This window comes from Sphingobacterium litopenaei, from assembly GCF_014692495.1.
Classification (GTDB): domain Bacteria; phylum Bacteroidota; class Bacteroidia; order Sphingobacteriales; family Sphingobacteriaceae; genus Sphingobacterium; species Sphingobacterium litopenaei.
Window position 1 is genome coordinate 1 of sequence record NZ_JACOIJ010000028.1, and the last position, 40,757, is coordinate 40,757.

A 40,757-nucleotide genomic window follows, 5' to 3' on the forward strand; every position below is an offset into this window, starting at 1 on the left:
TTTACCGCCGGCTTCCTTCAGATTCCCCCTCGCGAAGGACAACCTTGCCTTAAGTTAACGTTTCCCACTATCAAGGCACGTTCGGGACTTACACCCTAGAGTTCACGCCCATGCCGGGCGCACATAAAAAAAAGCTCATCAGAAAACTGATGAGCCTTTAGCATATAGTAAAATAAAAATATTATCCTTCGATACTTGGTACGTTAACCACTTCGTTAGTATCGGCTTCGTAATTTACTTCTGGGAAGTTAAAACCAAATAAATTGAAGAAATCATTACGGTATCCTGCGATATCTGAAATTTCTTCTAAGTTTTCAGTCGTTGCTTGTTCCCACAATTTAGCTACTTCAGCTTGTATGTCTTCACGCATTTCCAAATCGTCAACACGAATACGTCCCTTTTCATCCAAAGCTACTTGACCATCTGCAGTGTACAAACGCTCAGCAAATAAACGTTGTATTTGTTCAATAGTACCTTCGTGGATACCCTTTTCTTTCATAACTTTATACAATAAGGAAATGTACAATGGAACTACTGGAATAGCTGATGATGACTGCGTAACCAAAGCTTTATTTACGGATACGTAAGAGATACCATTCACGTCTTTCAAAATATCGTTGATTACTGGTACTGTACCTTCTAAATCGTCTTTTGCACGACCAATAGTACCGTTACGATAGATTGGGTAAGTCAATTCAGGGCCAATATACGAGTACGCTACAGTTTTCACACCGTCAGCTAATACACCCGCAGCTTTCAATTCTTCGATCCAGAATTTCCAATCTTCACCACCCATTACCGCAACTGTATTCGCGATATCTTCGTCAGATTCTACTGGGTTGATTGAAATATCAGAAACTACACCTGAGTGAAAATCTACCGTTTTATCGGTAAAAGGCTGACCAATAGGCTTCAATACCGAAGCATGAGCCACACCAGTCTTAGGATGCGTACGACGTGGAGATGCTAATGAATACACCACTAAATCTACTTGACCTAAATCTTGTTTTATCAATTCAATAGTTTTAGCTTTCACCTCATCAGAGAAAGCATCACCATTGATACTTTTTGCATAAAGACCTGCAGCATGTGCTTCATTTTCAAAAGCTGCAGAATTGTACCAACCTGCTGTACCTGGTTTACCTGGAGCAGCTGGTTTTTCGAAGAAAACACCTATAGTTGCTGCGTCAGAACCAAAAGCCGCTGAAATACGTGATGCTAGACCAAAACCTGTAGAAGCTCCAATAACTAGGACTTTCTTAGGACCGTTAGCAATTTTTCCCTTTGATTTTACATACTCGATTTGGTTTTTGATATGTTGAGCTGTACCTTCTGGATGCGAAGTCAAACATATAAAACCTCTTACACGTGGTTGAATAATCATATTATATTGTTGTAAGGTTATTTACAATTTTATTAAGCTACAAATTAACGGAATTTTTGGGGGATATTGCTATTTAAAATTCAATACTACTTTAAAATTAAATACATTAATTTAATAGAAAGTTACTACTTTAGATTTAAGAATTGAATTATTATAAAAACCTAAATATGGACGAGATAGAAGAATTTGAATTTCCTACTTTACTAACCAGAATACAATCCAGTGTGATTGACTTTGGCGTAATTTTAATCATTATTTTTGTGTTTTCTCAACTCAGTGATTCTATAAACTTTCCCGATTGGATACGAGGTTTTGCTTTACTATTTGTTTTCATTTTATATGAGCCAACTTTACAAACTTTAGGAGGTACAATTGGAAATAGAATTAAAGGAATTAATGTCCGAAAAAATCAAGATGTCGAAAGAAAAATTAATTTTTTCCAAGCGCTGATTCGTTTTATAGTGAAGGTACTCTTGGGATGGGTTTCCTTTTTGACGATTCACAACGATTATAGAAAAAGAGCCATTCATGATTTAGTAGCAGGTACGGTAATGTTGCCATCAAAAAAATAATTTAAAATAAGAAAGAGAGGTTAACCTCTCTTTCTTATTTTAAATGTGCTCTCAGCATCCAAGCTGTCTTCTCATGTTCTTCCATAATGCCGACTAAAAAATCTTCCGTACCTGCGTCTCCATGCTTTTCAACAGTTTCAATATTTTCACGAATTGAAATTATAATACTTTCATAATCGTTCAATAGTGCTTTAATATAACTTTGGCTATCATTTTTCGCTGGTTTATCTTCCGAAAGCTGCGTCAAATCCAAAAATTCCTTTAATGATCCAACGGCATAATGTCCAATAGCACGAACACGTTCTGCTATCTCATCAATGGTTTCTGCCAAAGCATCATAAATAGTTTCGAAAAATAAATGCTGTGCATGAAAATCTGGACCTTCAATATTCCAGTGCGCATTTCTTGCTTTCACATATAATACATTGTGATCAGCTAATAATTTATTTAAAATCTCTGCAACAGCAGCAGTATCTTTCTCCTTAATTCCAATATTTGTTTTCATTGTGTGTATGTTAAGTCGTTATATTTTGTTTCTGTGATGTGGTTAATATTTACTTGCTTCAGTTAATTTTTGAATATCTTCTTCAGCTAATTTAAGCTGCAAGGCGTCTACAAAAGCAACAATATGTTCAGATTTGGTAGCGCTAGCGATAGGTGCCGTAATAGAAGGTTGAGCCAAAAGCCAAGCTAAAGCTACTGCCGAAGGCGAGACATTATATTTTTCTGCAATTTCTTTTTGCGTCTGTACGATTTGTCGACCTCGCTCATTCCAATATTTATCTTTAATACCTTTCCCACGAGAGGTTTTAGCAAAATCTTCTTCCAATTGATATTTTCCACTCAAAAAACCACTCGCTAATGAATAATAAGGAATCACAGCAATTTGTTTTTCTAAAGCTAATTTCTGGTAAAGATTTTCAAATTTTGCTCGATCAAATAAGTTATATTCAGGCTGTAAAGAAATATATTTTGGTAAATTCTTGTCCTCAGCGATATCCAAACTTTCAACCAATCTTTCGGGACCGATATTCGAAGCCCCAATATAACGTACTTTTCCTTCTTTGATTAGATCTTCGTATGCACGTAAGGTTTCTTCAATAGGCGTTACCTCGTCATCATAATGCGTTTGGTACAAATCGATATAATCCGTTTTCAAACGGCGCAACGATTCCTCCACTTGCTCCTTGATATAAGCACCTCTTACATTAGGTTTAGATTCATAACCAAATCGACCTCCTACTTTGGTCATCAAAATAACCTGATCTCTCCTTCCTCGCTGTATCAACCAATTCCCAATAATGGTTTCGGATTCACCACCTTTGTTCCCCTCAACCCAATGCGAATAATTATTCGAGGTATCAATTGCGTTAAAACCTTTGTCCACAAAATCATCCAGAATCTGAAAAGATTTCGGTTCATCTAAAGTCCAACCAAAGACATTTCCGCCAAAAATCAAAGGTGTTATTTGTATATCTGATTGCCCAAACGGTATAGTTTCTATTGTCATAAGTAGTGCTTTTACAGCTCTAAATTAGCGATAAAACCCCGTTTTTGGGGAATATGGTAAGACATAAAATTGTCATTTTGAAATGCTAATTTATATAGCGCAGCTACAGATTTTTCTTAGTAATTTTGCAGTTTATCAAGCAAGAATAATGGCATCCAACATTCCGTTTTTACATTCCTTTCAACACGATATTTCAACCTTAGCGAAACCTGAAAAATTCACTTTCCCTTTTTGTTACGAACCGCATCCTTTCAGTGTTTTAGCTGCAGAACATGTTCAACACTATTTATCAATACAAAAAGATTTTGAACACAATTTCGGTTTGCAAGAAGGCCAAGAAGGTCTTGTGATTGGGAAAATGTTTGGAGTCTTGGTGGTAGAAGACAATAAAGGTAATTTAGGTTATTTAGCAGCTTGTTCTGGAAAATTAGCCAGTACGAACCAACATCGTTATTTCATCCCTCCCATTTTTGACATGCTAGATCCAGAAGGATTTTTCTTGAATGAAGAAGCAACTATTAATACTTTAAATCGTGAGATTGAACTTTTAGAGAAGAATCCAAAAATCCAAGCGTTAAAAGAACAAATAGAAGTTTGCAAAAAGGAGACTGAACAAGAATTGGCGGAAGCTAGAGCGTTGAACAAAAAAAATAAAGCAGAACGTAAAGCTATTCGAACGGCGCAAAAAGAAATTCTTTCACCTGAAGACTACCAAGAGGTCGAACAAGATTTGATCAAACAAAGTTATCGTGACCAACACGAGTACGATGTGTTAAAATCAAACTGCAAAAGTAGGCTAGCTATTCTAGAAGACGAATTAAATGTATTGTTGCAAGAAATTGAGGACAAAAAAGAATTGCGCAGAACTAAATCTTCCACTTTGCAAAATCAACTCTTCGATCAGTATCATTTCTTGAATGCAAAGGGCGAAAAACGTGCTGTTTTGGACATTTTCCAAGAAGCTATTCAAATGCTACCGCCAGCAGGTGCTGGTGAATGCGCTGCTCCGAAATTATTGCAGTATGCCTATTTACATGATTTGAAACCTATTTGTATGGCTGAATTTTGGTGGGGAGCTTCTCCTGCTTCGGAAGTACGCAAACATCAATACTTCTACCCTTCTTGCCGGGGCAAATGTGAACCGATTTTAGGGCATATGTTGCAGGGTCTGGAAGTTGATCCCAATCCCATGCTGGAAAATCCTGCAGCTGAAGTGGATATAGAAGTAATTTATGAAGACGAAGACATTATTGTGGTGAACAAGCCAGCGGAGTTTCTTTCTGTACCGGGAATCAATGTGCAGGATAGTGTGCAAACGCGCATTCTAGCCAGAAATCCAGAAATCACTGGGCCAGTGATTATTCACCGCTTAGATATGTCTACATCGGGCATTTTGGTGATTGCGAAAAATAAAGATGCGCATCAATTTATACAAGATCAATTCATTCGCCATACTGTTGAAAAACGTTACACCGCTCTTTTGGATGGGATAATCAATTCCCAAGATGGAATTATTGATTTGCCTTTGCGTGTAGATTTGGAAGATAGACCACGACAAGTGGTTTGTTATGAATATGGCAAACCTGCTCAAACGAAATATAAAGTCGTAGCGACAGAAAATGGTAGAACCCGAATACATTACTATCCTCTAACAGGGAGAACACATCAATTGCGTGTCCATTCGGCTCACGTCAAAGGTTTGAATACTCCCATTGTGGGTGATGATTTGTATGGAAAACGAGCGTATAGATTGCATTTGCATGCTGGATATATTCAATTTATCCATCCAAAAACGAAACAGGAAGTCACATTTACCGTCGCTGATCCGTTTTAATTTATAGGATTTATTGTTAAATTGGTTAACAATAATTATAAACTAAAAATGGACATCCTCAAACAAGTCTACCAACATCCACTCTTTGAAGCATCAGATTTTGAGTTGATTGCACAAGCACATCAAAAAATCACAGCTCATAAAGGAGAATTATTACTCTCTAAAGGAAAGATTCAAGACGAATATTACATCATCGAATCTGGCTTGGTGCGTGCCTATTTGTACGATTATGAAGGCAATGAAATCACGACGGATTTTAAAGGAAATAATGAGGTCGTGATCGATGTAGCTTCTATATTTCCGCGTGTTCCTTCGCAAGAATATATTCAATGTTTGACGGATTGTAGTTTATACAAGATTAGTTATGACGATTTTCAAGAACTGTTTCACAAAATACCTGCTATGCGCGAATGGGGTCGCGCTTGGATGTCCTATGAGTTGTATTTGAGCAAAAAAAGAGCGACAGAAATCATTACGGAACCCGCATCAAAACGATATTTGCAATTAATCCAGGAAAAGCCGCAAATCATCCAGCAGGCGCCATTGAAACATATCGCAACTTACTTGGGTATTACGGATACTTCATTAAGTCGTATTCGCAAAGAAGTGGCTTATTTATAAATTTTGAATGAATTTAATAGAAGACAAAACCTTTCAGAAAATAGACTTTCAAGCAGAAAGCATTGAAATTGCCGAATACGAATATTGCCGATTTGAACACTGCAATTTTGAAACGACGGTATTAAATGGAATCAAATTTATAGACTGTGAGTTTGTGCATTGTAACCTGAGTTTAGCCAAGATAGAAAATACCATGTTTCAAGATTGTAAATTCACCCATTGTAAGGTTTTGGGCTTACTTTTCCCTACAACAAATCTATTTAACATCGGTTTTAGTTTTACAGAATCCATTTTGGATCACTGTTCTTTCGCAGGTTTGAAATTGAACAAGACCAAATTCATATCCTGTAGGATGCACGAAGTAGATTTTGAAAGCACCGAACTCAAAGAAGCTATTTTTGAAAATTGTGACCTCCAACGCGTAAACTTTTATCGTTCGGTATTGGAAAAAGCCGATTTTACTACAGCCTACAATTTTCAGATTGATCCCGAAGATAACCGAATCGCCGGAGCTAAATTTGACCTACAAAGTTTGCCTGCATTATTGACCAAATACAAATTGCGTATCCAGTCGTGAGAATTTTACTTTATTTACTGTTTATTTGCACGATGACAAATCGCAACTCCACTCCTACTCAAACTCAATCCCCAGAAGAAGATAGAGTACAAACCGCCATTACTGAGAAAGGTAGTTTAATCTTAGAAAATCTTCAGAATTATCAATTAGATAGTACGGATTTGAACATATTATTCGTTGCGTACAAAGAGTTGGATAGATTGGATTTATTTGCAAAATCTACCAGCCAAGAAAATTACAGACTCATTCAGCAATACCCGATCTGTGCGCGTTCTGGAAAATTAGGTCCTAAAAAAGCCGAAGGCGACAAGCAAGTTCCAGAAGGATTCTACACCATCAACCGCTTCAATCCCAAAAGCAAATTTTACTTATCCTTGGGATTAAATTACCCCAATGCATTTGAGTTAGCACATAATTATACGGGGTCGGATATTTTTATTCATGGCAAATGTGAAACTGTAGGCTGTCTCCCTATGACAGATGATTTGATGAAAGAAATTTATCTCTACGCCCTGTGGGCAAAAGATTCAGGACAACAAAATATTCCTGTTTATATCTTTCCGTTTGAAATGACTGAGGAAAATATGCTGATTTACAAACCACAAGTAGATGACGATACTTTCTCTTTTTGGCAAAATATTCAACAAGGTTATCTTTTATTTCAAGAATCCAATAAAGAAGTAACTTTTGAGGTAATTGACAGGAAATATCAGTTTACGTATTAACTTCTCTTTTCATGTCTTTTAGATTCCTCCTATCGTCGGAATGACGAGGCTAAATTACGTCATATCGACCATCGGAGATATCTAATCGATTACGAATTACAATGATACTTTGTAAATACATTCTTTCGAACATTGCGTCGTCCGTAAGAAATCTTTTGTGGCTTCTTACTTCTTATCTTAACTGGCTTTATTAGGTTTAGCAGGAATGGAAATCGCTCTTTTTATTACTTCATCACCAAAACGATTACGCATCGCGTCCATAGCTTGATACAAACGAACAGCTTCTTCGGTATCTTCGAAAAGATTAATCTGCTGCGAGCCTTGCACCAAGTGACTGAAACGTACACCTATCAAGCGAACCAGCATCCGTTTCTCGTATAATTTGGCAAAAAGTTCTTTCGCTTTTCGAATCAATACCGCATCCGAAGCTGTGTACGAAATCACCATTTGCTTACTCACGGTATCAAAATTGGAATACCGTAACTTCACTGTAATACATCCCGTCAACTTTCCACTTTGACGCAACTGAAAAGCCAACTTTTCAGTCATTCGGATAATCTCACTATTCAAAAATTTCAAATCAATCGTATCCTGCTGAAAAGTTTCTTCAGTACCTATACTTTTCTGTTCGGAATACGGAACTATAGGCGTAGGATCAATACCATTCGCTTTGCGCGATAAATCTATTCCATTCTTGCCCAACAAATTTTGCATCATCGGAACTGGAATTTCGCTCAATACCTTAATAGTACGAACCCCCATTTGCTGTAGCAGTGCGGAAGTCTTCTGCCCTATACCTGGCATACGGTCAATATGCAATGGCGCTAAATAGGATTTCTCCAAGCCATGTGCTATCTCTTTTCGACCATCGGGCTTTGCATCATCCGTCGCTACCTTACTGACCAATTTATTGGAAGCCAAAGCGTAGCTAATCGGAAGTCCTGACTCTTTGCGAATACGCTCTTTGAGTTCAACCATAAATTGGCTACAGCCAAAAAAGCGATCTACCCCCGTCAAATCCACATAAAACTCGTCAATACTTGCCTTTTCCATAACAGGAACAGTGTCCGCGACCACATCCGTTACCAAACGCGAATAATAACTATAACTGTCCGAATCACCTCGCACGACTATCGCATGCGGACATAAACGTAGAGCTAATTTCATTGGCATTGCACTATGAACACCAAATTTTCGAGTCTCATAACTACATGCTGCCACCACGCCACGATCACTCAAACCTCCTACAATAAGAGGTTTACCCACAAATTGACTATTCTTTAATCGCTCTACACTGACGAAAAAAGTATCCAAATCCAAATGTGCTACAAACCGTTTTGTATCCTGCCAATCCATGTTATCACCAAAAAACTAGACATCAAAAATACTAAAATTTTTAGTAAAAAATTATTCTATTATATATTTCTCCTACATATTCGCTAATCAGGGATAATTTCCCATCAGTTGGAAAAAAACAGAAAAGATTAATTATATTTAGATATATTAAAAGCCAAACCTCCAATCACCTTACAGTGAGAAATAGTACTGCATGGCACAAGAACATACACACAATGAAGAAGTAGCAGAACAATTATGCGGAACGCAAAATTGTAAAGTAAATAATCATGCGGAGAAGGCGATTAATGGCCATAATCATGCACATGATCACGGAGAACATGATCATGACCATAGTAATATGAGTGGCAATATAGGAATGTTATTTTTACCTTCTAGCGTATCATTTATTTTATTAATCATCGCCATACTCTTGGACAATTGGTGGCCGCAAGATTGGTTTTCGGGGGCTATACGCTTTATTTGGTACCTCATCGCTTATGGAATAGTCGGATTTCCTGTTATCAAAGATGCTTTTGTAAGCATACGTAAGGGAGATATATTTTCCGAATTTTTACTCATGACCATTGCTACTGTAGGAGCTTTTGCTATCAAAGAATATCCAGAAGCTGTAGCTGTGATGCTTTTCTATTCAGTAGGGGAAGTTTTCCAATCGATGGCGGTATCTCGCGCTAAAAAGAATATAAAATCATTATTGGATCAACGTCCTGATGAAGTCACCATCCTTCAAAATGGACTACCAAAGACTATACCTGCCACAAAAGCTACCATTGGGGATACCATTCAACTTAAACCAGGAGAAAAATTAGGATTGGACGGCGAATTAATTTCTGATACCGCTACATTCAATACTGCTGCACTTACAGGTGAAAGCAAACCTGACTCAAAACAACAAGGTGAGCAAGTGCTGGCTGGAATGATAAACCTCAATACGGTAGCTCAAGTACGTGTCACCACATCGTATGAAGATAGCAAACTGAGCAAAATATTGGAAATGGTCCAAAATGCTTCATCGCAGAAAGCACCTACAGAACTTTTTATTCGCAAGTTTGCTAAAGTATATACTCCAATTGTAGTCGTATTAGCCCTTTGTATCTGTTTAGTTCCCGCAATAATAGTAGAGGACTATGTTTTTAATCAATGGTTATACAGAGCATTAATTTTCTTGGTTATCTCCTGTCCTTGTGCATTGGTAATTTCTATTCCGCTAGGGTATTTTGGAGGAATAGGTGCTGCTAGCAAAAACGGAATTTTGTTCAAAGGGTCAAATTACCTAGATACACTCGCAAATATCCAACATATTGTGATGGATAAAACAGGTACAATGACCGAAGGTGTTTTTCAGGTACAAGAAATCAATTTTCAGCCAGAAGTAGAAAAAGAATACATGCTTTCCATTGTCAACGCTGTAGAAAGCCAAAGTACGCACCCCATCGCTACCGCCATTCAGGAGTATGTCGGCAAAGTAGATTATACTATTAAACTGGAAAATACAGAAGAGATTCCCGGACACGGACTATGTTCCGTCGTAGACGGCAAAGAGGTTCTAGTAGGAAATTTTAAGCTTTTAGATAAATACAATATTAGCTACAACACCAATCCAGCAGAAATTGTTTACACGACTTTGGCTGTGGCGTTTGATAAAAAATATGTAGGCTATATCACGATTGCAGATACCATTAAAGAAGATGCAGCAAATACGATACAACAATTAAACAAACTCGGGGTTAAGACCACCATGCTTAGTGGTGATAAGGAAACTGTTGTTCAACATGTAGCAGACCAATTGGGAATAAAACAGTCTTATGGGAATTTGTTGCCCGAGGATAAGGTCAATAAAGTAAAAGAAATAAAAGCATTAAATCAAAAAGTAGCCTTTGTAGGAGACGGCGTCAATGATGCTCCCGTAGTAGCCTTAAGCGATGTGGGAATTGCAATGGGTGGCCTAGGTTCGGATGCTACTATAGAAACAGCAGATGTCGTAATCCAAGACGACAAACCTTCTAAATTACCTTTAGCAATTCGAATAGGAAAAAAAACAAAAACTATTGTGTGGCAAAATATAACACTAGCTTTTGTGGTGAAAGCCGCTGTTTTAATTTTAGGAGCAGGAGGATTGGCTACGATGTGGGAAGCGGTGTTTGCGGACGTTGGTGTTTCGTTAATTGCGATTTTAAATGCTATTAGAATTCAAAAAGACTTCATAACCAAAACTATATAATGCCTTTGAAAAAATATTAGCATTTTTCACAACATGTGGAAGCGCCTTAAAATCAGACTAACAGAATAAAAGCAATCTTTTCAGATTGCTTTTATTTTATTTCCTTCTTCGGAAAACCTGAATTAAAAACTTTGTCCCATATAGCTGAACTTACACCAAATCCCTTTTCTGGATCCGAATAATGATGCAGCATATGGTGATCCTTTATTTTCTTAAATATGCCAGATTTGAAATTTGCATGATGCATTGCATAGTGACATTCGTCATAGATTAGATACCCAAACAAAAATCCAGCGAAGAAAGCTGCTAAAGTGAACTCTCCAAAAAAAGCATAGAATATAAAATAAATAATCGTAGCCATCGGAATACTAGCAGACAAAGGCATTACCAAACGTAAACGATCTTTAGGGTAATCATGGTGTACGCCATGAAAAATAAAATGGATACGTTGTCCCCAAGCACTCTTTGGATGAAAATGAAACACCCAACGGTGTAATACATATTCAGCTAAAGTCCAAAACGCCAATCCGAATAGAAAATAACCGAAAACTGTGCTTGTACTCATCTCTCCTACTACATATGCCTTACGAATAAAATAAATAATAACAGGGATCCAAAAAATAAGAGGAACAGAATAATGTACTTTTGTCAATGACTCTAAAAAGTCATTTTTAAACATCCGCGTACTTTCGGTAGAATTTGATACGTAATTTCTCTTGGCCATAACACAATAATCATTTTAGAATTGAGTGGTAGTAAAGGAAGAAAACCTTTTCTATCTATTGCCACAAAATTAATACCTAAATATTTTCAGCAAAAATGGTAATCGTCATTTTTACGTACTTTTTGACTAAAAGAAAAATTTAGTCAAATTTAATCTCATTTTATTATAAGCCGCATTTGATAGAAATTTGTAATTTTACCAAATTCAAAAACTTGAATCCGTATAACAATCAAATAATAAAACATAGATGATTGACGAAACGATTAACCCAGAAGATAACAGTCAAGATCATAATTCATCGCCTGAAAACGAACATGCCAGCAATACAATTCCCTTATCGGGACTGTATGAGAATTGGTTTTTGGATTATGCTTCATATGTAATTTTGGATCGTGCAGTACCACATATAAATGATGGTTTTAAGCCTGTACAACGTAGAATTTTGCACTCTTTCAAAGAGAAAGATGATGGAAGATTCAACAAAATTGCCAACGTAGTAGGTCATACCATGCAGTACCATCCGCACGGGGACGCTTCTATTGGAGAGGCTATCGTGCAGTTGGGACAAAAAAACTTATTGATTGATTGTCAAGGTAACTGGGGTGATCCTGTAACAGGTGATTCGGCTGCTGCTTCGCGTTATATTGAGGGACGTTTGTCCAAATTTGCCAATGATGTCGTGTTTAATCCAGATACTACAGAATGGCAACTAAGCTATGACGGTCGTAACAAAGAACCTATTACTTTACCTGTAAAGTTTCCTTTATTATTAGCTCAGGGAGCTGAAGGTATCGCTGTGGGCTTGGCAACGAAGATTATGCCGCACAATTTCATCGAATTAATTGATGGATCTATTCAAGTATTGAAAGGTGAACGCCCAAACTTATATCCGGACTTCCCAACAGGTGGATATGCGGATATTTCAAATTATAACGAAGGTCAACGTGGTGGTAAAATTCGTGTACGAGCTAAAATCGAAGAACGAGACAAAAAGACTTTAGCTATCACTGAAATTCCTTTCGGAACGACAACGGGTAGTTTGATTGAAAGCATTGTCTCAGCAAATGACAAAGGCAAAATCAAAATCAAAAAGATTGAAGATAATACAGCGAAAGATGTAGAAATCATGATTCATTTGGCACCGGGTATTTCGCCAGATGTAACTATTGATGCATTATATGCCTTCACTTCTTGTGAATCTTCTATCTCTCCTAATACTTGTGTGATCAAAGATGACAAACCACACTTTATGAGTGTGAACGACATCTTAATTGAAAACACTTTACAAACTAAAGAACTTCTGAAACGCGAATTAGAAATTCGTCTTAACGAACTTCAAGAAAAAATATTCTTCAATTCCCTGCTTAAGATTTTCATTCAAGAAGGTATGTACAAACATCCGGATTATGAAAATGCAGGTAATTTTGAGACCGTTGTAGAAGTGTTGAATAGATTATTCACTCCTTTCTTCGATCAATTCTACCGAGAAATCCTTCCAGAAGATTACAAAAAGCTAATCGATAAGCCGATGAGTAGCATCACACGTTTTGATGTAAAAAAAGCGGACGAGCAAATGAAGGCTTTGAGTGATGAGATCAAGGAAGTAAAGAAAAACTTGAAGCATCTTACAGAATACGCGATTGAATGGTTTGAATATTTACGTTCGAAATATGCCAAAGGTCGTGAGCGTAAAACTGAATTGCGCGTATTTGACAAAGTAGAAGCTACACAAGTAGCTTTAGCCAATGCTAAATTATACGTGAACCGTGCAGAAGGATTTATCGGCACGGCAATGAAGAAAGATGAATTTGTTACGGATTGTTCGGACATAGATGATATCATTGTCTTCCGTGAGGACGGCAAATACAGCGTGGTCAAAGTACAGGATAAAGTCTTTGTCGGAAAAGATATTATTCACGTTGCTGTTTTCAAAAAAGGTGACGAGCGTACGATTTATAATGCGATCTATCGTGACGGCACGCAAGGAAATACGTACGTAAAACGTTTCGCAGTGACAGCAGTTACACGTGAAAAAGAATATGACGTAACCAAAGAAACTAAAGGTTCAAAAATACTTTATTTCACCGCGAATCCAAATGGTGAAGCCGAAGTGGTTAATGTACAATTGAAACCGCATACGAAATTACGTAAACTTACTTTTGATTTAGATTTTGCAGAAATCGCTATCAAAGGGAAAGGCTCCATGGGTAACTTGGTTTCCAAATACCCTGTAAAGAAAATCACCTTCAAGAGCGCGGGTGTATCGACACTTGCTGGACGCAAAATTTGGTACGATGATGTACTGAAAAGATTAAATGCTGATGAACGCGGCAAATTCTTAGGTGAATTTGATGGGGAAGACAAGATTTTGATGATTTTCAAAGATGGATCATACGAGCTTTCTAATTTCGATTTGAGTAATCACTTCGATGAAAAGATGATTCGTATCGAGAAATTCTATCCTGATCACGTCTATACCGCCGTACATCAAGATGGAAAATCTGGCGCTTATTATGTAAAACGTTTTGTATTTGATGAGATTCCGTTAGGCAAACGTGTATCTATCATTAATGAAGAACCAGGTTCAAAATTGATTTTATTGACAAATAATTTGAATCCAGTTGTTAAAATCAAACAGCTAAAAGGAAAATCTCAAGTAGAAGAAACTATCGAACAGCCGCTAAATGAGTTGATCGATATCAAAAAGATAAAAGCACAAGGAAATCGTCTTTCTTTCCATAATGTACAGACTGTAAAAGCACTGACCGAAGAAATCGATTTGGCTAATCCACCAAAAGAGGAAGAGAAAAAGTCAGAAGACGCAGCACAAGAAAATACCGATTCTGTACCCTTGGAAATTACTAATCCTGATGATATTCAGATTAGTGATGATGGACAGATAGGATTATTTTAATAAAATAACAAATAAGGCTCGCGCTAGCGAGCCTTATTTGTTACTATTTCAATGTCTTTAAATATTTTGTCAATTTCGGCGCAATAACTGCAGAACAAAATGGATTTTCTGGATTACGATTGAAGTAATTTATATGATAATCCTCTGCCGGCCAAAAAGCAGAAGCCTCTTCTACCGCTGTAACAATTGGATCATCAAAAACTTTAGCTGCTTCCAACCCTTGTATAAATTTCTCTGTCTGTTCTTTCTGTTCTTCACTGTGATAAAAAACTACAGATCGGTATTGTGTTCCTACATCTTCTCCTTGACGGTTTAACGTTGTAGGATCATGCGTTTTAAAGAATACCGCTAATAAATCCTCAAAAGAAACTTTTGATTCATCAAAATCCAAATGAACTACTTCTACATGTCCTGTAGCTCCGGAACAAACTTGTTCATACGTGGGTTTTTTTCTTTTTCCACCCATATAGCCAGGTAAAACAGAATTAACCCCTTCGGTATTCAAAAAGATTATTTCGGTACACCAAAAACAGCCTCCGCCAAATGTTGCTTTCATATATTTTTTACATTATTTATCACTAAACAAACGAAAAACGCAAAAACATTTAATAATTTAAACATATTATTGCCATTTTTTGCATTTTTTTACGTTATTTTATAGCACACAATTATTTATGATGAAAAACAAATTTGTTTATTTCTGTTTACCAATAGCTGTATATTTTGGAAGCTTCAATAATGCGAATGCTCAAGTTGATTCAACAATATACAAGTCAATCGTTAAAACACTAGACTCCGCAAAACCAAAATACGCTCCCGATAAGAGGACTAAATTATTAGAATTGGTAAAAGCAGATGTTAAGAATAATATCTATACGATCCAAACTACGGAAAACGAGGTTGTTTCATTCTTAAATAAAGAACTACAAAATTCCAATGCGAACATACAATACAGACTTTTACCGGATAGTACTGTAGGGCAGAAAAAACATGGAGTAATCATTCTTTCTGTTGCCAATTTACGCACAAAGCCTGGGCATGACGAAGAAATGGCTACCCAAACTTTATTAGGAACTCAGGTTGATATTTTACAGAAAGATAAAGGAGAATTCCGTGTACGCACGCCCGAAGGCTACATTGCTTGGGTACCTACGGCTTCTGTAGCTCAAATGGATGAATCCGAAATAAAAAGCTGGAAAGAATCTCCAAAAGTGATCTACACCAATGAATTTGGTAAATCTTATTCTGAAGCTAATACAAAAAGCTTACGTGTATCTGATTTAGTTTATGGTAATATTTTGTCTTTATTAAGCGCGGATAAGAAATTTTACAAAGTTAAATATCCTGATGGAAGAATAGCTTTTATCCAAAAAGAAGAAGCTACTACTTTTGATAAATGGTTAGAAACACGTCAACTGACCGCAGAAAATGTATTAAATAGCGCTAAATCCATGTTAGGTCTTCCTTATTTATGGGGAGGAACTTCTGTAAAAGGTGTAGATTGTAGTGGATTTACCAAAACAGCTTTTTATATGAATGGCTATGTCATTCCTCGCGATGCTTCACAACAAGTTTTAGCAGGCGAGAAAATCGAAATACTGGGAGCAGATGGAAATTTTGACCCTACTATTGCCTTAAAAAACCTGAAACCTGCTGATTTGCTTTTCTTTGCTGGTGGCAAAAATTCTAATCCAAACGCACGTGTTACGCACGTAGCAATGTATATAGGTAATGGTGAATTCATACATTCGGCAGGAAGAGTTCGTATCAATTCTATGTTGAAAGAAGCAAGCAATTATGATGACTTCCAAACACGAACAGTGGTGGCAGCTAGAAGATATATAGGAGCTTCAGACCCGCAAATTCAACCTATTAAAGAAAACAAATCATATACAAAATAACTAAAAGAATGAGCAGTTGGGAAACAAAAAAAATGGGACGTTTTACATTACGTTTTAGGCCATTTACTTTAGAGATGCGTCATGTATTCACTGTTGCATCTTTTAGCCGCACGACTACACCTGTTGTATTGACCGAATTAGAATACGATGGGATTGTAGGATATGGAGAGGCTAGTATGCCTCCTTATTTAGGTGAATCTCAAGAGAGTGTGACTAAATTTTTGAGTCAGATTGATCTATCGCATTTTGATTCGCCATTCCAAACTGCGGAAATCTTAACATATATAGACCAAATTGCAGAAAAAAATACTGCAGCAAAAGCGGCTGTAGATATTGCGCTTCATGATTTATTAGGAAAAATCATGAATCAGCCTTTTTACAAAATTTGGGGCTTAAATCCTGACCTTATCCCGCCTACTTCTTATACTATTGGTATTGATACCGAAGAAATGATCCGCAAGAAAGTAGAAGAAGCTGAGCAATTCAAAATTCTGAAAGTAAAATTGGGATTGGACACCGACAAAATGATTATTGATACTATTCGTTCGGTAACAGATGTTCCTTTGTGCGCGGATGTAAATCAAGGCTGGAAAAATAAAGAAGAAGCGCTGGAAATGGCGCATTGGTTGCACGAAAGAAATGTAGTGTTCTTGGAGCAACCTATGCCAAAAGAAATGATTGATGAGAATGCGTGGTTAACAGCACAATCTCCTATCCCAACTATTGCTGATGAAGGCTGTCAGCGATTAGTCGATGTTCCTAAACTTCAAGGTGTGTATACTGGTATTAACATCAAATTGATGAAGTGTACAGGTATGCGCGAAGCTAAACAAATGGCAGAGCTCGCACGCTCATTAGACATGAAAGTAATGTTGGGCTGTATGACCGAAACATCATGTGCGATCTCAGCAGCAGCACAATTAGCACCTCTTGTGGATTGGGCGGATTTAGATGGTGCATTATTGATTGGTAACGACATTTACGATGGAATGACTGTTCAAGAAGGAAAATGCATTCTTCCAGATAGACCAGGAATTGGAATTTTAAAAAAATAAAAATAAGTATACCAAGCTAGCCGTAGTTTGGTATTCTTATTTAATCTACCTTATTAATTAACGATTCTTAAAATAATTAGATTCTTAAACTTTTATTCAAGGAATTAAGAGATTTTTTGACTAAAAATCATAATAAATTATATTTCACTGAATAAATAAAAAATAATTTATAAAAACTAGGTTTAATTATATATATTTATTTATAACTCTATTACCAAAATTATGAATAAACATCTACTCACATCCCTGTGCGTAATGGCTTGTGGTTTACAAGTCGTGAATGCACAACAAATCCCTATAGCGGGAAAAATCACAGACCAAATTGGTACTCCATTATCAGGCGTCACAATTAGTATCAAAGGCACTAATGTTGCCGTTACTTCTAATGCTAATGGTCTTTTTTCTTTAAATGCAGATCAAAATGCAACATTATTTATCTCTTCCGTAGGTTACGTATCTCAGGAAATCAATGTTGCAGGTCGCAAAACGATTAACGTTTCCCTGATATCTTCTGATAAAGAGTTAGACGAGGTGATCGTTGTAGCTTACGGTACAGCTAAGAAAAGTACTTTTACAGGATCAGCAAGTACGGTTCTTGCAGATGAAATCAAAGATGTACCGACGACTTCATTTGAAGATGCTTTACGTGGTAAAGTAGCTGGTATGAGTGTAACATCAACCTCTGGTCAAGCAGGGTCTACTTCATCGATTCGTATTCGTGGTATTGGATCTATGAATGCTTCGAATGAACCATTATACGTGATTGATGGTGTACCTGTTGTTTCTGGACAAGTATCTCAAATGTCTGGTTATACGTATAATACGAATAACGTCATGAGCACCTTGAATCCGAATGACATTGAATCCATCACTGTATTAAAAGATGCAGCCGCATCTTCATTATATGGTTCTCGTGCAGCTAATGGTGTTGTGATTATTACTACCAAAAAAGGTAAAACAGGTGCTGCTAAAATTAACTTTAAAAGTTCATTAGCGTTAAGTCCTACTTGGGCAACGGATAATTATAAGCCAGCGAGCGTTCAGGAACAAGTTAATATACTATACAGTCTTCTTTACGATTCTCGTATCGCAGCAGGACGTACGCCAGAACAAGCCAACGAACAGACTTTAATGCGTCTTAATTCGAGAAACTGGACTCCAGGTGCTTCTTATGGAAATCCTGTAACCTCATACGGTTTTGGTATACATGGCTACGAATTTTCAACAAACGGTACCTCCATGTTCGAAAATGTATCTATTAAAGGCAAAACGGATGGTGTGGAGAATAGAGATGGTAAATATTTTGATTGGAATGATGTATTATTCCGGACAGGAAAATACAATGTGAATGACCTTTCAATAAGTGGAGCAACAGAAACCACTAACTATTTTTCATCACTAGGTTATACTTCCGATAAAGGTAGATCAGTGTTAAATGATTACGACAGATTCAATGGCCGTGTTAACTTAACACAAAAAATTGGATCATTACTTGAATTTGGTGCGAATGTATCCTTAGCAAAAACTGATTTATCAGGTGTCAACGATACTAGAAATACCAGTACGAACTATTTGTACCAAGCAAGTAACTTATTATGGCCTTTATATTGGCCAACGGACTATAAGACCGGTAATACGTGGACAGCAAGATATACAAGTTTTGCACAGAACGTACCTTATTATAACAACGAGTGGGAAAACTTAAGTGGTACACGCAGAATATCTGCAACTCCATCATTGTTGTTGAAAGTTCTTCCTGAATTATCAGTGAAGACTATTTTCTCTTTTGATGAGACGAATTCTAAAGACCATCTATATTATAGTGCAAACCATTATACAGGTCAATCTGACAAAGGTATAGTACATGATATGGTCACTAATTTTCAAAAACTAGTTTCTTCTACTACAGCGAATTATAACAAGACTTTCAACGGTCAGCATAATTTTGGTTTATTAGTAGGTTTTGAGGCAGAAAAAAATAATACAGATTTTGTACGTGCTACAGGTCGTGATTTACCAAACTCTACGTTACACACTGTAGCGACAGCGGGTAAGTTAGAATCGCAAGCTTACAGTTGGGGAAATACAATTATGTCGGCATTATCACGTGCTGAATATAATTTTGATGAAAAATACTTCCTTTCTGCATCATACAGAAGAGATGGTTCATCTAAGCTGGGACCAGATGTGAGATGGGGTAATTTTTGGTCTGTTGGCGGTGCTTGGAATTTAGCCAAAGAAAATTTCATCTCTAATATTCCTGAAATTAATGCACTTCGTTTAAGAGCTTCTTATGGTATTAATGGTACCCTACCTTCAGATAATAATGCTTGGCGACCATTAATTACTTACGGAAGTAAGTATATGGAAAATGCAGGTGGTAGTTTAGCGAATTCACCAAATCCAAATCTGACTTGGGAAACGAATTACAATACTACTGTAGCATTAGAGTTTGGGCTATTCAGCAATAAGTTATTTGGTACTTTAGAATACTTCAACAGAGATTCAAAAGATCTAATCCAAAATGTTCCACAATCTACGGTTACTGGATTTAGTTCTACGGTTCAGAACATCGGTGAAATCAACAATAAAGGAGTTGAAATTTCATTAGGTTCAGATATCATCAAATCACAAGACTGGAATTGGACAATTAATATTAATGCAGCTAGTACAAATTCAAAAGTTGTGAAATTAAATAGCCCAGAGCCTATCGTTTGGTCTGACCCAACAGGAGGCGACGGCAGAGCAACGTACATCTACCAAGAAGGGGAATCTTATTTGTCATTCTATGGTTTAGAATGGGCTGGTACAGATCAAACTAACGGTAAAAATGTGTGGTATGTTAATGATGAAAATAATCCTGATGGAGATTTCTTATTCAATGGAAAAGGTGCAACATACACCTACACAAAAGCAAATCGCGTAATCATTGGTAGTGGTATTCCTAAATTTTATGGAGGTATTAACTCAACTTTAGATTACAAAAACTTATCATTGGGCTTAAACTTTAATTATAAAATCGGCGGTAAATTGTACGATTCTGCAAACAAAGATGTAGCGGATGATGGATATTACTGGGAACGTATACACTCTCAAATCTTTGCAGACGAAACATGGACTCCAGATAATCCAACAAGACCATTACCAATGGTATCTGGACGTGACTTGGAAGACGTTAACCAAAGAAGTAGTAGACACCTATATGATGCGAGCTTCCTTCGTTTAAAGAATATTTCGTTAGCATATAATATCCCTACGTCTTTATTAAAATCAGCTAAGGTTAGTAACGCTAGAATCTACTTTAACGGAACAAACTTGCTTACGTTTAGTAAATTCAAGAATGCAGATCCAGAAGTAAACCAATACAGTACTAGAGGTTGGGAAACTCCACTTTCTAAGATTTACACTTTTGGTATTGATTTTAGTTTTTAATATTTAAGATTCGAGTATCATGAAAAAAATTATATTAGCGTCATATTTATTAGCAGCTACTGCGGTCTCTACTTCATGTAGCGATTTTCTTGACGTAAAACCAACACACGCCGCGGATGCGACAACCTCTATTACGACAGGTGCAGATGCATTAGTTATAATCCGCGGTCTTATGAGTAATTTAGCCAGCGGAAGTTATTTAGGTCGTAATTTGCAACTTTACGGCGATGTTAAAGGTGGCGACTTCACCATTGTATCCCAAGGTAGAGGTTATGATTATTTATATGTATTCAACCACAGCACGAATACCAACAATTATTCATCCATCTGGACACAAGGATATTATTGTATTGCTCAAATCAACAATTTATTAGAGCAAATCGAAAAAATCAAAGCAAATGGTTCAACAGAAAACTTTGACACGTATATCGGTCAAGCTTTAACTGCACGAGCAATGATTTATTTTGACTTGGTTCGTTTATATGGAGAACCTTATAATGAAAATAAAGCAGCTTTAGGTGTTCCTGTTACAATAAATTCCCTAGAATATTCTGCTAAGCCTGGCCGTAATACAGTAGAGCAAACTTACCAACAGATTCTAAAAGATCTAAAGGATTCAGAAACGTTATTGCCAAAAGCAAAATCCAATGGCTTTATCAACTACTATGCAAACAAGGCACTTCAAGCACGCGTCTACTTGTATCAAGAAGACTTTAACAATGCACTTTCTGCAGCAGAAGAAGTGATTGCATCAAATGTTTACTCTCTATACTCTAATGCTAATTGGGTGGATTCTTGGGGAATACAATTTGGTTCAGAATCTATATTTGAACTTGCAATCCTACCAAGTGAAGGTGACTTAGGTAACAGTTCCTTAGGAGCATACTATAGACGTAGAGGACATCCTAATACAACAATTGCATTGGGTTACTTCACAGCAAGTACAAACTTTATTAATTTGTTAAATCAAGACCCTAATGATGTAAGAAAAGGAATCATGTCTTACGATGAAACATCCAATACACGTTTCGGATCTTTATATAAATATTCAGGAAGTACTGATGTCTCGGCGACAACTGGAAAAGGCGATGGTAAAGGAAATACAACAGCTGTGAACATCAAAGTAATTCGTCTTTCTGAAGTATATTTAATTGCTGCAGAAGCTGCGTTTAGAAAATCATCACCTGATCTTACTAAAGCAACAAATTACTTAAATCAGATTCGTAAGAGATCACCAAATTTAGCTGCTGCAACAGACGCAACAATAAATTTGGATATGATCGCAGACGAAAGAAGTAAAGAATTGATTGGTGAAGGTCATAGATTCTTTGATATGATGCGATGGAATAAATCGATTACGTTTGATGATGCTTTAGGAAGTATAACTACTATCCATAGAGAAGCAACTATTAATAGATCGTTCTTCAAAACAATTCTTCCTATTCCATTAGCAGAAATAAATGCTAACTCAGTAATAAAAGAACAACAAAATCCTGGTTACAACAACTAAGCAAAAGGCTTCCAAAATTTGGAAGCCTTTTTAATGTTTTTAAAATATTGTCTTCGCAATTCCACCATCCAAAGGAATCGAAGCTCCACTCAAGTAAGAGGCATATTCCGAAGCAAGGAAAGCTACTAGATAACCATACTCTTTTGGATCCCCTAATCTTTGAACAGGGACTGATTGAATGCGTTTTGTTCTAATTTCATCAAAGCTCACCTCTTCATTTTTAGCTTGGTTTTCCATCAAGCTGGTCAATCGTTCTGTTTCAAAATAGCCTGTCATAACAGAATTAACAGTAATATTATCTTTAGCAACGGAATTTGAAAGTGACTTCGACCAAGAAACTAATGCGGTACGCATCGTATTGGATAACACCAACGTATCCTGTGGCTCTTTTACAGTCATGGATGACACATTAATAACTCTTCCAAAACTATTTTCCTTCATCTTTTCCAACGCCAGATTGGTGGTTAAAACTGCATTTTGGAAAAGTAAATTAAAAGCTTGCAGATAATCTTCCTCTGACTTTTGTGTAACTGTTCCAGGACTTGGTCCTTGGGTATTATTCACCAATATATCTACGGAATTCGATGTAAAATATTCCGAGATGGTAGCCTTATATTCTTCGAAATCCAAATAATCTGTTACAATATATTGATGTGATTGACTTTTCGCAATATCTAAACTAGCAAGTACAGCTTGAAGCTTATCTTCATTGCGCGCTACCAAAGTCACGCTAGCTCCACATGCTGCTAATTGTTGTGCTATGGCTTTACCAATTCCTGATGTACTGCCTCCTACTAACGCTTTTTTACCTATTAAGTTGATTTTCATATAATCTCTTTTAGATTTCTAAAATACAAAAATTCTTCAGCTAACTTTCTGGAAACCCGTGTTTATCATATTGGGAAACAGCTAGCTAAAAATAAAGATTTTGAAAACTTTAAAATCTTTTGTCTATATTTATGTAACCACTTATAAACACGTTTATACTATGCAAACAAAAACAGAATTCCTAATCTGGGACAAAATTGTCAATAGTGCTAAGCAACGTTTTAATTACGAGGAATATCTTCAACATTTTGAAGATCCAAAAATCTATGACAAACTTATTCTGCACATCATTGTAGGATTTGCTTCTGGGGAAAGCCACAATACCATTTCAACGAATTTACACAACGAACTGACACACATAGGCATTCATGTATACGAACATGTGGTTGATGATATCATCAGTGACAAGCATATTGTTTTCAGTGCCGAAATCTATGCAGCATATCTTACATTTTCTATGTTAGAAGATGGTGATAGCGAAATAGAGATATTGGGTTATGTCACTGATTTATTAGAAGCTCCAAAAGTATATTAATCTAAGTAGAGAGTAGTGAAACTAAAAATTAAAAGCTTAGAAATGCATTTTTAATTCTCTAAGGCATTACCTTATACGTAGGATCTTCTTCGATATTTACTTCTATAACTCCTTTTGCATTTTCCAAAAGACGAATACTATCCTTACTTAAATGTCTTAGGACAATTTTTTTATTGACCTTAGCATACTTTTCGGTAAGTTTATTAAGGATTTCTATAGCAGACATATCCACGACTCTTGATTCTTTCATATCGACAATCACGACATCTGGATCTTCTTGCACATTAAATTTCTCAATAAAAGTACTGGTAGAACCGAAAAATAAAGGACCATATATTTCGTAAACTTTATTACCTAAAGCATCAATACTTTTACGAGCACGGATTCTTTTGGCATTGTCCCAAGCAAATACAAGAGCAGAAATAATTACACCTACTAATACAGCTTCCGCTAAATTATGACGTAAAACAGTAATAGCGGCTACCAAAATGCCTACAATTACATCTGACTTTGGCATTTTCTTAATTACTTTAAGTGACGCCCATTGGAATGTACCGATGGATACCATCATCATTACCCCTACTAGAGCAGCCATAGGGATCTGTTCTATAACTGGCCCTCCTACCAATATCACAAAAAGAATACCTAAAGCTCCAACTACGGCAGCAATACGAGTACGTGCTCCAGCATCTAAATTAACTAAAGTCTGCGCTACCATCGCACAACCTCCCATACCACCGAAAAATCCATTGAAAATATTCGCTGTTCCCTGTGCCATAGCCTCGCGATTAGAATTTCCTTTAGTATTAGTAATTTCATCAACCATACTTAAGGTCAATAAGGATTCTACCAAGCCTACTCCAGCCATGATTAAGGCATAAGGAAACACAACTTCAAGTGTTTCCCAATGGAAAGGAACCATTGGAATGTGAAAGGAAGGTAATGATCCACTAACTGATGCAATATCTAGCACTTTCTTAGTATCAATCCCCGTGAAGAACACCAACGTTGCTGTAACTATAATCGCTACCAAAGAGGCAGGAACAGCTTTGGTCAGTTTCGGAAATCCCAGTACAATCAATATAGTGATTAAAGTTAATCCTCCCATTACATAAAGGCTTGTGCCTGACATCCAAGTGGACATACCTTTTTCTATGACTTTGAACTGCTCTACCTGCGCCATGAAAATAATGATAGCCAAACCATTTAAGAAGCCATACATCACCGGCTGTGGTATCAACCGTACGAATTTCCCTAACTTAAATACACCAACAAGAATCTGAATTAATCCAGCAAGAATGATAGCAGCAAACAAATATTCTACACCATGCGATACAATTAAAGCCATCAACACCACAATAGTGGCTCCTGCTCCTCCAGAAACTAATCCTGGTCTTCCACCCAAAATAGCGGTAACTATCCCCATCAAAAATGCTGCGTATAATCCCATCAAAGGCGTTAATCCCGCTAGAATAGCAAAAGATAAAGACTCTGGAATCATCGTCATAGAAACCGTTAGACCTGCTAAAATCTCGTTCTTGAAATTTACTTTAGAAAAATTAAATGTATCGAATGCCATAGAAATAAATAAAGCCATCGGGAAAAGATGGCTTTACAAAAATATAAATCTTTTATGGATTAAAATCCTACGGATTTTAAATTAACTCCTGAACGTTCATCCAGACCAAACATTAAGTTCATGTTTTGAACAGCTTGACCGGAGGCTCCTTTTAATAAGTTGTCCGTAGCATTTAGTATCAACAACTTATTACCATGTTTTTCTAAATGGATAATAGATTTGTTCGTATTCACAACTTGTTTCAAATCAATATTTGCTTTAGAAACTGATGTAAAAGGATGCGAAGCATAGTATGAATTATACAAATCATAAGCTTCATCTTCTGTCAAATCCGAATCTACGTAAATTGCAGAGAAAATACCACGCGTGAAATCTCCACGTTGTGGCACGAAGTTGATTTTCTCCGCAGCTCTATCTAATAATGATTTATCCGATTCTGGTAGAAACCCATTTTGCAATTGATCCAAAGACTCTGATATTTCTTGCAAATGTTGGTGTTCGAAAGATTTGTATGCTGACAAGTTGTTGTTACGCCATGAGAAATGAGACGTTGCTGTTGGTTTTTGACCAGCACCTGTCGAACCTGTCGTTGCATTGATATGAATTTGCGAAGGCAAAAGACCTTTCGACGCCAAAGGCAATAATGCCAATTGAATATTCGTAGCAAAACAGCCAGGGTTCGCAATATATTGTGCAGATTTAATCGCTTCACGATTTAATTCGGGCAAACCATAAACAAAGTTTTTGCCTTGATAACTGGTATTTGCACGCAATCTATAATCTTGCGATAAATCAATGATTTTCACCGAAGGGTCAACAGGATTTGCATCCAAAAACTTACGTGCATCACCATGTCCCACACACAAAAACAACACATCAATGTTTGAATGAAAATCCGAAGAGAATTCCAATTCTGTATCACCGAATAAATCGTTATGTACATCATATAATTTATTGCCAGCATTGGATGCAGAATTTGCAAATACAATTTCTACTTCAGGGTGAAATATTAAAATCCGTAATAATTCTCCACCTGTATATCCTGCTGAACCGATTATTCCTACTCTTATTTTGCTCATATTGAAAGTTAAGGTTTATATAAACTTTTTATAAAGCAGGAATTCTTCATCAGGTCCCTGCAATTCAAAGCTTAAATGTTGATAGAGCTTTTGTGCTACGAAATTATCAACTTGGGTTTCTAACTGTACAAAATTTGCATCCTTGGATTTTGCAAATTCAATAGCTTGATTAATCAACTGAGTGGCTATCCCAGTTTTTCTATATTCTTTCAGCACGAATAAATCATTCAAAATCCAGTTTCGCACCATTCGTGCTGAAGAATATTTAGGGTAGAGTTGTGTAAACCCTACCGGAATATTTTTATCATAATAGATATAAATAACAGACTCTTGATTTTTGATACGTTCAGATAAAAATTTCTCAGCACCTTCTAGATCAGAATCTTTCTTATAAAAGATTCTATATTGATCAAATAGGTTCACTAAATCATTTAAATTATCTAATGTACCAAGAACAATCATTAGCCTTTGCTATTTACTTTATGCCAAATGATAGTTTGGTTTCCGAATATTTTAGAGAACCCTTTTACATCCTCTCCTGTGTATCCCGCATTCATCTCACCGTAACTACCGAATTTATTATTCATCAAATCGTGTGCTGACTCAATGCCGTTAATCACAAAACGATAAGGGTGTAATTCAACAATAACACGACCTGTTACTGTTTCTTGTGCTGAAGTCAAGAAAGCTTCGATATCACGCATAACGGGATCGTGCATTTGACCTTCGTGCATCCAGTTACCATAGAAAGCAGCAATTTGATCTTTCCACGAAAGTTGCCATTTAGTCAATGTATGTTTTTCTAAAGTATGGTGTGCTTTCACAAGAATCATCGGACCAGCAGCTTCGAAACCTACACGACCTTTGATTCCGATAATAGTATCACCAACGTGAATATCACGACCAATGCCGTAAGGCTGTGCTAGATCTTGTAATTGTTGAATAACTTTTACAGCTCCAATTTTCTCACCGTTTAATGCTACAGGCTCACCTTTCTCGAAATCGATAGTAATGGTTTGAGGCTCTGTAGAAGTCGCTGGAGTAGGCCATGCTGATTCTGGCAAGTATTGGTTTGAAGTTAATGTTTCAGCACCACCTACTGAAGTACCCCAAAGTCCTTTGTTGATAGAATATTTCGCTTTTTCAGCGCTGTAAGGAAAACCGTGTTTACCTAAGTATTCGATTTCAGCCTCGCGAGATAATTTCAAATCACGGATTGGCGTAATAATTTCTACACCTGGAATCAAAGTGTTGAAAATCATATCAAAACGAACTTGATCGTTACCAGCACCTGTAGAACCATGTGCTACGGATTCTGCGCCGATTTTCTTTACATAATTTGCGATAGCTGTTGCTTGACACACACGTTCTGCTGATACTGACAATGGATAAGTTGCATTTTTCAATACATTACCAAAAATCAAATATTTAATAGTTTCGCGGTAGTAGTTTTCAGTTTCGTCAATTGTTGTATGCGATTTCACACCCAACTCGTAAGCACGAGCTTCGATATTTTTAAGTTCTTCATCCGAAAAACCACCTGTATTCACTACTACTGAGTGTACTTCTAAACCTAAATCTTTAGAAAGATAAATACAACAAAAAGATGTATCTAAACCACCACTAAATGCTAAAACTACTTTTTTCATTCTTTATATAAATATTTTACAGGAAGTATCCTTATTTCTAATGTATTACAAATGTACTAATTATAATTTTTTGCTGTAGAAACCTTTTCAGGTAATACCGCAGCGACAATTTTCTTGGTAGAACCCCACAATTTTGCTTCAATACGTTTCAATAGCGATTGTTTTTTGGATATTCTTTCCAAACGTTCCTTAGCTTCTGTTCTGCGACGTAATCTTTCTTCCAACTCTTTCGCTTTTTCTGCAGGATCCCAAAGCATAGCCGTACACATACAGTTTTTACGGTCCTTACTTACCAAAATATCGTAGTTGATACAGCTTTTGCAACCCGCCCAAAACTCTTCATCCTGTGTCAATTCAGAATAGGTAACAGGTTCATAGCCCAACTCTGAGTTGATTTTCATGACAGCCAAACCTGTAGTTAATCCGAAAATTTTAGCTTTTGGATATTTTTCGTGTGAAAGTTCGAAAACACGCTTTTTAATAGCTTTAGCCAGACCTACTTTACGGAATTCAGGACTAACGATAAGTCCCGAGTTCGCTACATAGTCACCATGTGACCATGTCTCGATATAGCAAAAGCCTGCCCAACGTCCATCCTTATGTAACGCGATAACCGCTTTCCCCTCTTCCATCTTTTTGGCTACATATTCTGGTTTACGTCTCGCAATACCCGTTCCACGTGCTTTTGCGGACTCAAACATTTCGTTACAGATTGCCTCGGCATGAATCACGTGTTCAGCTGTAGCAGGAATAATTAAAAAATCTGAAATTGTCATCTTAAGATGTCGACCTAATAATTAACGCACTCTCGTGCAAATAATAAAATAACTAAGGATTGTAAAACTCGTAGAGCTACACGAATTTTGATGAAGCTAATGTGTCCTGCCTCCGAAATCAAGCTCGAGGCAGAATAGGTCGTCGAAATCGCAGAATTGGACAATTCAACCTATTGAAAGAAGCCATAACCATCTGCACAAGCTTATTAAAAGCTTGTTTCTTAGTGGTAATATCTTCTCTTGTACAATACATTGAATAATATGTTTTATTTCTTAAATCTGACAGCGCAAAAGTATTAAAATATTTTTTTCTTTATGCAATAGAATTGTAGTTTTTTTTCAAAAAAACTACAGGTTAAATCTGTATTTAATCAATCTTTTAATAAGACATCTATAACGTTGAAATGTTTAAAAAAACAATTTATTTCACATCCTTTCGTCAATAACACTTATCGATTTTGTTTATCCTTTGAAATAATCTAATTTTGTACCCAATATTTAAATAAACAGTCATGGTAGGTCCAAGCATTATTTTTTACGTTATTTTCGCTATTCCATATATTATTTTAATGTATTGGTTGGTAAAGCAAGACAAACGCAAGTATGTTTGGGGTATCAGCATAGTTACTGTAATAGCAATTTTGGCTATTTATGTTTCTCAAAAAGCCAGTAAAAACGCTATTGAAAACTACAAGCAACACCAAATTGACGCTAGAGAAGCAGAATCAGATTTAAAATAATACCATTCTTCTCATTCCACAGTTTTTTCTTCTTTCTGTAATCAATAGAACTATTTTTCTATAGATAGGTTAATTTAATGTTAAGGATATATTAACATTAAATTAGATTATTCATTTTCCCATTTTTTTCCAGATTCGAAGTATATATTTGTGTTAAGTTAATGTTATATAAACATTTAACTAACCATAGATTGCAACATAGTTTGAACTAAAATAGAATAATTTATGACCCGAATGATTTATAAAAAGACTGTAATAATTGCTGCTACCATAGCTGCGTGCTTTACAACGTTTGTTCAAGCGCAGGAAAGAGATGATCGAGCTACTATTCTAAATTTCAAAGGAATTCAATATACTTCAAAAGACTCTTTATTCTATACGAACTTTCGTTTTCGTATGCAAAATCGTGTCGGTTTTAATAATGTAATTGATGGGGAAGACAACGGTAAATTTGATGCGAGAATTCGTCGCCTACGTATGCGTATGGATGGATATATTTATACTAAAAAGATTTCTTACTCCGTACAATTAGCTTTTAGCCGTGGAGACCAGGATATAGACGATTCTGGAATTCCCAACATCGTGCGTGACGCTGTTATGTTCTATAATTTTTCGGATGATTTATATATTTCAGTAGGGCAAAATAAATTGCCAGGCAATAGACAGCGCGTCAATTCTTCGGGACAATTACAATTTGCCGACCGCTCTTTAGTGAACAGTAATTTTACCCTGGATCGAGATTTTGGTGTTTCATTAAATTTGAGCAAGAAAATTGGCAATATGCCATTCAATGCGAAGGCTGCTATCTCCACTGGTGAAGGAAGACCTGCAAATGGTACAGATGACGGATTAGCCTACACTGGTCGAGTAGAATTTTTGCCTTTTGGTCAATTTGAAAACTCTGGAGATTATTCCGAAGGAGATTTGGAAAGAGAAGAAAAACCAAAATTGTCTATTGGGGGAGGTTACAGCTATAATGATCGAACCATACGTGAAGGCGGTCAATTGGGCAAATATGTCTTGAATCCTTTTACATTGAAAACAAGTTTTGTAGATGCGATTTTCAAATATCGAGGATTTGCCTATCAAGTGGAATATATGCGTCGCGATGTAGATAATCCTATCAATTATCTAGAAGAAGATCCTGCAGAAGAAACCTACGCCTATAAAGGTTGGGGTGTGAATCAACAAACTTCTTACTTATTGAATAAAGGTTACGAAATCGCTGCACGTTACACTTATTTAAAACCACATGAGCAGATTTCGCAATTTGAAAACCAGACAGAAGTATTAGAAATTGGTTTAACAAAATACTTAAAAGCACACCGATTGAAATTCCAATTAAATGGAAATTATACCGTAAAAGATGGTATGTATTCTAATAGCCACAAGAAAAATGGTTGGGGTGGTACTTTCCAATTAGAGTTAGGTATTTAGATTTTTTGTTCTCAAGTAGAAGAACATTATTTGAAAAGCGTCATTTCGACGTAAGGAGAAATCTGATATTAGATTTCTCTCTACACTTCGTTTTGTTCGAAATGACGGAAAGAAACTCAAATCGACGATATTTTAATAAATATATAAGCTCATTATCTCCAAGTAATGAGCTTTTTTGATTTTATGTAATTTTTTTTTGAGATACATTATGGAATCCTATCCAAAACCGCATCCATCCTAAAAGATTACTTATCTTTAAGGTTTCAAAAGGAAATTACATGAAATACTACATTATAGCTGGAGAGACATCGGGAGATTTACATGGTGCTAATTTGATCAAAGCATTGAAAGTGGAAGATCCGCAAGCGGAATTTAAAATCGTTGGCGGAAATAAAATGCAAGAAGCTGCTGATCAACAAGCTTTGATTCATACTTCACAAATGGCTTTTATGGGATTTGTCGAAGTATTGAAAAACCTGAGTACAATCTCTAAAAATCTCAAAGCTGTAAAGGAAGATATTTTAGCTTACCAACCTGACACAGTTATTTTAATTGACTTTCCAGGTTTCAACATGAAAATTGCTTCGTTCGCGAAGAAGCAAGGAATCAAAGTTTGCTATTATATTTCTCCAAAAATCTGGGCTTGGAATCAAGGGCGTGTGCACAAAATCAAAAAGGTGGTCGACCACATGTTCTGTATCCTTCCATTTGAAGTAGATTTCTATAAGCGTTTTGGTATGAAAGTGGATTACGTAGGTAATCCCCTACTTGATGCAATTTCTACTTATGAATTTAACCCAAATTTCCGTCAGGACAACAATCTAACCGATGCTCCAATTATTGCGCTTTTACCAGGCAGTCGTAAAATGGAAATTGAGGAGATTTTACCTGAAATGGTAGATGTTAGTTTTTCATTTCCAAAACATCAATTGGTTATCGCTGGAGCACCAAATTTTGATCAGGCGTATTATCAGCAATTTATTGGCGATTTGGGAATTCCAGTAGTTTTTGATCAAACTTATGATTTATTAAAGAATGCAGAAGCTGCTGTTGTAACTAGTGGAACAGCGACATTGGAAACAGGGATACTACGTGTGCCCCAGGTAGTGGTGTACAAAGCAAATCCTATTTCAGTATGGCTTGCTCGAAAATTAATAAAAGTTAAATTCATCTCCTTAGTAAACCTTATCAACAATTATCTGTCAGTTATTGAACTGATACAGGAAGATTGTACAGCATCGGATATCAAAGATGAGATCGGAAAAATCATCGTTGAAACCGAGCATAGAGAAAGTATCTTAGAAAATTACGATGTATTAGCGGAGAAATTAGGCACGCCAGGAGCCTCAGCTCGTACCGCAAAACTCATCGTGGAGTATTTAAGTTAAACTAAAAGGAGTTACTATGAAAATTACAGGAATATTAACCTTTGCGCTATCGCTTTTCATTTTAATTGGGAGTGTAAATGCGCAAAGCAATGAAGTTAAAATTTCCAAATTAGTATTGGATAAGAAAGAGAAGAAAGTGTTCGCTGAGCGCAATCGAGATTCTTCTGCTGTGGTCCATATAGACACACTGATAATGAAAGACAAATCTTCTTTGCAGTTTTATGGCAAAAAAGATGTAAAGCTAATAGTGGGTTATGCAGAGATTGGGGATAAAGTATTTATCAGCGGTCGTGCAGGACAAAATAATGCGTCAAATTTTGATATTGATATTAACTTCCAAAAGTTAGGTTCATTATACGTTGTTGCTCGGGGGCAGGACGCCAACAATGGAACTAAAACCGATCCAAATGGAGATGCGGGAGATATCAATATCGTTTATAATGCGCAGGGTATTACACCTCAGACTGAGAATAAAAAGGCTAATAATTATTTACACACGGATGTAACACCAGGAGGTTTGCGTGTCACGCCTTCTTCGGATTTGAGAAATATTTATGATCAAATCAGCCGTTCTGCACCCGGACTGCGTGGGGTACCTCAGGGACAGATTTATTCTGGTTCTCCAGGTAAAGAGGGAAAAGTAACCATTACCGCGAAATAAAAGAAAACCTTCCGAATGGAAGGTTTTCTTTTTTACTCAAAATAGATTCCGTAATTTTGCAGTACAAATCAAACCTTAATGCTCGACAAACTGCTTAAAAGAATCGTATCATCTCCCCTACTTATCTACATTATTAGATGTTGTATAGGATTTTTGATCGGTTATAAGCTGTACATTGAGTTTCCAGATTTTGAGCTCTTTTGGACCTTACTTTCCATTATCCTCGTTATTTCACCTGAGGAAAAAGATACGCGAAGATTATCCACAGAACGGTTTAAATCCAATTTTATAGGTTCTGCTGTCGCCATGCTTTTATTGTTATTCCTCGAACCTTCTGTCTATTCTATACTATTGGGTGTATTTATAACTATCGTAGTATGTCGACTTTTCAATGTATTAAATATGGCACGAGTAGCTTTGGTCGCTTTACTCATTATTATGGTTCAACCACACGAATCCTCCATGGTAGAAGCACCAATTTATCGTTTTGGTTCCGTGGCTGTAGGTTGTATCATAGGTTTATTGATTGTGGTATTTACCTCCATGATATTCCGTCCTTTGAAAAGAAAATTCGGAATACCTTATTAGACATTCCGAACTCTATTATTTACAAATTACTTTCTATAGCTTTTACTTCTTCTTTGTGCAATTCTATTGGTTTGTCTAATAAAACAGCGATCACAGTCATATGTTTATCCAGTCTATTTTCGGGGATATCAATATAAATAATTCCTGGTCGATCAGACCAATACAATTTGTTGAAAATTTGGTGCCCTATCATTGAGCCTTCTCCTACAATACGAATTCTTGATATTGCATTTTTAATACCTTTCAAAGCAATTGGTCCTGTCGGTTTTCCTTCCACAAATAGATATAAGGTCTGTCTGTCTGGAGAAAGCGCAGAATAACCATTATAGTGATTTCCATCAATACCTTTTTTTGCATCATACAATACTTCAGCATGTTTTTTCACCCATTGATTGACGGTTTCCGAAGCAAAGTGTATGTCTTTATCAATCTCACTCGCATCATCATTCAATTTTCCTTTGAATAAATTAGCACCAATACTCGTGTTTCTTACTATTTCTTTTATACCCGCATAAGGATGCGCTATAGTATGCACAAATTTTAAATCTGTAGGAACGATTATTCGTTTTAAATTAAAAGTTGGCTTTTCTTCAAATTCAACAGCTAATACAGTTACTGTCGGATCAAAAGTAATATCCTCTAATCCCACTAATAAAGTTTGTTGTGTAAAATCGAAAGTCAACTTCTCTCCACTTCCAACTACTTTTACACTTTTAGGTCTTGATTGCAAACTAGAAAGAACGATTTGTTCTTTCACATTTTCTAAGTATATATATAAGGTTTTACCATCTTTAGAAAAAGCATTCTTCTCAAAAATATACTCAGAACCGATACCAGCTCGTGTGCCATATACCGCTTCTGTATGTTTCTTTGTCCAGCGACCTAATTCTTTTAAAATCTCTATTTGCTCGTGGGGAATAGTTCCATCTTCCTTAGGACCAATATCTAACAATAAATTGCCTCCCATGGATATACAATCTACCAGCGTTCGCACGATCATATTGGGTGTTTTATAATTGTGGTCAAAATGCTGATATCCCCAGGAGTCATTCATGGTATAGCACAATTCCCAATATCTACCTTTAGGTCTTTCTACAGGAATTCCTTGCTCAGGTGTTTCATAATCTCCATGATGATTTAAACGTGAATTGATGATAATATTTGGATTGTACTTTCGTAATAAATTCAAACTTTCTTCAGCTTTCCATTCTTCTGATGAATGTTCCCAATCGCCATCAAACCACAATAAATCTGGTTTGAATTGCTGTGAAATTTCGGTTAATTGTGTTTGATAAAAATCCACAAAGTTTCCCCATCGTTGAGGTTCTTGCTTTAAATCATAACGCTTTTGAGTTTTGGTTTTGATATCATAATAAGGATGACTCCAATCGGGTAGTGAAAAATAAATTCCTGTTTTCAGATTCGATTTTTTCACCGCCTGAATGAAAGGCGTAAGCACATCCTTTTTTGCGACAGCATCTTTTGCTGTAGATAAACCTTTCTCCGCTTTGGTATCCCAAAGTGCTATTCCATCGTGATGTTTCGACGTAATTACAGTGTATTTAGCTCCTGACTCTTCAATCAGTTTAACCCACTGTTGCGGATTATAATTTTTTCCCGTGAAACCATTTAATTGTTCAAGATAATTTTCATGACTTGTGTAGTTGTTGAAAAAAGACCACGACTCCGATAAGCCATTAACCGCATAAATTCCCCAATGAATAAAAATGCCCAATTTCGCGTCATCAAACCATTCCATCTTCTGGGATTCCTTCGTTAGTGTGTTTTGGGCAAAAGTTGGAAGCGCAATTATGCAGTACAAAACTGCAAAAAGTTTATTTTTCATAATGCTAAAAGGTTTACCCTTTAAAAATAAGTATTTAAAATATGTAAACCGAATAATGAAAAGCAAAATCGTATTTTTGTAGATAATGATTGAATTATATACAGACGGCGCCTCAAGTGGCAATCCTGGTCCAGGTGGATATGGCACTATTTTACGTACAATATATACGGGATCGAATCCTGATTTTCAAGGCAAATTAATTGAGAAAGAATTTTCGGGAGGATACCGCAAAACAACAAATAACCGCATGGAATTGATGGCGGTGATTGTGGGTTTGGAAGCACTAAAAAATATAAAACAAAAAGTCACAATCTATTCCGATTCCAAATATTTTATCGATGCTATTGATAAAAAATGGATCAATGGTTGGATTCAAAAAGGATTTGCTGGCAAAAAAAACAAAGACCTTTGGATGCGATTAATGCAATCCTACAAATTGCACGATGTGAAATTGGTTTGGGTAAAAGGACATGCGGGCCATCCTTTAAATGAGCGTTGCGACAGATTAGCCGTTGCTGCTTCCAAAGATCCGTTGAAATGGCAAATTGATTCTGTATTTGAAGCCGAAGAGAAAATGGGATTGTTGTAATTTATAGAAATATGCTCAAACAATCTTTTGCTCCGATAATTCCAAATCAACCTAGAATACTTATTCTTGGCTCTTTGCCAGGAGATTTATCTATTGCGAAAGACCAATATTATGCGCATCCTCAAAATAGATTTTGGAAAGTGCTATTTGCACTTTTTGAGCAAGAATTTACATCTGATTATTCTGAGAGAATAAAGCTCCTTCATCAACAGCAGATTGCTCTTTGGGATGTATGCGCTTCGGCTATTCGTCCCGGAAGTATGGACACGGATATTTCGGAAGTTATTCCAAATACAATCCCTCAATTATTAGCTGAAAAGCCAGCTATTTCAAATGTTATTTTTAACGGGCAAAAAGCTCAAAAACTTTTTGAGAAGTATTTCAAAAAGCAAGAAAACCTAAATTATATCACCTTACCGAGTACTAGCCCTGCCAACGCACAGTTCTCAATTGAAAAACTCTTGCAGCATTGGGAAATTATAAAAATTTAATCGTGGAAAACTGCGATATAGTGTTTGTAAAAAACTTTAGCTATAATCATATGCTTTGATTATTTTTGTGGCAAGATGTCAGACTTAAAATACAACCAAAGAGGTGTATCCGCTGGGAAAGAGGATGTACACAATGCCATAAAAAATATCGACAAAGGTTTATACCCCAAAGCTTTCTGCAAAATCATCCCTGATATATTGGGTGGTGATGAACAATGGTGCAACATTATGCACGCAGATGGTGCTGGTACTAAATCGTCTTTAGCATACGTATATTGGAAAGAAACTGGCGATATCTCCGTTTGGAAAGGTATTGCGCAAGATGCCATCATCATGAATTTAGATGATTTGTTGTGTGTCGGAGCAATTGATAATATCATTTTATCATCCACAATTGGACGTAACAAAAACAATATTCCGGGTGAAGTAATCGCTGAAATCATCAACGGTACAGAAGAAATTTTGGCTGAATTGCGAGAAATGGGAGTAGGCATCTACTCTACAGGTGGTGAAACTGCTGATGTGGGTGATCTGGTACGCACAATCATCGTAGATAGTACGGTAACTTGCCGTATGAAACGCGAAGATGTAATTTCTAACCACAATATCAAACCAGGCAATGTAATCGTTGGTTTGGCATCATACGGAAAAGCGACTTACGAAAAAGAATACAACGGCGGCATGGGTTCTAATGGTTTGACTTCCGCTCGTCACGACGTATTTAGCAAATATATTGCAGAGAAATATCCTGAAAGTTTCGACCCAGCAGTTCCTTACGATTTAGTATTTGCTGGTGGTAAAGCATTGACCGATAAAATCACCACAGAAACTGGCGAAGTAGTAACAGCAGGTAAATTAGTATTATCTCCTACGCGTACCTACGCGCCTGTGATCAAACAAATCTTAGACAAATACCGTTCACAAATTGACGGTATGGTACACTGTTCGGGTGGTGCACAAACTAAAGTGCTTCACTTTGTGGATAATGTACACGTCATCAAAGATAACTTATTCCCTATTCCTCCACTTTTTGAATTAATTCAAAAAGAATCGAATACAGATTGGCAAGAAATGTACAAAGTATTCAATATGGGACACCGCATGGAATTATACGTTTCGGAAGAAATTGCGCAAGATATTATTGCTATTTCTGAATCGTTTGGCATTCCTGCACAGATTATTGGTCGTGTAGAAGCGAGCGACAAAAAACAAGTGACAGTTCAGTCGCCTTACGGCACATTTATCTACGAATAATATTTGTGAAAGATAAGCTCATCATTGGTCGCACAGAGATTATTGACCTTCCTGAATTGGGAATGTACAATATCGAAGCAAAGATTGATACCGGAGCAGACACTTCAGTTTTACATTGTGAGGATTTCGAAATCACGGAAAAGAATGATCAGCGTTTTATTACCTGTCACATCAAACCGCATTTAGAAGACGAAGAAATCCTCACCATTATCTTTCCGATACATCGCGAGAGAGTAGTCAAAAGTTCATTTGGACAGACAGAAACGAGACATATTTTTGTAACAAAAATCAGAATGTTTGATCAGCTATATGATATCAAATTGTCCCTCCGCGATCGTTCTTCCATGTCCTACCCCATGTTATTAGGTAGAAATTTCATTAGTAAGAAATTTCTTGTGGATGTTTCAAAAAAGAACTTAGCCTCTAATTCCTTTTAATAGGATTAAAACCAATTATATAGTTTCTTGTTTATAGCATAGTTTAACACGCATTTTTTGTGAAAATAGCAGTCTTATCGACCAATAAAAACATCTATTCGACACGTCGTCTAGTAGAAGCAGCAATAGCACGTGGGCATGAATGTATTGTCATGGACCACAGCAAATGTTATGTAGGTATCCAACAAGGAAAACCTAGCATTCATTACAAAGGACAGGATATCAACGATATCGATGCCATCATACCTCGAATAGGATCATCCGTGACGTTTTATGGGTCAGCGATTGTTCGTCAATTCGAAGTTATGGATGTGATTTCGGCAAATCCAAGTCAAGCCATCACACGTTCTCGAGATAAGTTGCGTTGTATGCAAATACTTTCAGGTGCAGGTTTAGGATTACCAACTACAGGTTTTGCACGTATGGCTTCTGATGTAGATGATTTGATCAACATGGTTGGAGGAGCGCCTCTCGTTATCAAATTATTAGAAGGAACGCAGGGTATTGGTGTAGTATTAGCAGAAACAAAGAAAGCAGCATCTTCAGTAATTGAAGCTTTTTATGGTCTTGGAAACAATATTTTGATTCAAGAATACATCAAAGAAGCTAAAGGTTCGGATATTAGAGCTTTTGTAGTAGATGGGAAAGTCGTAGGCGCTATGAAGCGTACCGCAAAAGAAGGAGAATTTCGTTCGAATCTTCACCGTGGAGGCTCAGCTGAAATTATCAAATTAACACGCAAAGAAAAAGAAACGGCAGTAGCGGCGGCAAAAGCCATGGGATTAACTGTTGCAGGAGTAGATATGCTTCAATCTTCAAGAGGACCGTTGATTTTGGAAGTTAATTCTTCACCTGGTTTAGAAGGTATTGAAAAAGCAACGCAAAAAGATATTGCAGCAGAAATCATAAAGTATTTAGAAAGACAATATGATTTCAAACAGCAAAATAAACCTACGACGACCAAACGTAGGGTAAAAAAAGAAAGCAAGCTTTAATAGCTTGCTTTCTCTAGATATATTTAATATTACTTATTTCATCAAAAATCCACCACCCAAAAGATCGTTTCCTTCGTAGAATACAGCAGATTGTCCTGGAGCAATACCTTTTACAGCATGTGGGAAATCCACTTGCATCGTGTCTCCGTGTTGTGTTAAGATAGATTGTGCACCTGAATCTTTGTAACGGATCTTCGTAACCGCTTCCATCGGCTCTTCAATTGAAGCATATTTCACCAAATTGATATTACGCACCCAAGCTTGTGTTTTTTCCAACTCATGCTCTTCGCCTAATACTACCGAATTACTTTCTGGCAAGATTTCAATCACAAACATCGGTTTACCCAAGGCAATACCTAATCCTTTACGTTGTCCAATCGTGAAGTAAGGATAACCAATATGTTTTCCCACTACAGTACCATCCGATAAGATGAAGTTACCTGGTCCGATCTCTTGATCCAAAGAAGGTCTTTTGTGTCTTAAGAAGTCACGGTAATCATTATTCGGTACGAAACAGATCTCATAGCTCTCAGATTTATTCGCCAATTCTTGTTGCCCCATATCCAAAGCCATTTGTTTGATTTCTGACTTACGGAAAGATCCTAAAGGAAATTGCGTACGCGCTAAATTTTCCTGCGACACTCCCCAAAGTACATAAGACTGATCCTTATGCTCATCCAATCCTTTTGAAATTACAAAACGACCATTATCATGCTGACGAATATTAGCATAGTGCCCTGTAGCTATAAATTCACAATCCAATTTATCTGCACGCTTAATCAAAGCTTCCCACTTGATGTGTGTATTACATAGCACACATGGATTAGGTGTACGACCTGCAATATACTCATCCACAAAATTGTCAATGACATAATCACCAAATTCGTTACGTATATCTAGTATGTAGTGTGGGAAACCATAACTTACAGCTAATGAACGCGCATCATTGATACTGTCCAAGCTACAACAGCCTGTTTCCTTCGATGATCCACCGGAACTTGCATAGTCCCAAGTTTTCATCGTAATACCGATCACTTCATAGCCCTGTTCGTGCAACATTACAGCCGCAACTGAACTGTCTACACCACCACTCATCGCGACCAATACTCTACCCTTTTTACTCATATCAAATTATTAAAGTGCAAAGATACCCTTAATTCCTTTATTAACGTGTTTATTTCATGTAATTTTATCTCAATCAAAATCAAGGAATTGGAAAAAATACCGAAAATAATTACTTGGAATGTTTTAGAATTAAAAAAAAGAAGCTACATTTGCAACGCAACAAGGGAACAAATAGTTGCTAAAAAGGTGCCATAGCTCAGTTGGTAGAGCAAAGGACTGAAAATCCTTGTGTCGCTGGTTCGAATCCAGCTGGCACCACCACTAAAACTGAAAGTAACAGTTTCAAATCAAAAACTTAAAAGGTGCCATAGCTCAGTTGGTAGAGCAAAGGACTGAAAATCCTTGTGTCGCTGGTTCGAATCCAGCTGGCACCACCACTAAAACTGAAAGTAACAGTTTCAAATCAAAAACTTAAAAGGTGCCA

At 36.5% G+C, this 40,757-nt stretch carries 36 protein-coding genes and 2 tRNA genes; 24 read left to right on the forward strand and 14 right to left on the reverse strand.

Translation table 11 applies throughout. The features are described 5' to 3' along the window. Positions 1–181: 181 nt before the first annotated feature. A complete protein-coding gene (fabV, locus tag H8B04_RS12960; protein ID WP_190302616.1) occupies positions 182–1,384 on the reverse strand; it encodes an enoyl-ACP reductase FabV in 1,203 nt (400 codons plus the stop codon). Between the two features lie 167 nt (positions 1,385–1,551). Here fabV and H8B04_RS12965 point away from each other — a divergent pair, with 167 nt between their 5' ends. Continuing rightward, positions 1,552–1,956, forward strand: a complete 405-nt coding sequence (locus H8B04_RS12965; RefSeq protein WP_165291391.1) for an RDD family protein — start codon at positions 1,552–1,554, stop codon at positions 1,954–1,956. Between the two features lie 34 nt (positions 1,957–1,990). On the opposite strand, the gene H8B04_RS12970 is transcribed toward H8B04_RS12965, so the two are convergent. Together H8B04_RS12970 and H8B04_RS12975 are read right to left on the reverse strand one after the other, a co-directional pair. Beyond that, complete coding sequence (locus H8B04_RS12970) at positions 1,991–2,461, reverse strand: Dps family protein (protein ID WP_165291390.1); 471 nt, start codon at positions 2,459–2,461, stop codon at positions 1,991–1,993. Between the two features lie 42 nt (positions 2,462–2,503). Then, positions 2,504–3,466: an aldo/keto reductase gene (locus H8B04_RS12975; protein ID WP_165291389.1), complete on the reverse strand. Its 963-nt coding sequence runs from the start codon at positions 3,464–3,466 to the stop codon at positions 2,504–2,506. A gap of 148 nt (positions 3,467–3,614) precedes the next feature. On the opposite strand from H8B04_RS12975, the gene H8B04_RS12980 reads away from it, so the two are divergent. Genes H8B04_RS12980 through H8B04_RS12995 form a run of 4 tightly spaced genes read left to right on the forward strand, consistent with a single transcriptional unit; the run spans position 3,615 to position 7,223 of the window. Continuing rightward, positions 3,615–5,300 (forward strand): RluA family pseudouridine synthase, encoded by a 1,686-nt coding sequence (locus tag H8B04_RS12980; protein WP_165291388.1) that lies wholly within the window; start codon positions 3,615–3,617, stop codon positions 5,298–5,300. A gap of 48 nt (positions 5,301–5,348) precedes the next feature. After that, positions 5,349–5,921 carry a Crp/Fnr family transcriptional regulator gene (locus H8B04_RS12985; RefSeq protein WP_165291387.1) on the forward strand — a complete coding sequence of 191 codons (573 nt, stop codon included), beginning with the start codon at positions 5,349–5,351 and terminating at the stop codon, positions 5,919–5,921. Positions 5,922–5,928: 7 nt separating this feature from the next. Then, positions 5,929–6,498 carry a pentapeptide repeat-containing protein gene (locus H8B04_RS12990; protein WP_190302617.1) on the forward strand — a complete coding sequence of 190 codons (570 nt, stop codon included), beginning with the start codon at positions 5,929–5,931 and terminating at the stop codon, positions 6,496–6,498. Positions 6,499–6,530: 32 nt separating this feature from the next. Next, entirely contained in the window at positions 6,531–7,223 is a 693-nt protein-coding gene (locus H8B04_RS12995) for a L,D-transpeptidase family protein (protein ID WP_190302618.1), read from the forward strand. Between the two features lie 177 nt (positions 7,224–7,400). On the opposite strand, the gene dinB is transcribed toward H8B04_RS12995, so the two are convergent. After that, the gene (gene dinB / locus H8B04_RS13000; RefSeq protein WP_190302619.1) at positions 7,401–8,579 is read right to left on the reverse strand and encodes a DNA polymerase IV; all 1,179 of its coding nucleotides are present in this window, start codon (positions 8,577–8,579) and stop codon (positions 7,401–7,403) included. A gap of 193 nt (positions 8,580–8,772) precedes the next feature. Between dinB and H8B04_RS13005 the strand changes: the two genes are divergently transcribed. Further along, positions 8,773–10,800, forward strand: a complete 2,028-nt coding sequence (locus H8B04_RS13005) for a heavy metal translocating P-type ATPase (RefSeq protein WP_190302620.1) — start codon at positions 8,773–8,775, stop codon at positions 10,798–10,800. Between the two features lie 91 nt (positions 10,801–10,891). Here the strand turns inward: H8B04_RS13005 and H8B04_RS13010 are convergent, their stop codons facing one another. Continuing rightward, a complete protein-coding gene (locus H8B04_RS13010; protein ID WP_223815424.1) occupies positions 10,892–11,524 on the reverse strand; it encodes a sterol desaturase family protein in 633 nt (210 codons plus the stop codon). A 247-nt stretch (positions 11,525–11,771) separates the two neighbouring features. On the opposite strand from H8B04_RS13010, the gene H8B04_RS13015 reads away from it, so the two are divergent. Beyond that, positions 11,772–14,438 (forward strand): DNA gyrase/topoisomerase IV subunit A, encoded by a 2,667-nt coding sequence (locus H8B04_RS13015; protein ID WP_190302621.1) that lies wholly within the window; start codon positions 11,772–11,774, stop codon positions 14,436–14,438. 43 nt (positions 14,439–14,481) lie between these two features. On the opposite strand, the gene msrA is transcribed toward H8B04_RS13015, so the two are convergent. Beyond that, complete coding sequence (gene msrA, locus H8B04_RS13020; protein ID WP_190302622.1) at positions 14,482–14,994, reverse strand: peptide-methionine (S)-S-oxide reductase MsrA; 513 nt, start codon at positions 14,992–14,994, stop codon at positions 14,482–14,484. Positions 14,995–15,112: 118 nt separating this feature from the next. Between msrA and H8B04_RS13025 the strand changes: the two genes are divergently transcribed. From H8B04_RS13025 to H8B04_RS13040, 4 genes are all read left to right on the forward strand, one after another. Then, positions 15,113–16,339 carry a C40 family peptidase gene (locus H8B04_RS13025; RefSeq protein ID WP_223815425.1) on the forward strand — a complete coding sequence of 409 codons (1,227 nt, stop codon included), beginning with the start codon at positions 15,113–15,115 and terminating at the stop codon, positions 16,337–16,339. Between the two features lie 8 nt (positions 16,340–16,347). Then, entirely contained in the window at positions 16,348–17,394 is a 1,047-nt protein-coding gene (locus tag H8B04_RS13030) for a dipeptide epimerase (RefSeq protein ID WP_190302623.1), read from the forward strand. A 222-nt stretch (positions 17,395–17,616) separates the two neighbouring features. Beyond that, positions 17,617–20,826: a SusC/RagA family TonB-linked outer membrane protein gene (locus H8B04_RS13035; RefSeq protein ID WP_190302624.1), complete on the forward strand. Its 3,210-nt coding sequence runs from the start codon at positions 17,617–17,619 to the stop codon at positions 20,824–20,826. Between the two features lie 19 nt (positions 20,827–20,845). Then, a complete protein-coding gene (locus H8B04_RS13040) occupies positions 20,846–22,336 on the forward strand; it encodes a RagB/SusD family nutrient uptake outer membrane protein (RefSeq protein WP_165291379.1) in 1,491 nt (496 codons plus the stop codon). A 39-nt stretch (positions 22,337–22,375) separates the two neighbouring features. Here H8B04_RS13040 and H8B04_RS13045 read toward each other — a convergent pair whose 3' ends face one another. Beyond that, positions 22,376–23,164, reverse strand: a complete 789-nt coding sequence (locus H8B04_RS13045; protein WP_165291378.1) for an SDR family oxidoreductase — start codon at positions 23,162–23,164, stop codon at positions 22,376–22,378. A gap of 160 nt (positions 23,165–23,324) precedes the next feature. Between H8B04_RS13045 and H8B04_RS13050 the strand changes: the two genes are divergently transcribed. Next, the gene (locus tag H8B04_RS13050; protein ID WP_165291377.1) at positions 23,325–23,699 is read left to right on the forward strand and encodes a hypothetical protein; all 375 of its coding nucleotides are present in this window, start codon (positions 23,325–23,327) and stop codon (positions 23,697–23,699) included. Between the two features lie 58 nt (positions 23,700–23,757). On the opposite strand, the gene H8B04_RS13055 is transcribed toward H8B04_RS13050, so the two are convergent. Genes H8B04_RS13055 through H8B04_RS13075 form a run of 5 tightly spaced genes read right to left on the reverse strand, consistent with a single transcriptional unit; the run spans position 23,758 to position 28,782 of the window. Then, complete coding sequence (locus tag H8B04_RS13055; protein ID WP_223815426.1) at positions 23,758–25,296, reverse strand: SulP family inorganic anion transporter; 1,539 nt, start codon at positions 25,294–25,296, stop codon at positions 23,758–23,760. Positions 25,297–25,337: 41 nt separating this feature from the next. Next, positions 25,338–26,357: an N-acetyl-gamma-glutamyl-phosphate reductase gene (gene argC / locus H8B04_RS13060; protein WP_190302625.1), complete on the reverse strand. Its 1,020-nt coding sequence runs from the start codon at positions 26,355–26,357 to the stop codon at positions 25,338–25,340. Positions 26,358–26,372: 15 nt separating this feature from the next. Beyond that, positions 26,373–26,819, reverse strand: coding sequence for a GNAT family N-acetyltransferase (locus H8B04_RS13065; RefSeq protein WP_165291375.1), 447 nt, complete (start codon positions 26,817–26,819; stop codon positions 26,373–26,375). Then, positions 26,819–28,006 carry an argininosuccinate synthase gene (gene argG, locus H8B04_RS13070; protein ID WP_165291374.1) on the reverse strand — a complete coding sequence of 396 codons (1,188 nt, stop codon included), beginning with the start codon at positions 28,004–28,006 and terminating at the stop codon, positions 26,819–26,821. The genes H8B04_RS13065 and argG overlap by 1 nt, the downstream gene beginning before the upstream one ends. A 56-nt stretch (positions 28,007–28,062) precedes the next feature. Continuing rightward, a complete protein-coding gene (locus H8B04_RS13075; protein WP_190302626.1) occupies positions 28,063–28,782 on the reverse strand; it encodes a GNAT family N-acetyltransferase in 720 nt (239 codons plus the stop codon). 512 nt (positions 28,783–29,294) lie between these two features. Here H8B04_RS13075 and H8B04_RS13080 point away from each other — a divergent pair. The 5 genes from H8B04_RS13080 (at position 29,295) to H8B04_RS13100 (ending at position 33,596) form a co-directional block, all read left to right on the forward strand. After that, positions 29,295–29,522 (forward strand): hypothetical protein, encoded by a 228-nt coding sequence (locus H8B04_RS13080; RefSeq protein ID WP_165291372.1) that lies wholly within the window; start codon positions 29,295–29,297, stop codon positions 29,520–29,522. A gap of 234 nt (positions 29,523–29,756) precedes the next feature. Continuing rightward, entirely contained in the window at positions 29,757–30,959 is a 1,203-nt protein-coding gene (locus tag H8B04_RS13085; RefSeq protein ID WP_190302627.1) for a porin, read from the forward strand. A gap of 278 nt (positions 30,960–31,237) precedes the next feature. After that, entirely contained in the window at positions 31,238–32,347 is a 1,110-nt protein-coding gene (gene lpxB, locus H8B04_RS13090) for a lipid-A-disaccharide synthase (RefSeq protein ID WP_165291371.1), read from the forward strand. A 16-nt stretch (positions 32,348–32,363) separates the two neighbouring features. Further along, positions 32,364–33,008, forward strand: coding sequence for an uL13 family ribosomal protein (locus tag H8B04_RS13095; RefSeq protein WP_165291370.1), 645 nt, complete (start codon positions 32,364–32,366; stop codon positions 33,006–33,008). A gap of 78 nt (positions 33,009–33,086) precedes the next feature. Next, entirely contained in the window at positions 33,087–33,596 is a 510-nt protein-coding gene (locus H8B04_RS13100; protein WP_165291369.1) for an FUSC family protein, read from the forward strand. A 19-nt stretch (positions 33,597–33,615) separates the two neighbouring features. Here H8B04_RS13100 and H8B04_RS13105 read toward each other — a convergent pair whose 3' ends face one another. Continuing rightward, a complete protein-coding gene (locus H8B04_RS13105) occupies positions 33,616–35,442 on the reverse strand; it encodes an alpha-L-fucosidase (protein WP_165291368.1) in 1,827 nt (608 codons plus the stop codon). A gap of 85 nt (positions 35,443–35,527) precedes the next feature. On the opposite strand from H8B04_RS13105, the gene rnhA reads away from it, so the two are divergent. The 5 genes from rnhA to rimK all read left to right on the forward strand — a co-directional run bounded on the left by rnhA (position 35,528) and on the right by rimK (position 39,208). Continuing rightward, the gene (gene rnhA / locus H8B04_RS13110; RefSeq protein WP_165291367.1) at positions 35,528–36,031 is read left to right on the forward strand and encodes a ribonuclease HI; all 504 of its coding nucleotides are present in this window, start codon (positions 35,528–35,530) and stop codon (positions 36,029–36,031) included. A gap of 11 nt (positions 36,032–36,042) precedes the next feature. Next, the gene (locus H8B04_RS13115; protein ID WP_165291366.1) at positions 36,043–36,522 is read left to right on the forward strand and encodes a DNA-deoxyinosine glycosylase; all 480 of its coding nucleotides are present in this window, start codon (positions 36,043–36,045) and stop codon (positions 36,520–36,522) included. Positions 36,523–36,597: 75 nt separating this feature from the next. Further along, on the forward strand, positions 36,598–37,776 hold the full coding sequence (locus H8B04_RS13120) for an AIR synthase related protein (protein ID WP_190302628.1): 1,179 nt from the start codon (positions 36,598–36,600) through the stop codon (positions 37,774–37,776). Between the two features lie 5 nt (positions 37,777–37,781). After that, the gene (locus H8B04_RS13125) at positions 37,782–38,213 is read left to right on the forward strand and encodes an ATP-dependent zinc protease family protein (RefSeq protein ID WP_317166105.1); all 432 of its coding nucleotides are present in this window, start codon (positions 37,782–37,784) and stop codon (positions 38,211–38,213) included. A 59-nt stretch (positions 38,214–38,272) separates the two neighbouring features. Then, on the forward strand, positions 38,273–39,208 hold the full coding sequence (gene rimK, locus H8B04_RS13130) for a 30S ribosomal protein S6--L-glutamate ligase (protein ID WP_165291364.1): 936 nt from the start codon (positions 38,273–38,275) through the stop codon (positions 39,206–39,208). A gap of 33 nt (positions 39,209–39,241) precedes the next feature. On the opposite strand, the gene mnmA is transcribed toward rimK, so the two are convergent. After that, the gene (gene mnmA / locus H8B04_RS13135) at positions 39,242–40,333 is read right to left on the reverse strand and encodes a tRNA 2-thiouridine(34) synthase MnmA (protein ID WP_165291363.1); all 1,092 of its coding nucleotides are present in this window, start codon (positions 40,331–40,333) and stop codon (positions 39,242–39,244) included. A gap of 185 nt (positions 40,334–40,518) precedes the next feature. On the opposite strand from mnmA, the gene H8B04_RS13140 reads away from it, so the two are divergent. Both H8B04_RS13140 and H8B04_RS13145 read left to right on the forward strand, forming a co-directional pair. Further along, positions 40,519–40,594, forward strand: a tRNA-Phe gene (locus H8B04_RS13140). 40 nt (positions 40,595–40,634) lie between these two features. Further along, positions 40,635–40,710 (forward strand) — tRNA-Phe (locus tag H8B04_RS13145). Positions 40,711–40,757: the final 47 nt, after the last annotated feature.

What these genes read in the sequence shown, in the direction of transcription:
- argC (WP_190302625.1), bottom strand. Translation starts at nt 26,357, where the DNA reads ATGAGCAAAATAAGAGTAGGAATAATCGGTTCAGCAGGATATACAGGT.
- rnhA (WP_165291367.1), top strand. Translation starts at nt 35,528, where the DNA reads ATGATTGAATTATATACAGACGGCGCCTCAAGTGGCAATCCTGGTCCA.
- argG (WP_165291374.1), bottom strand. Translation starts at nt 28,006, where the DNA reads ATGAAAAAAGTAGTTTTAGCATTTAGTGGTGGTTTAGATACATCTTTT.
- H8B04_RS13050 (WP_165291377.1), top strand. Translation starts at nt 23,325, where the DNA reads ATGCAAACAAAAACAGAATTCCTAATCTGGGACAAAATTGTCAATAGT.
- msrA (WP_190302622.1), bottom strand. Translation starts at nt 14,994, where the DNA reads ATGAAAGCAACATTTGGCGGAGGCTGTTTTTGGTGTACCGAAATAATC.
- H8B04_RS13055 (WP_223815426.1), bottom strand. Translation starts at nt 25,296, where the DNA reads ATGGCTTTATTTATTTCTATGGCATTCGATACATTTAATTTTTCTAAA.
- H8B04_RS13015 (WP_190302621.1), top strand. Translation starts at nt 11,772, where the DNA reads ATGATTGACGAAACGATTAACCCAGAAGATAACAGTCAAGATCATAAT.
- H8B04_RS13035 (WP_190302624.1), top strand. Translation starts at nt 17,617, where the DNA reads ATGAATAAACATCTACTCACATCCCTGTGCGTAATGGCTTGTGGTTTA.
- H8B04_RS13040 (WP_165291379.1), top strand. Translation starts at nt 20,846, where the DNA reads ATGAAAAAAATTATATTAGCGTCATATTTATTAGCAGCTACTGCGGTC.
- H8B04_RS13030 (WP_190302623.1), top strand. Translation starts at nt 16,348, where the DNA reads ATGAGCAGTTGGGAAACAAAAAAAATGGGACGTTTTACATTACGTTTT.
- mnmA (WP_165291363.1), bottom strand. Translation starts at nt 40,333, where the DNA reads ATGAGTAAAAAGGGTAGAGTATTGGTCGCGATGAGTGGTGGTGTAGAC.
- H8B04_RS13080 (WP_165291372.1), top strand. Translation starts at nt 29,295, where the DNA reads ATGGTAGGTCCAAGCATTATTTTTTACGTTATTTTCGCTATTCCATAT.
- H8B04_RS13100 (WP_165291369.1), top strand. Translation starts at nt 33,087, where the DNA reads ATGCTCGACAAACTGCTTAAAAGAATCGTATCATCTCCCCTACTTATC.
- dinB (WP_190302619.1), bottom strand. Translation starts at nt 8,579, where the DNA reads ATGGATTGGCAGGATACAAAACGGTTTGTAGCACATTTGGATTTGGAT.
- H8B04_RS13095 (WP_165291370.1), top strand. Translation starts at nt 32,364, where the DNA reads ATGAAAATTACAGGAATATTAACCTTTGCGCTATCGCTTTTCATTTTA.
- H8B04_RS13085 (WP_190302627.1), top strand. Translation starts at nt 29,757, where the DNA reads ATGATTTATAAAAAGACTGTAATAATTGCTGCTACCATAGCTGCGTGC.
- lpxB (WP_165291371.1), top strand. Translation starts at nt 31,238, where the DNA reads ATGAAATACTACATTATAGCTGGAGAGACATCGGGAGATTTACATGGT.
- H8B04_RS13065 (WP_165291375.1), bottom strand. Translation starts at nt 26,819, where the DNA reads ATGATTGTTCTTGGTACATTAGATAATTTAAATGATTTAGTGAACCTA.
- H8B04_RS12980 (WP_165291388.1), top strand. Translation starts at nt 3,615, where the DNA reads ATGGCATCCAACATTCCGTTTTTACATTCCTTTCAACACGATATTTCA.
- H8B04_RS13115 (WP_165291366.1), top strand. Translation starts at nt 36,043, where the DNA reads ATGCTCAAACAATCTTTTGCTCCGATAATTCCAAATCAACCTAGAATA.
- H8B04_RS12985 (WP_165291387.1), top strand. Translation starts at nt 5,349, where the DNA reads ATGGACATCCTCAAACAAGTCTACCAACATCCACTCTTTGAAGCATCA.
- H8B04_RS13075 (WP_190302626.1), bottom strand. Translation starts at nt 28,782, where the DNA reads ATGACAATTTCAGATTTTTTAATTATTCCTGCTACAGCTGAACACGTG.
- H8B04_RS13105 (WP_165291368.1), bottom strand. Translation starts at nt 35,442, where the DNA reads ATGAAAAATAAACTTTTTGCAGTTTTGTACTGCATAATTGCGCTTCCA.
- H8B04_RS13025 (WP_223815425.1), top strand. Translation starts at nt 15,113, where the DNA reads ATGATGAAAAACAAATTTGTTTATTTCTGTTTACCAATAGCTGTATAT.
- H8B04_RS13010 (WP_223815424.1), bottom strand. Translation starts at nt 11,524, where the DNA reads ATGGCCAAGAGAAATTACGTATCAAATTCTACCGAAAGTACGCGGATG.
- H8B04_RS12970 (WP_165291390.1), bottom strand. Translation starts at nt 2,461, where the DNA reads ATGAAAACAAATATTGGAATTAAGGAGAAAGATACTGCTGCTGTTGCA.
- H8B04_RS12965 (WP_165291391.1), top strand. Translation starts at nt 1,552, where the DNA reads ATGGACGAGATAGAAGAATTTGAATTTCCTACTTTACTAACCAGAATA.
- H8B04_RS12975 (WP_165291389.1), bottom strand. Translation starts at nt 3,466, where the DNA reads ATGACAATAGAAACTATACCGTTTGGGCAATCAGATATACAAATAACA.
- H8B04_RS12995 (WP_190302618.1), top strand. Translation starts at nt 6,531, where the DNA reads ATGACAAATCGCAACTCCACTCCTACTCAAACTCAATCCCCAGAAGAA.
- H8B04_RS13120 (WP_190302628.1), top strand. Translation starts at nt 36,598, where the DNA reads ATGTCAGACTTAAAATACAACCAAAGAGGTGTATCCGCTGGGAAAGAG.
- fabV (WP_190302616.1), bottom strand. Translation starts at nt 1,384, where the DNA reads ATGATTATTCAACCACGTGTAAGAGGTTTTATATGTTTGACTTCGCAT.
- H8B04_RS13045 (WP_165291378.1), bottom strand. Translation starts at nt 23,164, where the DNA reads ATGAAAATCAACTTAATAGGTAAAAAAGCGTTAGTAGGAGGCAGTACA.
- H8B04_RS12990 (WP_190302617.1), top strand. Translation starts at nt 5,929, where the DNA reads ATGAATTTAATAGAAGACAAAACCTTTCAGAAAATAGACTTTCAAGCA.
- H8B04_RS13005 (WP_190302620.1), top strand. Translation starts at nt 8,773, where the DNA reads ATGGCACAAGAACATACACACAATGAAGAAGTAGCAGAACAATTATGC.